The organism is Thermophilibacter sp. ET337 (genome assembly GCF_024733715.1).
Lineage (GTDB): Bacteria > Actinomycetota > Coriobacteriia > Coriobacteriales > Atopobiaceae > Thermophilibacter.
In genome coordinates this window covers 1-41,578 of record NZ_JANRHO010000012.1, presented here as the reverse complement: position 1 = coordinate 41,578, position 41,578 = coordinate 1, and the positions used below count along the sequence as shown (strand labels likewise).

The window sequence follows — 41,578 nt, the reverse complement described above, 5'->3', positions numbered from 1 at the left end:
CCCACGGCGGACGACGAGCCGCACGCGACGCCGGACTTCTCGGAGGTGATCGACCAGGAGCTCGCCAAGCGCGCGATGGCCATCGCGGCCGCGGGGCGCCACGGGCTTCTCATGGTGGGGCCTCCCGGGGCAGGCAAGACGATGCTCGCCCGCCGCCTCCCCACGATCTTGCCTCCGCTCACCGACGACGAGCAGGCGGAGGCGCTGCTCGTACACTCGGTGGCGGGACAGGACCTCGAAGCGCTCTCTCGGGGGGAGCGGCCGTTTCGGGCCCCGCACCACTCGATATCGACCGCCGGGCTCGTGGGCGGGGGCAGGCCGGTGACCCCGGGCGAGATCTCGCTCGCGCACGAGGGGGTGCTGTTCCTCGACGAGCTCCCCGAGTTCCCCCGGGGGTCGCTCCAGGCGCTGCGTCAGCCCATGGAGGACAAGACGGTGAGGATCGCCCGGGCAGACGGCGTCTGCACGTTTCCCTGCGACTTCCAGCTCGTCGCGGCGGCCAACCCCTGCCCCTGCGGCCACCTCGGCGACCCGGGCCACGAGTGCACGTGCTCCGCCGCCCGCGTGTCCGCGTACCAGGGGCGCATCGGCGGCCCGCTCATGGACCGCATCGACGTGGTGGTCGACGTGGCCCGCCCGAGCTCGTCGCGCGTGATTGAGGGGCGGCGCGGCCTGGGCTCGAGCGAGATGGCCGAGGCCGTCGCCGCGGCGCGGGAGTTCCGCGAGCGGAGGGAGGCGCGCTCGCGCCGGGCGGCCGACCCGATCGCCGAGGCCGCCCTCGACCCCCGCGCCCGCGCGACCTTCGAGGGGCTCGCCGAGGGGCTCGCACTCGGCGGGCGCGCGATCGCGCGCGTCGCACGCGTGGCGCGCACGATCGCAGACCTCGAGGGGCGCGACCGCGTGAGCGAGGAGGACGTCGTCGAGGCACTCGGCTTTCGGTCGAGGTCGATGGGATGAGGTGAGGCAGCATGGCGCGACCTGACGACGGATGGGAGCTTCGCCCGGGTGAGAGCGGCTACCCGGCGGCTCTTCTCGACCTCGAGCGGCCGCCCGAGGTGCTCTATGGCAGGGGAGACCCCGCGGCGCTCGAGGGCCCGTGCCTCTCGGTGGTTGGCGCGCGCCGAGCGACGCCCTACGGGCTCGCCATCGCCGAGATGGCCGCCCGCGCCGGCGCGCGCCACGGGGTGACGGTGGTCTCCGGCGGCGCCATGGGGTGCGACCATGCCGCGGGGGCGGCCGCGCTCGCGGCCGGCGGGAGGACCGTCGTGGTCTCCGGGTGCGGGGCGGACGTCGTGTACCCACTCTCCTCGGCCGACGTCTACGAGGGCGCGGTGCGCGCGGGGGCGGTCGTCTCCGCGGAGCGCTGGGGCGCGGGGCCGAGGCGCTGGGTCTTCCCCAAGAGAAACGCCCTCATAGCCGCCCTCTCGCGCGTCTTGGTGGTGACCGAGGCGGGCATCGGCTCGGGCACGCTCTCCACCGCCGAGGCCGCGGCGGAGCTCGGCAGGGTCGTCTACGCCATCCCCGGGTCGATCCTCTCGCCCAACTCCGCGGGGACCAACCGGCTCATAGCGGAGGGGGCGCGCGTCATCCCCGACGAGCAGTCGCTCTCGGTGGCCCTGTCGCTCGACTACGGGTACGCGGAGCTCCGGGAGGCGTGGGGGAGGGAGGCGGCGGGACCTGTGCTCGGGGCGCTTCTGGCCTCGCCGTCGCGGCCCGACGAGCTCGCCGCGCGCCTGGGCGAGAGCGTGCTCACCGTCCTGAGGACCCTCACGGACTATGAGGCCCGCGGACAGGTCGAGCGGCTCCCCGACGGAAGATACTCCGTCACGCGGGCCTACGTCTTGGGGCACAATGGGATGAGTTGACGCGTTGGCGCCCGGGCGCCGGAAGGGACGCACATGGAACAGGTCGTGACGGTGGTGGGGGGCGGGCTCGCCGGCAGCGAGTGCGCCCTGCAGCTCGCCCGCAGGGGCGTTCGCGTGAGGCTCTTCGAGCAGCGCCCGACCAGGCCCTCGCCCGCCCACCACGGCGCCGGGCTCGCCGAGCTCGTCTGCTCCAACTCGCTCAAGTCCACCAAGCCCGACACCGCGGCGGGGCTGCTCAAGTGGGAGCTCGAGCGGCTGGGAAGCGAGCTTTTGCGCATCGCGCGGGAGTGCTCGGTCCCGGCGGGCGGGGCGCTCGCCGTCGACCGCGAGCTCTTCTCGCGCGCCGTCACCGAGCGCGTGGCCGCGGACCCGCTGATCGAGCTCGTACGCGAGGAGGTCACGACGATCCCCGAGGGCCCCTGCGTCATCGCCGCGGGGCCGCTGTGCTCAGACGCGCTCTTCTCGGCCATCGCCGAGGTCGTGGGCGGCGAGCGCATGAGCTTCTTCGACGCCGCCGCCCCGATCGTCGACGCCGAGAGCCTCGACCGCTCGCTCGTCTTCGAGCAGTCGCGCTACGGCGAGGAGGGGAGCGGCGACTACCTCAACTGCCCGATGACCCGCGAGGAGTACGACGCCTTCATGGGGGCGCTCCTGGGCGCCGAGCGCGTGATCGCGCGCGACTTCGAGCAGGCGGACCTCTTCTGCGCGTGCCAGCCGGTCGAGGAGGTCGCCCGCACGGGGCACGACTCGCTGCGCTTCGGCGCGCTCAAGCCCGTGGGCCTCACCGACCCGCGCACGGGCCGGCGCCCCTGGGCCGCCGTCCAGCTCCGGGCGGAGAACGCCTCCCGCACCGCCTACAACCTCGTGGGGTTCCAGACCAACCTCACCTGGCCGGAGCAGCGCCGCGTCTTTCGCATGATCCCCGGCCTGGGGGAGGCGGAGTTTTTGCGCTACGGCGTCATGCACCGCAACTCCTTCGTCGACGCCCCCCGCGCGCTCGACGCCACCTTCGCCGTCCCCGGAACCTCCGTCAGGCTCGCCGGCCAGATCACGGGGACCGAGGGGTACGTCGAGGCCATCGCCTCCGGCCTGCTCGCCGCGCTCAACACCGCCGCCGAGCTCTCCGGAAAAGAGCCCGTGAGGCTCCCCGCCACGGGCGCCCTCGGCGCGCTCGTGGCCTACGCGACCGACCCGGCGACCTCCGACTACCAGCCCATGCACGTCAACTTCGGGCTCGTGCCGCCGCTCGCGGACCCCCCGCGCAACAAGGCGGCCCGCCGCGAGGCGCTCGCCGCCCGCGCCAGGGCCGACCTCGACGCCTACCTCGCGAGCCGCCCCGACCTGCTCGCGGGCGCCTGATGGGGGCGGCCGGGCAGGGCGGGCGCGCCGAGTCGGAGCAGCGCGCGCTCGAGCGCGCGATCCCGGCGTTTTGCGACCACCTCGCGGCGGTCCGCAACCTCTCGCCGCACACCGTCCGGGGCTACCGTTGCGACCTCGAGGCCTACCTCGCCTGGGCGCGGCGGCGCGGCGTTGCCCCCCTGACGGCGTCCCACCGCGAGCTGCGCGCCTACCTCGCAGAGCTGACGCGCGCCGGCTACTCGCCGCGGACCGTCAACCGCCACCTCTCGTCGCTGCGCGGGCTCTTCCGCTGGATGGCGCGCGAGGGGCTCTGCGACGACGGGACCGTCGCCGCGCTCGCGAGCCCCAAGGTGCCCCGGTCGCTCCCGAGGACCATGAGCGACGCGGACGCGGGCGCCCTTCTCGACTCCTGCCTCGCGGACGGCCCCGTGGGCCTTCGCGACCGCGCCTTCCTCGAGCTGCTCTACGCGACCGGCGCGCGCGTCTCGGAGATGGCGTCGCTTCGCGTGGGCGACCTCGACTTCGCCCGCGGCCAGGCGCGCCTGTTTGGCAAGGGCTCCAAGGAGCGCATCGTCCCCGTCTACGAGAGCGCCCTCGACTGGGCCCGGCGCTACCTCGACGAGGGCCGACCGGACCTCGCGGCCCGCGGGGACGCGGCGGGGGAGGCGCTTTTCCTCTCGACGCGGGGAAACCCCATGAGCGCCGACGCGCTGCGCACCGTCTTCGAGCGGCGCGTGCGGCAGGCCGGGCTCGACGGCGCGCTCTCGCCCCACGCGATGCGGCACACCTTCGCCACCGAGCTGCTCGGCGGCGGCGCTGACCTGAGGAGCGTCCAGGAGCTTCTCGGCCACGAGAGCCTCTCCACGACCCAGGTCTACACGCACCTCTCCGTCGAGCGCCTCCGCGAGGCCGCCGCCCGTGCCCACCCGCGCGCCTGACGCGCCGCCCGTCCTGACGGACGGGCTCAACCTCACTCGGCGACGTCCGCCGGGAGCGCGCCCGCACTTCTCGCCCGGCGCATCCAGTGCGGGCCGGGGCGCACTGGATGCGCGCACTTGGCGACAGTGGCCTAGAAGGGCCGCGCACTCGATGCGCCTCGGGCCCTAAACCGTCCGCACTCGATGAGCGCACCCACGAGTGCGAGCATCGAGTGCGGGCGCGGCGCCGACCCAATCGAGGATTTGGGTCGCAGAGAAGAGCCTGTGAGCGGCGCGTGAAGCCCTCGACAAGGCGCAGGCCGCCCGCTATACTACCTATTCGTTGTGCACAAGCACGGCATGTCGCGTGACCGCGCGGCACCATCTCGCACGCGCGACGACCCGCCCGCCGTGGTGCCCAGGGCTCTCAGCCAGGTCCTGGGTGGCGAAGCGGGGATGACTCGCGCGGAGGACCAACCACAGGAGGTTACCATGGCTAAGATCACTATCCAGACCCTGCTCGACGCCGGCTGCCACTACGGCCACCAGACCCGTCGCTGGAACCCGAAGATGAAGTCCTACATCTTCGGCGAGCGCAACGGCATCTACATCCTCGACCTCAAGCAGACCATGCTCGGGGCCGACAAGGCCTACACCTTCCTCAAGGAGACCGCGGCCAAGGGCGGCACCGTGCTGTTCGTCGGCACCAAGAAGCAGGCCCAGGAGCCCATCGCGGCCCAGGCCGAGCGCTGCGGCATGCCCTACATCAACCAGCGCTGGCTCGGCGGCATGCTCACCAACTTCGTGACCATCCGCTCCCGCATCCAGCGCATGGAGGAGCTCGAGGCCATGGTCGAGGACGGCCGCATGGCCCTTCTCCCCAAGAAGGAGCAGGCGGTGCTCGGCAAGGAGCTCGACAAGCTGCAGGCCAACCTCGGCGGCGCCCGCACCATGACCGCCCTTCCGCAGGCCATCTTCGTCGTCGACTCCAAGCGCGAGGAGATCGCCATCCGTGAGGCCAACCGCCTCCACATCCCCGTCGTGAGCCTGCTCGACACCAACTCCGACCCCGACGTCATCGACTACGGCATCCCCGCCAACGACGACGCCATCCGCTCCGTCTCCCTCATGTGCGAGCTCGCCGCCGACGCCGTCCTCGCCGGCTCCGGCAAGGAGCAGATCACGGCCGAGGAGATGGCCGCCGGCACCACCGAGCCCGCCGTCGAGGCTGCCCCGGCCGAGGCCGAGGCTCCCGCCGCCGAGTAACGAACCCACGACCAAGAGGAGAACCACCATGGCACAGGTTACCGCCGCCCTCGTCAAGCAGCTCCGCGAGATGACCGACTCCCCGATGATGGAGTGCAAGAAGGCCCTCGTCGAGGCCGATGGCGACATCGACAAGGCCGTCGACATCCTCCGCACCATGGGCGTCGCCAAGGCCGTCAAGCGCGCCGGCCGCGACACCAATGAGGGCACCATCGCCACCTACGTCTCCGAGGACTCCAAGCTCGGCGCCATCCTCGAGCTCACCTGCGAGACCGACTTCGTGGGCACCAACCCCAAGTTCACCGGCTTCGCGCTCGAGCTCGCCAAGGTCGTCGCCGAGAACGACCCCGCCGACGTCGACGCCCTCAAGGCCTGCGCGATGGGCGCCTCCACCGTCGACGCCGAGCTCACCGAGATGATCCACGTCATCGGCGAGAACATGAAGATCGCCCGCTTCCAGCGCGTCACCGCCGACGAGGGCGCCCTCGGTAGCTACGTCCACCTGGGCGGCAAGCTCGCCGACATCGTGACCTTCAAGCTCGGCAAGGCCGAGACCGCCCAGGCCGACGAGTTCAAGACCTTCGCGCACGACGTTGCCATGCAGGTCGCCGCCGCCGCGCCCGTGGCCGCCCGCCGCGACGACGTCCCCGCCGACGTCATCGAGCACGAGCTCTCCATCTACAAGGCTCAGGCCGCCGAGTCCGGCAAGCCGGAGGCCATCCAGGAGAAGATGGCCCAGGGCCGTCTCGAGAAGTACTTCAAGGAGAGCGTCCTCACCGAGCAGGAGTTCGTCAAGGACAGCTCCCTCACCATCGGCCAGCTCGCCAAGAACGTGAGCAAGTCCCTCGGCGACGACGTCGAGGTCATGAGCTTCGTCCGCTACACGTTCGGCGAGTAGCGCGCAACCCAGAGCTCTTGCGGGGGCCGGCGAACGATCGCCGGCCCCTTTTGCTGCCGCAGGTCCTTCTCTCCCGCGCCCGCTCGCGTGAGAAGCGAGAGCGGTCGCGCACGCACCGGCGGCACGGCCCGCGCGCTCTGGTAGAATCACGGGAGCGCACAACGAGGAGTGGAGGTCGGCTTGTCTGACGCAAACATCAAGTATCAGCGCGTTCTTCTCAAGCTCTCGGGCGAGGCCCTCATGGGGGACCAGGCCTACGGCATCGACCCGGCGGTCCCGCAGCGGCTCGCCGAGGAGATCAAGCCGGTCTGGGAGGCCGGCGTGCAGGTGGCCATCGTCGTGGGCGGCGGCAACATCTTCCGCGGCCTGGCCGGCGCCGCCGCGGGCATGGACCGCGCCCAGGGCGACAACATGGGCATGCTTGCCACCGTGATCAACTCGCTCTCGCTCCAGGACTGCTTCGAGCGCAACGGGATGGACTGCCGCGTCATGAGCGCCATCGAGATGCGCCAGATCGCCGAGCCCTACATCCGCCGCCGCGCGATCCGCCACCTCGAGAAGGGCCGCATCACCATCTACGCCGCCGGCACCGGCAACCCCTACTTCACCACCGACACCGCCGCGGCCCTGCGCGCCTGCGAGATCAACGCCGAGGTGCTCATGAAGGCCACCAACGTCGACGGCATCTACGACGCCGACCCGCGCACCAACCCCGACGCCAGGCGCTTCGACACCATCTCGTACCGCGAGGTCCTCAACCGCGACCTCAAGGTCATGGACGCCACCGCCACGGCGCTGTGCCACGACAACAAGATGCCCATCATGGTCTTTGACATCAAGCAGCCCGGCGTCTTCATGAAGGCCGTCAGCGGAGACAACGTCGGAACCACCGTCGTCGAGGAGGACTAGACAATGAGCACCTACACCGACCGCGCCGAGAAGAACATGGCCAAGTGCCTCGACACGCTCAAGGCCAACTTCGCACGCGTCCGCACCGGCCGCGCCAACGCGCAGATCCTCGCCCCGATCATGGTCGACTACTATGGCCAGCCCACGCCGATCACCCAGCTCGCCGGCATCAAGGTCCCCGAGGCCTCCATGCTCGTGGTGGAGCCGTGGGACAAGAGCGCCCTGCGCGCCATCGAGAAGGCCATCGAGAGCTCTGACCTCGGCATCACGCCTTCCAACGACGGCGTCTCGATCCGCCTGCCGTTCCCCAAGCCCACCGAGGAGCGCCGCCGCGAGCTCGTCAAGGAGTGCAAGGAGCTCGCCGAGGAGGCCCGCGTCTCCGTCCGCAACGTCCGTCGCGACGTCAACGGCAAGATCGAGCGCGACGAGGAGCTCTCCGACGACGAGCAGTCCCGCGAGAAGAAGGCCGTCCAGAAGGTCACCGACTCCTACGTCGCCAAGATCGACGAGCTGCTCAAGGCCAAGAGCGCCGAGGTGATGGAGATCTAGTGCGCCTCGACACCGAAAAGCTCCGCGCCTACTACGCCGACGCGCCCGAGGACATCTCCCTCGGCGACATCGACCTCGACCGCATCCCCGCGCACGTCTCGATCATCATGGACGGCAACGGACGCTGGGCCACGGCCCGCGGGCTCGACCGCTCGCGCGGGCACGTCGCCGGCGTCGACTCGCTGCGGGAGGCCGTGACCACGAGCGTGCGGCTCGGGCTCGACGCGCTCTCCGTCTACGCCTTCTCGACCGAGAACTGGAGGCGCCCCCAGCACGAGGTCGACCTGCTGATGCACCTGTTCGCGACGACGCTGGTGAAGGAGCTCCCGCTCTTCCACCAGGAGAACGTCCGCCTGCGCTTCCTCGGCGACATCGACGCGCTCCCCGAGCGCACGCGCACGGTCTTCCAGCGCGGCCTCGACGAGACAGCCGACCACGACGGCATGACCTTCGCGCTCGCGGTCAACTACGGCTCGCGTGCCGAGATCGCCCGCGCCGCGCGCCAGATCGCCCTCGAGGCGGCCCAGGGCCTGATCGACCCCGCGGGCGTCGACGAGCGCGCGGTGTCGGAGCACCTCTACACCGCAGGCCTGCCCGACCCGGACCTGCTCATCCGCACCTCCGGCGAGATGCGCCTCTCCAACTACCTCCTGTGGCAGCTCGCCTACACCGAGTTCTACGTGACGCCCACCCTCTGGCCCGACTTCGACCGCTGGGAGTTCCTGAGGGCCGTCGCCGCCTTCCAGGGGCGCTCGCGCCGCTTCGGGGGAGTGGTGGCCTCATGACCAAGAGAGCCGACAAGAACGCGTCCGCCGGCCTCGACCGCCAGATCGAGCGCCTCGAGGACCGCCGCGCCTCGAAGGAGGAGGCGCGCGCCGCCGGGGACCTCAAGGGCCAGAAGGCCAGGAGCTCGGCCGAGCGCCTGCTCACCCGCACCATGTCGGGCGCGATCTACGCCCTTGCCACCCTCGTGTGCCTGTTCGTGGGACCGGTCACGACCACGGTCCTCATCGCCGCCGAGGCGTGGCTGTGCTGCTCCGAGTTCTTCCGCATCTGCCGCATGGGCGGCCGCATGCCCAACGAGGTCGTGGGCCTCGCCGCGGCGCTGCTGTTCCCGCTGGCCGCCTACGCCAACGGGCTTCTCGCCCTCACGCTTGTGATCTTCATGCTGCTCATGGCCTGCGCGGTCTGGTACGTCCTCACGCCGCGCGCCAACATCGCCGACGTCGCGGTCACCGCGTTCGGCCCCGTCTACACCTCGCTCGCCTTCTCGAGCGTCGTGCTCATCCGCGCCTCCGACGCCGGCCTCACCGGCGCGCTGCTCGCCCTCACCGTCATGCTCTCCATCTGGGGTAACGACGCCATGGCCTACTTCGTGGGCTCGGCGATCGGCGCGCACAAGCTCGCTCCGCGCATCTCGCCCAGCAAGAGCGTCGAGGGCTTCGTCGGCGGCCTCGTGGGCTCGGTGCTCGTGTGGGTGCTGGTGACGCTGTTCTTGGTGCCGACCCTCGACGTCGCGCTCGCCGCGGGATGCGGTCTGGTCGTCGGCATCGCCGCCGTCTTTGGCGACCTGTTCGAGTCGCGCATCAAGCGCGGCGCGGGCGTCAAGGACTCCGGCAACCTCATCCCCGGGCACGGCGGGCTGCTCGACCGCAGCGACTCCATGCTCTTCGGCGGCATGGCCGCGTTCTTCCTGCTTCGCTTTGGAGGCATCCTGTGACAGAGATGAGCCGCGCCGGCGAGCCGGCGCGCCACGGCGAGCCGCTGCGCGTGGCCGTTCTCGGCTGCTCCGGCTCCATCGGCACCCAGACCCTCGACGTCTGCCGCCGCCACCCCGACAGGCTCCGCGTGGTCGCGCTCTCCGTGAGCTCCTCGACAGGCGCGCTCGTCGCCGCCGCCCGGGAGTTCGGCGCGGCCCACGTGGCCGTCGCCGACCCCGCCCACGCGGCCGACCCCGTGCTCGGGGAGCTTCCCGCGGGCTGCGCGCTCGGCAGCGGACCCGAGGCCGTCACCGAGCTCGCGACGCTGCCCGACGTCGACGTGGTGGTGAACGCCCTCGTGGGATTTGCCGGCATCCACGCCGGCCACGCCGCCCTTCTCGCCGGCAAGTCGCTCGCCTACGCCAACAAGGAGTCGATCGTGTGCGGGGGCGACCTGCTCATGCCGCTCGCGCGCCCGGGCAGGCTGCTGCCCGTCGACTCCGAGCACAGCGCCATCTTCCAGTGCCTGGTGGGGGAGAAGCCCGAGGACGTCGCGCGCATCTGGCTCACCTGCTCGGGCGGCCCCTTCTACGGCCGCACCAGAGACGAGCTCGCCCGCGTCACGGCCGCCGAGGCGCTCGCGCACCCCACCTGGACCATGGGCGCCAAAATCACGATCGACTGCTCGACCCTCATGAACAAGGGCCTCGAGGTCATCGAGGCGCACCACCTCTTCGACCAGCCAGTCGACGCCATCCGCGTCCTCGTGCACCGCCAGAGCAAGATCCACTCGATGGTCGAGTTCGTCGACGGGGTCGTCAAGGCCCAGCTCGGCAGCTCGGACATGCGCGCGCCGATCCAGTACGCGCTCAGCTACCCCGAGCGCTGGGAGGCCACGGCGCGCCGTGTGGACTGGTGCGCGGAGGACCCCTTCACGTTTGGCGAGGCCGACGAGCGGGCCTTTGGCTGCCTCGCGCTCGCCCGCGAGGCGGGGCGTGCCGGCGGCACGCTGCCCTGCGCGATGAACGCCGCCAACGAGGTCGCCAACGCCGCCTTCCGCGAAGGTTTGTGCTCTTTCCTCGACATCGAGCGCGTCGTCGCCGCCGTCATGGGACGCACGCCCGTCGAGCGGGTAGAGTCGGTCTCGCAGCTCGACGAGGTGGACGCACGCGCCCGAGAGCTGGCCCGCGCCGAGCTCATGGAGGTTCGCATTTGACCGCGCTCATCGGCTTTCTCTCAGCCGTCTTCTGGGGGCTTCTGGTCCTCTCCGCCCTCGTCTTCGTCCACGAGGGCGGCCACTACCTCGCCGCCCGCGCCCTGCGCGTGCGCGCGACCGAGTTCTTCCTCGGCCTGCCCTGCCCGCTCAGGCTCTCTCGCAAGAGCCGCTCGGTGGGCACCGAGTTTGGCGTGACGCCTATCCTTCTTGGCGGCTACACCCGCATCTGCGGCATGGAGGGCACAGACGACGAGCTGCTCGCGCCCGCCCTCGACCTCGTCACCAGGCGGGGCCGCGTGCGCGCCGAAGAGGTCGCCGAGGAGCTCGGCTGCGACGTCGACCGCGCCTACGACCTGCTCGCCACCCTGAGCGACTGGGCCGCGATCCGCCCCTACTACGACGCCGAGCTCGGCGAGAAGCCCTCCCAGAGCACCTGGCCCGCCGCCTTCGAGACGACCCCGCGCGACGGCGCCCACCTCACCGAGTACGACCGGGGCCACGACTTCGCGCTGCCCGGCTCCACCGCCGCCGGCCAGCCCCACGACACCGGCATGACGCCGGAGGAGTTCCTCGCCCACGAGCGCTCGCGCACCTACCTCGGCGTGGGCGCGCTCAAGCGCATCGTCATGCTGGTGGCCGGCCCGCTCGTCAACATCGTCCTCGCCTTTGCGATCATCACCTGCTCGTACATGGTGCGCGAGTTCAGCTACGTTCCCGACGTGAGCGTCATCGGCGGCGTCGAGCAGGGCACCCCCGCCGAGGCCGCCGGCCTTGCCGCCGGCGACCAGATCACCGCCGTCGGCGACACCGAGGTCAGCACCTGGAACGGTCTCGTCGAGGCGCTCGAGCCCTATCTTTCGAGCGGCACCGACTTCGAGCTCACCTTCGAGCGCGACGGCCAGCAGCGCACGACCCTCGTCGACCTGCCGGACGGCGAGGCGACCGAGCTCTTTGGCATCCTCTCCTCGGTGGCGAGCTATCGCCTGACGCCCGCCCAGGCCGTCCAGGCCACCTTTGACTACACCGGCCAGGTCGCCTCCTACGTGGCGCAGCTGCTCAACCCGAGCCACACGATGGAGGTCCTCGACCAGTCGAGCTCGGTCGTCGGCATCTCGGCGATGGCCTCCGAGGCGGCCTCCGAGAGCCTCTCCTCGCTTTTGATCCTCGCCGCGGCGCTCTCGATGTCGCTCGGCTTCATGAACCTCATCCCCGTGCCGCCCTTCGACGGGGGCAAGATCTTGATCGAGCTCATCCAGCTCGTCATCAGGCGCCCGCTGCCCCAGCGCGTCCAGCTCGGCCTGAGCTACGTCGGCGTGGCCTTCATGCTCTTCGTCTTTGTCGTCGTCCTCAAAAACGACCTCGTCCGCTTTGTGATCGGCTAGGTGATTCCATGAGCGAGAACAACGCGCGCCCCGCGCCGCGCGAGCTGACGCGCCGGGTCATGGTGGGGGAGGTCCCCGTGGGCGGGGGCGCCCCCGTCTCGGTCCAGTCCATGTGCACGACGCCCACCTCCGACGCCCAGGCCACGCTCGAGCAGATCGGCCGGCTCGCGGAGGCGGGCTGCGAGATCGTGCGCGTGGCCGTCCCCGACGCCGGCGCGCTCGACGGCTTCGAGCGCATCTGCGCCGACTCCCCGCTGCCCGTGGTCGCCGACATCCACTTCGACCATCTCCTCGCCATCGAGGCCTGCCGGCGCGGGGCCGCGGCGCTGCGCGTCAACCCCGGCAACATCGGCAGCTGGGACCGCGTCGACGCGGTCATCGACGAGGCGGGGCAGGCGGGCATCCCCATCCGCATCGGCGTCAACGCCGGCTCGCTCGACCCCGCCTACGCCGAGCGGCCCGACCTCACGCAGGTCGAGAAGCTCGTGGGCTCCGCCTCCTCGTTCGTCGCGCACTTCCGCGAGCGCGGCTTCCGCGATATCGTGCTCTCCGCCAAGGCCCACGGCGTCCCCACGACCGTCGAGGTCAACCGCGCCCTCTCCCGCGAGCTGCCCGACGTCCCGCTCCACATCGGCGTCACCGAGGCCGGCACCGCCCGCCAGGGCACCGTCAAGAACGCCGCCGCCGTCGGGGCCCTGCTCATGGAGGGCATCGGCGACACCATGCGCCTCTCGCTCACGGCCGACCCGGTCGAGGAGGTCCACGTGGCCTGGGACCTGCTCTCCGCCGTGGGGCTGCGCCGCCTGCGCCCCGAGCTCGTGAGCTGCCCCACCTGCGGCCGCTGCCAGTGGGACCTCATGGGCGTCGCCGCCGAGGTCGAGCGGCGCCTGGCCGGCGTGCGCGCGCCCATCACCGTTGCCGTCATGGGCTGCGTGGTGAACGGCCCCGGCGAGGCCAAGGGCGCCGACATCGGCCTCGCGGGCGGCCGCGGGAAGGCGGTGCTGTTCGCCGCGGGCGAAAAGATCCGCACCGTCGACGAGGCGGACGCCGTCGACGAGCTCTTCGCCGAGATCGAGCGGCGCTTCACCTAGAACGCCCTGCCCAGCGGTGGCCGCATATGCCCCGGCGCTCAGACAGCTTGCCGAGAAGGACGCTCGGCAAGAACTCGCGGCGGGACATATGCGGTCGCCGCTGGGCCTACGTCAACCAAGCGCAACTCTCGATGGCGTGACGTCTTGGCCGCCTGCCCGGCGGGGCCAACCCCCGCCGCGAGTTCCGCAGCGAGCGAGGACTGTCCGAGCGCCGGGGTTGGCCCCGCCGGGCAGGCGGAGGTTGAGTTGCGGCCTCGACCGTTCTTCTCGGCCGTATGTCGTAGAATCATGGGCGTTGCACGTTGAACAGAAGGGATACGCACGTGAAGCGTTATCAGAAGATGTCCCAGCTCTACGCCCCCACGCTCAAGGAGGACCCCGCCGAGGCCGAGCTCGCGAGCCATCGCCTGCTGCTGCGCGCCGGCATGATCCGCAAGACGGCCGCCGGCCTCTACAGCTACCTGCCGCTCGCCTGGCGCTCGATCCGCAAGATCGAGGCCGTCATCCGCGACGAGATGGAGGGCATCGGCGCCCAGGAGATGATGGTGCCCATCCTCACGCCCGCCGAGCTCTGGCACGAGTCCGGGCGCTGGGACGCCTACGGCCCCGAGCTCATGCGCATCGCCGACCGCCACGGCCGCGAGTTCGCCCTCGGCCCCACGCACGAGGAGACCTTCACCGACCTCGTGAAGAACGAGCTGCGCTCCTACAAGCAGCTGCCCTGCACGCTCTACCAGATCCAGGACAAGTTCCGTGACGAGATGCGCCCGCGCTTTGGCCTCATGCGCGGCCGCGAGTTCATCATGAAGGACGCCTACAGCTTCTCCGCGACGCAGGAGTCGCTGCAGGAGTGCTACGAGCAGGAGAAGGCCGCCTACGCCCGCATCGCCGAGCGCTGCGGCATCTACGCGCTGCCCGTCGTGGCCGACTCCGGCCAGATCGGCGGCGACACCTCCGTCGAGTTCATGGCGCTCGCCGACTCCGGCGAGGCCGAGCTCGTCTACTGCGACTGCGGCTTCGCGGCCGACGTCGAGGCCGCCGCGACCAAGGTCCCCGTGACCGAGGGTCCCGGCGACGGCACGCTCGAGAAGGTCCACACCCCGGGCCTCGGCAGCATCGAGGACGTGGCCGCGTTCTTCGGCTTCCCCGAGAACGGCACGCGCAAGTCGCTCGCGCTCGTGGCCGAGGACGGCACGAGCGTCGTCGCCATCGTCCCCGGCGACCACGAGCTCAACGAGATCAAGGCGGGCAAGCTCTTTGGCGCCTACCACCTCATGAGCGACGAGGAGCTCGAGCTCGCCGGCCTGCACAAGGGCTTCATCGGGCCCGTGGGCCTGCCTGAGGGCGTGCGCCTGGTCTGCGACGAGTCGCTGCGCGAGAGCGTGTCGTGGACCTGCGGCGCCAACGAGGTCGACTACCACTTCACGGGCGCCCGTCCGGGCCGCGACTTTGAGGTCGACGAGTGGGCCGACCTCGTGAGCGTGAAGGCCGGCGACCCCTGCCCGCACTGCGGCGCGGCCCTCAAGAGCGCCCGCGGCATCGAGATCTCGCAGGTCTTCCAGCTCGGCACCAAATACTCCGAGTCCATGGGAGCCACCTTCGCCGACGAGGACGGCGTCGAGCGTCCCTTCCTCATGGGCTGCTACGGCATCGGCGTCTCCCGCACGCTGGCCGCCGTCGTGGAGCAGCACAACGACGAGCACGGCATCTGCTGGCCCGTCTGCGTGGCGCCCTACGAGGTCGAGGTCGTGCCGCTGGCCGTGGGCGACGACGTGGTGGCCCCGGTGGCCGAGAAGGTCGTGGAGGAGCTCTCCGCCGCCGAGATCGAGGTGCTTCTCGACGACCGCAAGGAGCGCCCGGGCGTCAAGTTCGCCGACGCCGACCTCATCGGCATCCCGTACCAGGTGATCCTGGGCAAGCGAGGCGTCGCCGCCGGCATGGCCGAGGTCAAGGTCCGCGAGACCGGCGAGCGCCTCGACGTGCCGATGGACGAGCTCGTCTCCTGGATCTCCGAGCGCGTCGTCCCCGCCCGCGCCTAAGCCGTGACCCCGCGTGCCCCGGCCCCTCTCGCCGGGGCACTCTTGTATCGAAAGGACGTCCCATGACCTACTCAGAGCTCGCGGCCGCCGCGCGCGGCAACATCGGGCCCCACTGCCGCGCGTGCCCCGTCTGCGACGGGCGCGCATGCGCCGGCGTCATGCCAGGACCTGGCGACAAGGGCGTCGGGCGCGTGGCGCACCGCAACTGGGAGGCCTGGCAGGCCCTGCGCGTGAACATGGACACGCTGCACGAGACCTTCTCCGCGGACACGCGCGCCACGGTGCTCGGGCGCGAGCTCTCGCTGCCGGTGATGGTCGGCCCCGTGGGCGACGTCCAGCGCCACTATGGCGAGAGGTACGACACCGTGGGCTACAACCGCTGCGTGCTCGAGGCGGCGGCCGCCGAGGACACGCTCGCCTGGACCGGCGACGGCCTCGACGCCTCCATCATGACCGAGGCGTGCGGCCTGGTGGGCTCGCTTGGCGGCGCCGGCGTCCCCACGGTCAAGCCCTGGGACGACGCCACGCTCTCGCGCAAGCTCAACGAGGCGCTCTCGGCGCGCCCCGCCGCCGTCGCCATGGACATCGACGCCGCGGGCCTGCCCTTCCTGCGCGGCCAGCAGCCGCCAGCGGGCGCCAAGTCGGCCGACCAGATCGCGCGGGTCGCCGCGCGCTGCCACGACGCGGGCGCGCGCTTCGTGCTCAAGGGCGTCATGACTGAGCGTGCCGCGCTCCGGGCGGCGGATGCCGGCGTGGACGCGATCGTGGTCTCCAACCACGGCGGCCGCGTCCTGGACGGCACGCCCGCCACGGCCGAGGTCCTTGCGGGCATCGTCGACGCCGCGGGCGAGGGGGTCGAGGTGCTCGTGGACGGCGGAATCCGCAGCGGCCTCGACGTCTTCCGCGCGCTCGCGCTGGGCGCCCGCGGCTGCCTCGTCTGCCGCCCCTTCGTGGTGGCCGCCTTTGGCGGGGGAGAGGACGGCGTGCGCGCCTACCTCCGCGAGCTGCGCTCCGAGCTCGCCGACGCCATGGAGATGTGCGGCGCGTCCTCCGTGGCACGGATCTCGCGCGAGATGCTCTGGGGGTAGGGGAGGCGCGGGCGCCCGGCGACGCCGCGACAAAATCAAAATTGGGGGTTGACCGCATCGCTCACTCTGGTAATATTCTCTTCGCACCAACGCACGGGGATATAGCTCAGTTGGGAGAGCGCGTGACTGGCAGTCACGAGGTCAGGGGTTCGAACCCCCTTATCTCCACCATGAAATTGCTGGCGGCGGCTTCGGTCGCCGCCTTTTTCATATCACGGGCTCATGGCGCAACGGTTAGCGCAGGGGACTCATAATCCCTGGGTTGCAGGTTCGAATCCTGCTGGGCCCACCAAAAGACCAGCTCAGAGGCCATTCGGGTCTCTGAGCTTTTTTGCGCGTCACGACGTCGCCGCGCGCGCGGCGCCTTGCGAAATCGTCACCTGCCGATAAGGGCGAGCCCTGTCGGCCGCGCCTTCGGCACCGTACAATGGACCAAGCAAAGGGAGGTGCGAGGCCATGAGAGCGGTTCTGAGGGTCGTTCGGCGCGTTCTTCTCGTCCTTGTCGCCATCGGCGCCGTCGCGGCCGCCATCGTGGCCGTGCGGGGCTATGCGCTCTATCGAGACGTCCTTGCCGAGCGGCCTGTCGAGGAGGCGGTCGAGGAGGCGCGCTCGGCGGAGGGCTACGTCCGCGTCGAGGAGCTCCCCGACTTCTACCTGAGGGCGGTCGTGGCCATCGAGGACCACCGCTTCTACGAGCACCCCGGCTTCGACGTCATAGCCATCTGCCGCGCCGCCTGGCACGACCTCACCACGCTCTCGCTCGAGCAGGGCGGCTCCACGATCACCCAGCAGCTCGCAAAGAACCTCTTCCTCACGCAGGAGAAGGACTTCAGCCGCAAGGTCGCCGAGCTGCTGCTGGCCCTCGACCTCGAGGCGCGCTACGAGAAGGACGAGATCCTCGAGCTCTACGTCAACACGTCCTACTTCGGCGACGGCCGCACGGGCATCGGGCCGGCCGCCCGCGGGTACCTGGGCAAGGAGCCGTCCCAGATGACCGAGGGCGAGTGCGCCCTGATGGCGGGGCTGCCCAACGCGCCGAGCGCGCTCTCCGCGGACCCCGCGCTCGCGTGGGCCCGCGCGGAGCTGGTCCTCGCCCAGATGGAGCGGTACGGCCTGGCGTGAGGCGCGGCGGCGCGACGGCGGACCGCGCGCGGACGGCGGCTAGGCGCTCAGGTACCAGCGGAAGTCCCAGGCGGCGAGCTCGAAGGTCTGGAACTCGGCCGCGGCGCCGGTGACGAGGTCCTCGTACATGGCCAGCGCGGGCATCCAGAGCGTCCGGTCCTCGCCCGAGAAGTTGAAGACGGCGTCGAGGGTCTTCTCGCCCGCGCGGCGGCGGATCCACAGGACGGCCGGGTCGCTGTAGTCGACGATCGTGACCTCCGCGCCGGCGTCGAAGACCTCCTGCGCGCGACGGACGGCCTCGAGCGCGCGGAGCGCGGAGAAGACGCGCGCCTGCACCGTGCCCGGCTCGTCGGCCCGGTCGACGAGCGACCAGTCGAAGCGGCCGCGGTGGATGTAGCGGGAGTCCTCCGCGCGCTCGGGGTCGTCCTTGTAGGAGTAGTCGTTGACCTGGGCGACCTCGTCACCGCTGTAGACAATAGGGAGCCCCGACTGGGCGAGCAGGTAGGCGTGCAGCGTCACGTCCTTGCGCACGGCCACCTCCATGGCCGCCTCGTCGCCCTCGAAGCCCGCCGCCTCGACGCCGCACATGGAGGCCGTGGTCGCGCAGAAGCGCGCGTCGCCCGTCACGGGGTCCGCGTTGTAGAGCTCGCCGCGGCTCGTGCTGCCGGGCTCGAGGCCCTGGAAGTAGCGGTTGAGGTAGGCCTTGTGCGGGACCTCCTGCATGCCCCAGGCCGAGAGCGTCACGTAGTCGAGGCCCCAGCCGATGTCGTCGTGGCAGCGCAGGTAGTTGAGGAAGGTGTACTCGCGCGGCAGGCCGCAGACAGCCTCGAGCTGGCCGCGAAGCAGGCGCGTGTCCTGGCAGGCCACGGCGTTCCAGGTGGTCGCCATCGTGGTCACGTTGTAGAGCATGTGGCACTCGGGCTTCTCGACGGTGCCAAAGTAGGGGACCACCTCGACGGGCGCCATGACGACCTCGCCCAGCAGCACGATGCCTGGGCACACGATCTCGCCGATCATGCGCATCATGCGCACGATGGTGTGAACCTGCGGGAGGTTGCGGCAGTTGGTGCCGAGCTGCTTCCAGATGTAGGGGACGGCGTCGATGCGGATGATGTCCATTCCCTGATTGGCCAGGTAGAGGAAGTTGTACATCATCTCGTTGAAGACGCGCGGGTTGCGGTAGTTGAGGTCCCACTGGTAGGGATAGAACTGGGTCATCACGCTCTGGCCGAGCTCGGGGAGGTACGTGAAGTGGCCCGGCGCGGTGGTGGGGAAGACCTGGGGGACGTCGCGCGTGTACCGGTCGATGACGCCCTGGTCGCGCACGAAGAAGTAGCGGCTCATGTACTCGCCCTCGCCGGCGCGGGCGCGGCGCGCCCACTCGTGCTCGTCGGAGGTGTGGTTCATGACGAAGTCCATGCAGAGGCTGATGCCGCGGCCGTGGCACTTCCTCGCGAGGCGGGAGAGGTCCTCCATCGTGCCGAGCTCGGGCTTCACGCGGCGAAAGTCGCTGACCGCATAGCCGCCGTCGGAGCGGCTTCTGTCCGCGGGCGTGTCGAGAAACGGCATGAGGTGCAGGTAGTTGACGCCCACGCGCTCGAGATAGTCGAGGCGGTCCTCGACGCCTTTGAGGTTGCCGGCGAAGTTGTCGACGTACATCTGCATGCCAAGCAGGTCGCGGCTGCGATACCACGCGCCCTGCGCCTCGCGCTCGGCGTCGAGGGCGCGCAGGGCGTCGGGGCGCTCGTCGTAGAAGCGGCGCAGCTGGCTCACGAGCTCGCCGAACATGTCCGCGTTGTCGTAGAGCTCCATGTAGAGCCAGCGAAGCTCGTCGTGGTGACGACGCAGGCGACGGAGAAAGACCTCGTCGGCAGAGGTCGCGCCCGGGGCGTTCTTTCTTGGCATCCTCTCGGCCCCTCTCTCAGGTCCCGGAGTGTGGGAACGTTATCATATCGGGCACATTCTATGACGCGGCGCTCTGCTGCGGGCGATGTTTTCCCCGAGCGGGCGAAGACGGGGTGGGAACGTTCTCTTATCGCTTCCGCGGGGCGGGCGGGGGCGGAGCATGCGCTCTGTGACGCGCACGAGGCCTTGATGCGGCGCCCTCCGCGCGAGCGCGTTGCGTTGTAGGCAGTTTTTTGCGGGGCACCGAAGTACTACCGGCGACATGCCATTTCAGTACCTGCCGTTTTGTCGTGGCCCGGGCAGCCCATACGAGGGGAGTTCCCAAAATCGACCTACAACCGCGGATGAGACCGCGCGAGCGCATGGACATTGCCGCCGAGGCGCCGGGGCATGAGACGAAAAAGGCCGTCGGGCAGGTGCCCGACGGCCTGATCTGTCATGGTGGAGATAAGGGGGTTCGAACCCCTGACCTCGTGACTGCCAGTCACGCGCTCTCCCAACTGAGCTATATCCCCAATGGTGGGCGATGCTGGATTCGAACCAGCGACCCCTTCCGTGTGAAGGAAGTGCTCTACCCCTGAGCCAATCGCCCTTGCTTGCGCTAGAGCATCTTATCAGAACTCGCACCGCATGGCACGACTTTTTTTGAAATCACGACAAACCGGGATGATTGCGGCGAAGGCTAAGCGCCGGCGCCCGTCGAGAAAGGACCCTATCGTCCCGTGATCGCGCGGCGCAGCATCATGACGTAGGCCTCGCCGCCCTCGGGGCGAAGGTGCGTGCCGTCGTCCCAGAAGTACTCGTCGTGGCCGGCGCTCTCGCCGTACCAGTCGATGATCTGGACGTTGTCGTAGGTTGCCGCGACGTCGCGGAAGAGCTGGTTGTTCATGTCCTGGTACGCCTGCGGCACGCGCACCGTCACCAGATAGACCTTCTTGTCCGGGCCCGCCGCGTCGATGAGCGCCCGGACCTGGTCCTCGCGCGCCACGCCGTTGTTGCCCAGGGCAAAGACCACCACGTCGGCGCCGTGCCCGTCGGCCACGCACTGGTTGTAGACCTCAAGCCCCACGGGCAGCTGCCTGCCCACGGCCGAGTCGATCCAGCCGTTGGGGAAGACGCGCTGGAACTGCGTCGCCGCGCCGAGCGACACCGAGTCGCCGACGAGCAGCACGCCGGCGTCGGTGGCGCCGGTCTCGACGTCGACGTCGTAGTTGAGGCGGTTGATCGTGTCCACCGCCGAGGCGAAGCCGGTCCCCGCGAGGTAGGTCCCCGAGACGTCATACCCATCGGTCTCGGGGTTGAACTGCACCACCTGGGACTCGGCGCCCTGCTCGGCGGTGGGGACGCCGGTCTGCTCCGCTGAGATGGGCGCGAGCGAGACCACGATCACCGCGAGCAGCGCGGCGGCCTCGGCCACGAGCGCCGGGCGCGCCTGGCCGAGCAGCATCGGCGCGCCCACGCCGCGCTCGACCACGCGGAACGTGAGCTCGGACACCACGACGATGACGAGCAGCTCCAGGACCCAGCCCCACCACGGCAGCTCGGTCGTGCGGGTGGCGGGGTTCATGATGAGCAGCAGCGGGTAGTGCCAGAGGTACACGGCAAACCCGCGCGCGCCGGCAAGCGCGAGCGGCCGGGCTCCGACGATCCGGGCAAGCAGGCTCGAGGGGCGCGCGAGCGAGCCGATCAAGATGCCCGAGAGCACGGCGGCGAGGAAGATCCCCCCGCGATAGGCGAACTCGGAGTAGCCGTTCAGGAGCACCATCATCGCGCCGAGGCCCGCCACGGAGCCGAGCGCGGCGAGCTCGAAGACCCAGCCGGGCACCGTGCGCCGCGCGGCGCGCCGACCCTGGGAGGGCAGCGCGATCTCCCAGCCGCGGCCGCGCGTCATGAGCGCGACGAGCGCTCCCACGAGCAGCTCCGCGGCGCGCGTGTCCGGCCCGTAGTAGATGCGGTTGGTGTCCCCGGCGGGGTCGTAGAGCACCGCCATCGCCACCGCCGAGGCGACGGCCAGCACGGCGACCACGCGCTCGGCCGTGGCGCGGCGGCGCGCCACGCGCGTGAGCAGGAACAGCAGCAGCGGCCACACGAGGTAGAACTGCATCGTCACGCCCACGAACCACAGGTGCGTGAGCGGGGAGGGGAGGCCCGCCGCGGCAAAGTAGGAGACGTTGCGCACGATGTAGTAGATGTTCTCGAAGAACAGCAGTGCGGGCACCGCGTCGCTTTTCACCTTGGGGAGCAGCGCGGGCGAGAAGATCGCGGCGAGCACCGCCACGGCGCCCACGACGACGAGCATCGAGGGCAGCAGCCTCCGCACGCGCCCGATGACGTAGCGCGGGTAGTCGAGACCGCCGTCGCGCGCGATCATGCGCTCGAGGGAGAGCGTCGTGAGATAGCCCGTGAGGACGAAGAAGACGGTCACGCCGAAGTAGCCGCCCGGGAGCCACGTGGGGTTGGCGTGGTAGATCACGATGGCAGCGATGGCGATGAGCCTCAGCCCGTCAAGGGCGGGGACCTTCCTGGTGGTTGGCATTGCGTGGTACCTCGGTTGTGTCGTGGCGCTCGGCCGCGGGATTTTCTCGTCCCATTCTAGCGTCCCCAGGGGCCGCGAACGCCATGCCAACGCCAAGTTGACAATCGCACCACGAGCGAGCCGCCGCCCGCCGGGGAGCGCCCGGGCAGCCCCGCGCAAGACGGCACCGGCAGCTGGGAAGATTGTGAGATGCCAAACGGCCGCGGGCTCGGGCGCCGCCTCGCCTATACTGAATTGGTTTGTACGAAGAAGAGCCAGGGAAGACGCACGTGATAGCACTCGCAGACAAGATCACCAAGTCCTTTGGCGGCCGGGTCCTGTACTCGGGCGCCACGCTGCAGCTCAACGCCCACGAGCGCTGGGCCCTCGTGGGCCCCAACGGCGCGGGCAAGACCACGCTGCTCAAGATCATCATGGGGGAGGAGAGCGCCGACGAGGGCACCGTGAGCTTCGCGCGCGACGCCACGATCGGCTACCTCGAGCAGGAGACCCACCTCGCCGGGCAGAAGAGCGCCCTTGCCGAGGTCGTCGACTCCGCGCACGAGGTGAAGGAGGTTGAGCGCCTCGTCGCCGAGCTCGAGCGCCAGATCTCGGCGACCGCCCCCGGCCCCGAGCTCGACGCGCTGCTCGAGCGCTACGGCCACGCCCAGGACCGCTTCGAGCGCCTGGGCGGCTACGAGCTCGAGAGCCGCGCGCGCCAGATCCTGGCGGGCCTGGGCTTTCCCGTCGAGGACTTCGACAAGCCCGCCTGCGACTTCTCCGGCGGCTGGCAGATGCGCATCGCCCTCTCCAAGCTGCTGCTTCGTCACCCCGACCTGCTGCTTCTGGACGAGCCCACCAACCACCTCGACCTCGAGAGCGTCAAGTGGCTCGAGCAGTTCCTCGCGGGCTACGACGGCGCCGTGCTTCTCGTCTCGCACGACCGCGCCTTCATGGACGCCTGCGTCTCCCACGTGGCGGCCGTCGAGAACCGCCGCATCACGACCTACGCCGGCAACTACTCGAGCTACCTCAGGCAGCGCGAGGACAACCTCGAGCAGATGCGCGCCAAGCGCGCCGCCCAGGAGCGCGAGATCGCGCACATGCAGGTCTTCGTTGACAAGTTCCGCTACAAGCCCACCAAGGCCGCCCAGGCCCAGGAGCGCATGAAGAAGATCGAGCAGATCAAAAGCGAGCTCGTGATCTTGCCGGAGGGCACCAAGAAGGTGCACTTCTCGTTCCCCGAGCCGCCGCGCACCGGAGACGAGGTCATCAAGCTCGAGGGCGTCGCCAAGTCCTTTGGCGAGAACCACGTCTACTCGGACGTCGACCTCACGCTCTACCGCGGCGACCACGTGGTGCTCGTGGGCCCCAACGGCGCGGGCAAGTCCACGCTCATGAAGCTCATGAACGCCCAGCTCGCGCCCGACGCGGGCAGCGTGTCCCTGGGCAAGAGCGTCACGATGGCCTACTACGCCCAGCACCAGCTCGAGCAGCTGAACGAGGCCAACACCGTCCTCGGCGAGATGGACACCGTCGCGGCGGGCTGGACCACCTCCGAGGAGCGCCGCCTGCTCGGCGCCTTCCTGTTCCACGGTGACGACGTCGAGAAGCGCGTGAGCGTGCTCTCCGGCGGCGAGCGGGCGCGCCTGGCGCTCGCCAAGATGCTCGTGGCCCCCGACCCGCTGCTGCTGCTCGACGAGCCCACCAACCACCTGGACATCGACTCGGTGGACGTGCTCGAGCGCGCCCTGGTGGACTTTGCCGGCACGATCGTGCTCATCTCCCACGACGAGCACCTCGTCCGCGCCGTGGCCAACAAGGTCGTTGACGTGCGCGACCACAAGGTCACCGTCTACGACGGCGACTACGACTACTACCTCTTCAAGCGCGCCGAGCTCGAGGGCCGCGCCGCGGAGCAGCAGGCCGCCCAGGCCCAGGCGCCGGCCCGCCCGGGCGCGCCCGCTGCGGACGCGCCCCAGGCCCCGGGCGGCCGCAACGTCAAGACGCGCGAGCAGCGCCGTGCCGAGGCCGAGGAGCGCAACCGCAGGAACCGCGCCCTCAAGGCCGAGCGCGACCGCCTCAAGCAGGTCGAGGCCGCGCTCGAGCCCGCGCAGGCCCGCCTCGCGGAGCTCGAGGCGCTCATGGCGACCGAGGAGCTCTACGCGGACGCCAGGCGCTTCGACGAGTGCATGACCGAGTACACCGCGCTCTCGAAGAAGGTCCCCGCGCTCGAGCAGGAGTGGCTCGAGCTCACCGAGAAGATCGAGGGGGCCCTCGATGCGTAGCGCCCCCGCCCGTCGGCAGGGCTCCCCGGCCGCGGCCGCCCTGCGCGTCGCCGGCCTCGCGCTGAGCGTCGCCGCGTGGGTCCTCGCCCTGCTCGTCGTGGCCGACGCCGTCCTGCCCGCCGGCGCGCGCACCCACCTGCTCGGCCTCAACGGCGCGGTGACGCGCCTGGTGCCGGGGGCGCTCTCGGGCCTCTTCGTCTTCCAGACGCCCCTCGGGGGCGCCTTCCGCGGCGACTTCGCCGCTCTTGCTATAGTGTTGCTCGTGCTCGACTGGATCTTGAGCCGCGCGTCCGCCTCGCTGCGCCGTGGTTGACACTGGCGTCAGACGACATTGTCCGCTGCGCCGTGGTTGACATTGGCGTCAGACGACATTGTCAATGTTGACACTGGCGTCAGACGACATTGTCAATGTTGACGCTGGCGTCTGACGACATTGTCAACCCGCGTCGTCAGCCTAAGAAGCGCCCGAAGAAGGAGGGATATGCCAACCACGCTCGAGGGGCTCGTCTCGGTCGCCGTGACCGTCGCCCTCGTCATGCTCTCCGCCATGGTCCACGAGGTGGCCCACGGCTTCGTGGCTCACCTGTGCGGCGACGACACCGCCAAGGAGGCCGGGCGCCTCACGCTCGACCCGCGCGCCCACCTCGACCCGCTCGGCTCGGTGCTGCTGCCGCTCATGATGGCGCTTCTCGGCGGACCGGTCTTCGCCTTCGCCCGCCCCGTGCCCTACAACCCCTACCGCCTGCGCAAGCCCCGCCGCGACGAGCTGCTCGTGGCGCTCGCGGGCCCGGCGTCCAACCTGCTCCAGGCGCTTCTCGGCACCGCGGTCTTTGGCGCGCTGCTCGCGGGAGGGCTGGGCTCTGCGGCCTATGCCGACGGCCCCGCGTGGTGGGTGCTCGACGGCCTTCTCACCTACGTCTACGTCAACCTCGTGCTGTGCTTCTTCAACCTCATCCCGCTGCCGCCGCTCGACGGCTCCAAGGTGATCCTCTACTTCCTCAAGGGCCCTGCGCGCCAGAAGTACTACGAGCTGCAGAACTACTCGATGGCCATCCTGCTCGCGGCGCTCTACGTGCTGCCGGGCCTGCTGAGGGTGGACCCGCTCGGCGCCTACCTGGGCGCCACGGCCGGGCGGCTCTACGCGGCCCTGATCGGGGCGGTGCTCTGACGATGTCCTACCGCGTCCGCACCCAGGCCTACTCGGGGCCCTTCGACCTGCTCCTCACGCTCGTGAGCAGGCAGAAGGTGACCATTGGGTCCATCTCGATCTCGGAGGTCGCCAACCAGTACCTCGAGGAGGTCGACCGCATGGGCGAGATCGACCTCGACGTGGCGAGCGACTTCGTCCTGGTCGCCTCGACGCTGCTCGACATCAAGGCGGCCTCGCTCGTCCCGGAGGAGCCCCTCGCGCGCCCCTCGGTCGACGACGAGGAAGACCTCGACCTCGAGGGGCTCACGCCCGAGGAGGCCCGCGAGGTGCTCGTCGCGCGACTGATCGCCTACAAGCAGTTCCGCGGCGCCGCCGCGGCGCTCGCCGCGCGCGGGGAGGCGGAGGGGCGCATGCACCCGAGGACCGTGGGCGCCGACCCCGAGTTCCTCGGCCTCATGCCCGACTACCTCGAGGGGATCACGCTGCGCAGCCTCGCCGTCATCTGCGCCGACATCGACAGCCGCCGGGAGACCTTCCTGCTCGAGGCCGAGCACGTGGCGCCCAGGCGGCTCCCCGTCGCGCTCACCATCGCCTCCGTCGACCGCCTCGTGCGCGGGCGCGGGCGCCTGTGCTTCTCGGACCTCGTCGATGACGACGACCCGCCCGAGGCGGTGGTGGCCAACTTCCTCGCCATCCTCGAGCTCTACAAGCGCGGGCTGGTGAGCGTGCGCCAGGACGAGCTCTTCGGCGACATCGAGATCGCGCACGTCGAGGGGGCCGACCCCTACGAGCTTGACGACTCGGTCCTCGCGGAGCTGCGCGAGGACTTTGGCGAGGACCCGCTCGACATCGGGACGCAGGAGGAAGGAAGCCTCTCATGACCGACCTGGACCGCCTTGACTCGGGATCTCTCAAGGGCCTGCTCGAGGCCCTGCTGCTCGTCTCGGACGACGCCGTCAGCGCGCCCGACCTCGCGCGCGCCTGCGACGCGACGCCCGGCGAGGTCGCCTCGGCCCTCGCCGAGCTCTCCGCCGAGTACGCCGACGCCGAGCGCGGCTTCCAGCTGCGCGAGGTCGCCGGAGGGTGGCGCCTGTTCACCCACCCCGCCCATCACGACCGCGTGGCCGACTACGTGATGAGCTGGGACACGCGCCGCCTCTCGCAGGCCGCCCTCGAGACGCTCGCCGTCATCGCCTACCACCAGCCGGTCACGCGCGAGGGCGTCCGCGCGATCCGCGGCGTCAACTCCGACGGCGTGATCGCCTCCCTGCGCGAGAAGGGCCTCGTCCGCGAGGTCGGGCGCGCCTCGGACCGCGGGCAGGCGCAGCTCTGGGGCACCACGCGCCTGTTCCTCGAGCACTTTGGGCTGAGGAGCATCCGCGAGCTGCCGCCGCTCGAGGACTTCGCGCCAGACGAGGAGTCGCGCCGCTTCATCCGCGAGCGCCTCTCGGGGCGCTCCGTGGGCCCGCTGATCGAGGAAGAGGACGCGCCCGGCCTCGACGCCGAGGCCTCGCTTAAGGCTGAGGTCGAGGCTTCGCCTGAGGCTGAGGCCGAGGTCGAGACTTGGGCTCAAGCCGAGGTCGAGACTTTCGCGGACGCCGAGGTCAAGGCCGCCGAGAAGGACGGCGAGGCCCATGAGTGACCCCCTCCGCCCGGACGGGCTCTACCCCATGCGGCTCCAGCGCTTCCTCGCCCGCGCGGGCGTCGCGAGCCGGCGCGGCTCCGAGCGCCTCATGACCGCCGGGCGCGTGCGAGTGAACGGCCAGGTGGTGACCGAGCTCGGCAGCAAGGTCGACCCCGCGCGCGACGTGGTGACCGTCGACGGGCGGCCCGCCCGCATCGAGGAGCGCCCGCGCCACCTCATGCTCTACAAGCCCGCGGGGTGCCTCACCACCATGAGCGACCCCCACGGACGCCCCACCGTCGCGGACCTCGTGCCCTGCGACGAGGCGCCCGGTCTCTACCCGGTGGGCAGGCTCGACCTCGACACCACGGGCCTTTTGCTGTTCACCACGAGCGGGGACCTCGGCCAGGCGCTGCTGCACCCCTCCCGGCACGTGACCAAGCACTACGTGGCCCTGGTCTCGGGCACCCCCGACGAGCGCGATCTCGAGCGGCTGCGCCGCGGCGTCGAGCTCGAGAACGAGGGCGTGAGCGCCCCCGCGCGCGCCGAGCTGCTCTCGCCCGGCGACCCGCTCTTCTCGGTGGTGGCGCCGCGCGGGCCGGGGCGGACCGGCGGGGGAGAGCGCAACGCCGTGGTGGGGCTCACCATCCACGAGGGGCGCAAGCACCAGGTCAAGAAGATGATGCAGGCCGTGGGGCACAAGGTCTTGCGGCTGCACCGGGACGCCTTCGGGCCGCTCAGGCTCACGCGTCTCGTCGAGGGCGCGTGGCGCGACCTCGACGAGGCCGAGGTCGCCGCGCTCGAGGCGCTCGTGAGCAGATAGGAGTGCGCATGATCGTTGCCATCGACGGGCCCTCGGGCTCCGGGAAGTCCTCCGTCGCGCGGGAGGTCGCCCGCCGCTGCGGCCTCACCTACCTCGACACCGGGGCGATGTATCGCTCCGTGGCCCACGCCTGCCTGGAGCGCGGCGTGGACCCGGCGGACGACGCGGCCACGGCCGAGGTCGCCCGCGGGCTCGCGATCGAGTTTCTCCCCGACGGCGAGGGCCAGCGCGTGATCGCGGGCGGCGAGGACGTCACGGCGCAGATCCGCACGCCCGAGGTCGAGCGCGCCGTCTCGCCCGTCTCGGCCAACCCCGCCGTGCGCGAGGCCATGGTCGCCGCGCAGCGCCGCTTCGGCGAGACCGGCGACGTCATCGCCGAGGGGCGCGACATCGGCACCGTCGTGTTCCCGGCGGCCGACGTCAAGGTCTTTCTCAGCGCCTCGCCCGAGGCCCGCGCGCGGCGTCGTGCGGTGCAGCGCGGCGGGGGGGACCTCGCCCGCGGCGTGGGCGCCGACGTCGACGCAAAGGAGGAGCGCGCCGTCCTCGAGGCCCTCGTGAGGCGCGACGCCTATGACTCCTCCCGCGCCGCCTCGCCGCTTCGCCCGGCCGCCGACGCCGCCCGCATCGACTCCTCGGAGCTTCCCTTCGAGGAGGTCGTCCGGGCCGTGATCGCGCTTTCGCCCGAGCTTTCCGCCCGCGCCGAGAGGGGGCAGCGATGACCGAGAAGAACGAGCCCCAGGGCGCCCCCGCCTCCCAGGGCCGCATGCGCGCCTTTGCCGGCAACACCCTCGACGACTACTACGACCACGCGCTGAGCGAGCACCCGCTGCCGGGGCGCCTGTTCATCGGCGCCGTCGTGAACATCCTGTGGGTCGTCACGCGCATCCTGTGGCCCTGGAGGATCGAGCACGCCGAGCGCCTGCTCGCCGACCCCCGCGGCCGCGTGGTCATCATGAACCACCAGTCCATGCTCGACCCGGTGATCGTGGTCGTCACGATGTGGCGCGCCGGCGTCCCGGTGCGCATCGTCTACAAGAGCGACTTCGACCGCATCCGCCCGGCCGCCTGGCTCTTCTCGCGCGCCGGCGGCTTTCCCGTGGAGCGCGGCACGGCCGACATGAGGACCGTGCGCCGCGCCCGCACGATGCTCATGCGCGGGGAGTGCGTGCTCATCTACCCCGAGGGCACCCGCATCCGGAGCGACGCCGACGAGAAGCCCCACGGCGGCTACGCCATCATGGCCCAGCTCGCCAAGGCGCCCGTGCAGCCCGTCGCCATGATCGGCGCCCGGCGCCTGCGCCCGCGCAGCCGGGTGTTCGTCGACGTGGGCGAGCCGATAGAGTGGTCAGAGCTCTCCTCCGAGAAGCGCAAGGAGCAGCTCGCCGAGATGGAGCGCGAGGGCATGCGACGCGTCTACGAGCTGCGCGACGAGCTTCGCCGCGAGCACCCGGGGGTCGAGTAGCCATGGTCGAGATCCGCGTGGCGAGCGAGGCGGGCGCCTGCTACGGCGTGGAGCGCGCGCTCCAGATGGTCGAGGCCGCCGCCGACGAGCGAGCGGGGCGCGTCCACACGCTCGGCCCGCTCATCCACAACCCGCGCGTGGTGGCCGGCCTCGAGGAGCGCGGCGTCACGGTGGTCTCCTCGCCCGAGGAGGCGGCCGGCGACGCCCTCCTGCTGCGCACCCACGGCGTCACGCCTGACGAGGAGGCGCGGGCGCGGTCCCTCTGCTCGCGCGTGCTCGACGCCACCTGCCCCTTCGTGAAGAAGGTCCACCTCGCCGCCGAGCGGCTCTCCACCGAGGGCTACCAGGTCGTGGTGGTGGGGGAGGCGGGTCATCCCGAGGTGGAGGCGACCCTGCCCCACGCGCCGGGGGCCGTCGTTATCGGGTCGGCCGCGGAGGCCGCCGCGCTGCCGCACGCCCGCAAGGTCGGCGTGGTGGTGCAGACCACCGCGCGCCGCGCCCTTCTTGCCGCGGTCGTGGGGGAGCTTCTGGGCGTGGCCGAGGAGGTGCGCGTGGTCAACACCATCTGCGAGGCCACGGCGGGGCACCAGGCCGCGGCCGACGAGCTCGCCCGCGAGGCCGACGTCATGGTCGTCATCGGCGGGCGAAACTCCGCCAACACCACGCGCCTGGCCGAGATCTCCGCCGCCCGCTGCCCGCGGACGCACCACGTGGAGGGCGCCGACGAGCTTTGTCCCTCGTGGTTCGAGGGCGCGCGGGTCATCGGCATCACCGCGGGCGCGTCCACGCCCGCGAGCCAGATCGAGGCCGTCCGCGAGCGCATCGCCGAGCTGGCGGGGGAGTAGGGCGTCCTTCTCGCCCGGCCGGCGAGCTGCACGCACTTGACGACGTCGGCCGGGAGCGCGCCCGCACTTCTCGCCCGGCGCATCCAGTGCGGGTGACGGCGCACTCGATGCGCGCACCAGGCAGCATTGGCCGAGAAGGAATGCGCACTCGATGCGCCAAGCGCCCAAAACTGCCCGCACTCCTTGCCCGCATTCATGAGTGCGGGCACGCAGCGCGGACGCGACGCCTCGACGCGCGACCCAAATCCTCATTCGGGTTCATGACGGACACGAATGAGGATTTGGGTGCGCGGTCCGCGGCATGGCACAATGACAGCAGAGAAGAACCTGGAGCCGGGAGGACCTCATGGCTGAGCAGAAGCGCGCCGACTACGCGTCGACCAGGCCCCAGGCCACGGGCGCCTGGGTCGCCTCGGTCGAGGAGGGCAGCCCCGCCTGGGAGGCCGGCATCGAGCCCGGCATGCGCGTCGAGCGCGTGAACGGCGTTGTTCCGCGCGACCTCATCGACTGGCGCTGGGAGGCCGACGGCGGAACCTGCGAGCTCGAGGTCTTTGACCCGCGCGACGGCACCACGACGCCCTGCGAGCTCTGGCGCGAGCCCGGCCAGGACTGGGGCGTCGACTTCACCGACGTGCTCTTCGACGGCATCCGCACCTGCGTGAACGCCTGCCAGTTCTGCTTCATGGCGATGCTTCCGCCCGAGGCGCGCGCCACGCTCACCCTGCGCGACGACGACTACCGCCTGTCCTTTCTCCAGGGCAACTTCGTGACGCTCACCAACGTCTCCGACGAGGAGGCCGAGCGCATCGTGACCTGCGGCCTCTCGCCGATGAACGTCTCCATCCACGCCATCACGCCCGAGGTGCGCCGCTCGCTCATCGGCCGGCACGCCGACCGCGGCATCGAGGTCCTCGAGCGCCTGCTCGCAGGCGGCGTCGAGGTGCACGCGCAGATCGTCCTGTGCCCCGGCATCAACGACGGCGACGAGCTCCGCGCCACCCTCGACTGGGTCGAGGCGCGCCCGGGCATCACCTCGCTCGCCATCGTCCCGCTCGGCTACACCAAGCACAGCCGCCGCTTCAAGAGCTCCTACTCGGACGACCCCGAGGCGTCGCGCGCGGTCGTCCGCCTGCTCGAGCCCTATCAGGAGCGGGCGAGAAGGACACTCGGCATCACGCGCTTCCAGCTCTCCGACGAGTTCTACGTCGACGCGCGCCTGCCCGTCCCCCCTGCCGAGACCTACGACGGCTACCCGCAGTTCTACGACGGCATCGGCATGCTGCGGAGCTTCCTCGACGAGACCGCGCTCGTGGCGAGCGAGCGCGCCGGCGACCTCGCCCGCATAGGCGCGACCCTTGCCGAGAAGGACCTCGTCGCCGAGCTCGTCTGCGGCGAGGCCGCCCGCGAGACCATCGACGGGCTCTGCGCGCTCGCCTCGCCCGAGGGCCGGCTCCGCACGCGCGCGATCCGCAACGACTACTTCGGCGGAGACGTCAACGTGACGGGGCTCATCGTGAGCGAGGACCTGCTCGCCCAGCTCCCGGCCGACCTCGCGGGCACGCTCGTCGTCCTTCCCGAGGTGATGTTCAACTTTGACAGGCTCACCCTCGACGGAGACTCGCAGGGGCGCATCCTCGAGGAGCTCCGCCGCCGCGGGGCCCTCACGGCCGTCAGCGTCCCCAACCCCGGCGACTACCTCGACGCCCTTCTCGCCGCCCTCGATCTGTAACGCGCCCGACGCGGGCGGCCGATTATGCAGCAGCAGCTCGTCGCGGCGCTGCCAGCGTCCGCCGCGAGTTCTTGGCGAGCGTCCTTCTCGCCAAGCTGTCCGAGCGCCGGATGCTGGCAGCGCCGCGACGAGCGGACGACCCGTGGATTTCTCGCGCTCACAGGCCAAAACCAACCGCTCATGGTAAGATTTGCAGGTCAAACGAATAGCAAGGAGGCGAGATGCCCAAGCCCGTAGTCGCCGTGGTCGGCCGTCCCAACGTCGGCAAGTCCACGCTCGTCAACCGCATCGCGGTGAGTCGCGACGCCATCGTCCACGAGTCGCGCGGCGTCACGCGCGACCGCTCCTACCACGACGCCGACTGGAACGGACGCGACTTCACCCTCATCGACACCGGCGGCATCGAGTCCGTCAAGTCCAAGGACGTCTTCGCCCCGCGCATTCGCGAGCAGGCCCTCATGGCCTGCGAGGAGGCCGACGTCATCGTCTTCGTGGTCGACGGCACCACCGGCGTCACCGACGAGGACGAGGAGGTCGCCCGCATCGTCCGTCGCGTCGAAAAGCCCGTCTTCCTCGTCGTCAACAAGAAGGACGACCCCTCGCGTGAGCAGGACGGCCTGTGGGACTTCTACTCCCTGGGCGTCGGCGAGCCGCGCCCGCTCTCGGCCGGTCACGGCCACGGCACCGGTGACCTGCTCGACGACATCGTCGCCGCCTTCCCCGAGGAGGTCGAGGAGGAGCCCGAGGAGGACATCCTCTCCCTGGCCATCGTGGGCCGCCCCAACGTGGGCAAGTCCAGCCTCGCCAACCGCCTCGCCAACAAGAAGCGCTCGATCGTCTCGGACGTCGCCGGCACCACGCGCGACGCCATCGACACCGTGATCGAGTGGAAGGGCCAGCCCATCAAGCTCGTCGACACGGCCGGCATGCGCAAGAAGACGCAGGTCCACGAGGACGTCGAGTACTACAGCCTCGTCCGCGGCCTACAGGCCATCGACCGCGCCGACGTGTGCCTGCTCGTCGTGGACGCCACCGTGGGCGTCACCGAGCAGGACCAGAAGGTCGCCGGCATGGCCATCGACCGCGGCTGCGCCCTGGTGCTCGTGCTCAACAAGTGGGACCTCGTCGAGACCGAGCAGCAGCGCGACGAGATCGTGGCCTCGATCAACAAGCGCCTCGCCTTCGCGCCGTGGATCCCCACCGTCAACGTCTCCGCGCTCACCGGCCGCGCCACCGACAAGGTCCTCGCGCTCGCCGTGCGCGCCGCCGAGGCCCACGCCTCCCAGACCAGGACCTCCGAGCTCAACGACCTTCTCGCCCAGATCCGCGAGGGCGGCCACACCCGCTCCGAGAAGGGGCGGCGCCTCAAGATCCAGTACGCCACGCAGACTGGCTCCAAGCCGCCCGTCTTCACCTTCTGGTGCAACGCCCCCGACCTCGTGGACGACAACTTCGAGCGCTTCCTCGAGAACCGCCTGCGCGACCGCTTCGACCTCACGGGCACGCCCGTGCGCCTGAAGTTCCGCCGCAAGTCCGAGGGGGGCGACCGCGCGTGAACGAGCTCGCCGTCTGGACCGTCGTCTTCACGGCGGGCGCCTACCTCGTCTGCGGCATCCCCTTCGGCCTGATCGTGGCCATGGCCATGGGCCACGTCGACGTGCGCACCGTGGGCTCGGGCAACATCGGGACCACCAACGTCGCGCGCTCCGTGGGCAAGGGGGCCGCGGGCCTCACGCTGCTGCTCGACGCCGCCAAGGGCCTCGTCTGGATGCTCGTGGCGCGCTGGGCCATCGCCGCGCTCGCCCTCGGCGGGGACGCGGCCTCCCTCGACCACACCACGGTCTTCGGGACGACGCTCTCCTGCGTCTTCCTCGGCTGCATCCTCGGCCACGTCTTTAGCCCCTACCTGCGCTTCCGCGGCGGCAAGGGCATCGCGGTGGGCTTTGGCGCGGCGCTCGGGCTCTACTGGCCCATCGGCGCCGGCCTGCTCGCGCTGTTCCTTCTACTCGTGATCCCCACGCGCTACGTCTCGCTCGGCTCGGTCGCGGCGGCGGCGTCGCTGCCCGTGTGGTGCGCGGTCTTTGGCTTCCCGCCCGTCTCGATCGCGCCGGTCGCCGTGGCGGCCGTGGTCGTCATCTGGTCGCACCGCGACAACGTCCGCCGGCTCGCCCACGGCGAGGAGCGTCGCTTCTCGTTCCACAAGAAGGGCGAGAAGAACGACCCCGTCGAGAGGGAGGCCAGGTGAGCGCGCGCGTGGGCAAGGTCGCCGTCATCGGCTCGGGGTCGTGGGGCACCGCCATGGCGGGGCTTCTCGCTGCCCGCGCCGGCGAGGTCGCCCTGTGGTGCCGCGACGCCGCGCTCGCCGACGAGCTCAACGCCACCCGGAGAAACCCGCGCCACCTGAGCTCCTACGAGCTGCCCGCGCCGGTCCGCGCGACCCACGACGCGGCGGACGCGCTCGAGGGGGCCGAGGTCGTGGTGCTCGCCGTGCCCTCTGCCTACCTGCGCCCCACCTGCGCGCGCATGGCCTCGCTCGTGCCGCCCGAGGCGCCGGTCCTGGTGCTCAGCAAGGGCGTCGAGCTCGGGACCCACGAGCTCATGCTCGACGTCGCGGCCGACGAGCTCGGCGGGCGTGGGCGCGTCGCCGTGCTATCGGGCCCCAACCACGCCGAGGAGGTCTGCCTCGGCAAGCTCTCGGCGGCGGTCCTCGCCTCCGAGGACCCCGAGGTCGCCCTGCGCCTCCAGCGGCTGCTCGTGAGCCCGTCCTTTAGGGTCTACGTCTCGCAGGACGTCACCGGCGTCGAGGTCTGCGGCGCCGTGAAGAATGTCGTGGCCATCGCCTGCGGCGCCGCCGTGGGCTTTGGTGCGGGCGACAACACGCTCGCCGTCATCATGACGCGCGGCCTCGCCGAGATCGGCCGCGTGGCCGCCGCGCTCGGCGCCGACCCGCTCACCCCGATGGGCCTCGCCGGCATGGGGGACCTCGTGGCCACCTGCACCTCCCGTCACTCGCGCAACCGTACCTTCGGCGAGGCGCTCGCCCGCGGCGAGACCCTCGAGGCCTTCGAGGCGCGCGAGCACGTCGTCGTCGAGGGCGCCCGGGCCGCGGAGAGCGTGCTCGCCCTCGCGCGCGCCCACGGCGTGGAGGTCCCCATCACGAGCGCCGTCCACGCGGTCCTGCACGACGGCGTGGACGTCCAGGAGGCAACGGACATGCTGCTCGGGCGACGCCCGAGCGAGGAGTTCTACGGAATCTCGACACAGGAGAAGGAGAGCAACTGATGCTCGAGGAGATCAAGATCGCCCCGTCGGTGCTCGCCGCCGACTTCGCCCGCCTCGGCGCGGACGTGGCCGACGTCGCCACGGCAGACCTCATCCACTTCGACGTCATGGACGGGCACTTCGTCCCCAACATCAGCTTCGGGCCTGACGTGCTGCGCGCCGTGAAGGCCTCGACCGGCCTGCCGGTCGACGTCCACCTCATGGTGTCCAACCCCGAGGTCGCGGTCCGCGGCTACCTCGACGCAGGCGCCGACATGGTCTCGTTTCACTACGAGGCGGCCACGCACGCGCACCGCATCGTCTCCTACATCCACGACCGCGGCGCCAAGGCCGCCGTGGCCATCAACCCCGCGACGCCCGTCTGCCTGCTCGAGCCGCTGCTCGGCGAGCTCGACATGATCCTGGTCATGACCGTCGACCCCGGCTTCGGCGGCCAGGCGCTGATCGAGAGCTCCCCGCGCAAGCTCCGTCGCCTGCGCCGCATGTGCGACGAGCACGGCGTGAACCCGCTCATCGAGGTCGATGGCGGCATCACCGAGGCCACGGCGCCGCTCGTGACGGCCGCCGGCGCCAACGTGCTGGTCTCCGGCAGCGCCGTCTTCGGCGCCGCCGACCGCGCCGCCGCCATCGCCGCCCTGCGCGCCGCCGGCCAGTCCGGCGTCTCCAAGATGGCCTAGCCCATGACGGGAAGAGCCGTATATCTCGACCACGCTGCGTCCTCGCCGCTGCGCCCCGAGGCGCTCGCGGCCGAGCGCGCCTACGACCAGAGCGAGGTCGCGGGGGCCAACCCCAACTCGCTGCACACGCTCGGGCGCGCCGCGGCCCGCGAGCTCGACGGGGCGCGCCGCGCGCTCGTCGGCGTCCTCGGCGGGCGCTTCCGCCCCTCGGACGTGACCTTCACCTCCGGCGGGACCGAGTCCAACAACCTCGCCGTGATCGGGCTCGCCGAGGGCGCGCGCGGGCGCGAGTCCCGCAGGCGCCGCGTGGTGCTCTCCGCGATCGAGCACGACTCGGTCCTCGACCTCGTGGGGCCCCTGCACGAGCGCGGCTTCGAGGTCGACCTCGTCCGCCCGAGCCGCGAGGGGATCGTCGAGGCGGGCGCCCTGGAGGCCGTCCTCGACGGGGACTGCGCGCTCGTCTCGGTCATGTACGCCAACAACGAGACCGGCGTAATCCAGCCCGTCCCCGCGCTCGCCCGGGCGGCCCACGCCGCCGGCGCGCTCTTCCACACCGACGCCGTCCAGGCCCTCGGTCACGTGCCGCTGGAGCTCGCCGACGTCGACGCCGTGAGCGTGGCCGCCCACAAGCTCGGCGGCCCCGTGGGCGTGGGCGCGCTCGTCTGCCGCGGGCGCGTGCCGCTGCGACCGCTCTCCTTTGGCGGCGGCCAGGAGCAGGGCCGGCGCGCCGGCACCCAGGACGTTCGCGGGGCGCTCGCCTTCGCCGCGGTCGCCGAGGCCTGCCACGCGGGGCTCGACGCCGCGCGCGAGCTCGTCGCGGGCCGCGCCGAGAGGCTCGTTGGGCGCCTCTGCGCCCCCGGCACCGGCATCGTGGCAACGGTCGCCTCCCGCGTCGACCGCCTGCCCGGCATCGTGAGCGTCATGGCCCCCGGGCTTGACTCCGAGACCATGATCTTGGCCCTCGACCAGGCGGGCTTTGAGGTCTCCGCCGGCTCGGCCTGCTCTTCTGGCTCCCTTGACGCGAGCCACGTCCTTCTCGCCATGGGCATCCCCCGCGAGGAGGCGCTCGGTTCCCTGAGGATCTCCTTCGACGAGCGCGTGGACGAGGGCGACCTCGAGCGCTTCGCCGACACGCTCATCACCATCGTCGCCGAGCGCGGGGGCGCCCGCGCGCGGCGCCCGAGAGAATAAGGACAGAGATGACTGAAGCAACCGCCCTCATGAGGCTCCAGGAGCTCGACCTCGAGCTGCTCAAGTGCGCCTCCTCGCTCGCATCCATGCCGCAGCAGGCGCGCCTCAAGACCATCGGCCTGGCCGCCAGGAAGGTCGCCAGCGAGCTCACCGGCATCGTCGGCCAGCGCAAGGACGCCGAGCTCGAGCTCGCCGACACCCGCGCCGACCTCGCGCACTATCGCGAGAAGACCGCGGAGGTCCAAGCCCTGGCCGACGCCGGCGGCCACACCCACCGCGAGATCCGCGACTTCGAGCAGCAGCTCACCTCGCTCGCCAAGCGCATCGAGAAGTGCGAGTTCCAGATCGGCCCGCTGACCGAGCGCCTGGAGCGCCTCGAGCGCGCCGAGAAGAACGCGCGCCTCACCGCCGAGCGCCTGGAGGGGGAGCGCGCGACTACCGAGTCCGCGCTCACCGAGGGCTCCAAGGCGCTGCGCTCCCGCATCGTCGAGCTCAGCCGCGAGCGCGAGCGCGCGGCTGAGGGCGTCTCTCCCGAGCACCTCGCCGCCTACGAGAAGGCGCGCAAGCGCTTCAAGGGCCTCGCGGTGGAGCGCCTGGCGGGCAACGTGCCGAGCGTCTGCCGCGTGAAGCTGCAGCCGAGCTCCTTCCACGACCTCGCCCACGGCGACGAGATCACCGAGTGCCCGTACTGCCACCGCATCCTCATCACCTCCGAGGAGGGCCAGGCGTGAGCGGCGGGTCCGCGCGTGCGGGGGAGCGCCGGCCGCGCGTCCTTCTCGCCGTGTGCGGGGGCATCGCCGCGTACAAGGCCTGCGAGGTGCTGCGGGGCCTTCAGAAGGCGGGCTGCGAGGTCCGCGTGACCATGACCGCGGACGCCGAGCGGTTCGTGGGCGCGGCAAGCTTCGAGGCGCTCTCCGGCTCTGCGGTGGCAACCTCGCTCTACGGCAACCCCGGCTCGCCGATCCCGCACATCGAGCTCGCCGAGTGGGCGGACGCCGCCGTGGTGGTCCCCGCCACGGCCAACGTGATGGCCAAGATGGCCTGCGGCATCGCTGACGACTGCCTCACGACGACGCTTCTGGCCTGCTGGGGGTGCTGCCCGGTGCTGGTGGCCCCCGGCATGAACGTCCACATGTGGCAAAGCCCCGCCACGCAGGCCAACGTCGCCCGCCTGCGCGAGCGCGGCGTGCGCTTTTCCGGCCCCGACAGCGGGCGGCTGGCCTGCGGGGACGTGGGCGAGGGCAAGCTCGCGGCCGTGGACGAGATCGTGGCCGCGGCGCTCGCGCTTCTTTCACCGCGCGACCTCGCCGGGCTGCGCGTGCTCGTGAACGCCGGGCCCACGCACGAGGCCATTGACCCGGTCCGCTACATCGCCAACCGCTCCACCGGCAAGATGGGCTACGCGCTGGCGGAGGCTGCGGCCCGCCGCGGGGCGGAGGTGACGCTCGTCTCCGGGCCCACCGCGCTCGCCACGCCCGCGGGCGTGAGCCGCGTGGACGTGGAGAGCGCCGCGCAGATGCACGACGCGATGGTCGCGGCCTTCGAGGGCGCCGACGCCGCGATCTGCAGCGCCGCCGTGGCCGACTACACGCCCGCCGCGCCGGCCGACCACAAGCTCAAGAAGTCTCGCGAGCACCTGGACTGCGTGCCGCTCACGGAGACGGCGGACATCCTGGCCGACCTCTGCGAGCGCAAGGGGGAGCGCGTCGTCGTGGGCTTTGCCGCCGAGACCAACGACCTTCTCGCCCACGCGACCGAGAAGCTCCGCCGCAAGGGGGCCGACCTCATCGTCGCCAACGACGTGAGCCGCCCCGAGTCCACCTTCGGGGCCGACACCAACCGCGTGGCGCTGGTGAGCGCGGCAGGCGTGGAGCAGCTCGAGACCATGCCACTGGCGGACGTGGCCGACGCGATCCTCGACCGCGTCGCCGCGCTCTGCTAATTCTGCTAATTGGGGACGTGTTATTTCGTGCAGACGTTTTGGGACAGGTTATTGCGTGGTGGCGAATGCCGCAGACGTCACGTTTCAGTTGCCGCCCACCTGCCCGATAACCTGTCCCAAAACGTCTGCACGAAATAACACGTCCCCAAATGACAGGAGCGAAGATGCCCGACCTCAGGATTGGCTGCCACCTCTCGACGTCGGCGGGGTATGCCGCGATGGCGGCCGACGCCGTGTCCATCGGCGCCACCACGTTCGCGTTCTTCACGCGCAACCCGCGCGGCGGCAACGCGCGCGAGCTCGATGACGCCGACCTCGCCGCGTTTCTCGCCACGCTCGAGGAGCACCGGATCGGGCCGCTCGTGGCGCACGCGCCCTACACCATGAACCTCTGCTCCGCCAAGCCCGAGACCGTCGAGTTCGCGCGCCGCGCGATGCGCGAGGACCTGGCGCGCATGGAGCGCCTGCCCGGCCACCTCTACAACTTCCACCCCGGCGCCCACGTCAAGCAGGGCACAGGCGAGGGCATCCGCCTCATCTGCGAGGGGCTCAACGAGGTGCTGGTCCCGGGGCAGGCCACGACGGTGCTGCTCGAGACCATGGCGGGCAAGGGCACCGAGGTCGGGCGCAGCTTCGAGGAGCTCGCGCGCATCATCGACGGCGTGGAGCACGACGAGCTGCTGGGAGTGTGCCTGGACACCTGCCACGTGGCCGACGCGGGCTACGACATCGTGGGCGACCTCGCCGGCGTGCTCGACGAGTTCGACCGCGTGATCGGGCTCGAGCGCCTGCAGGCGCTGCACCTCAACGACTCCAAGAACCCCTTGGGCAGCCACAAGGACCGCCACGAGAGGATCGGCGCGGGGACGCTCGGCCTCGACACCTTCCGGGCCGTGGTCCGAGAGCCGCGCCTGGCCGGGCTGCCCATGGTGCTGGAGACCCCGCAGGCGGGGCTCGACGGCTGGGCGGCCGAGATCGCGCTGCTCCGCGGCCTGGCGGCGGGGAAGTAGCGGGCGCACGCCCTTCTCGGCGTGACGCCCTTCTCGGCCGGTCGCGGCGTTACCTACTTCTAAACCATGTGGCAACGGGCATCCAGCGCCGGATTATCTCGCCGAGACCCTCGTTGCCACATGGTTTTGAAGCAGGTAATCGCATGGGCCCGGCCGGTCGCGCGCCAGGCGAGAATAACGCGCGGCCCGTATACTATCGACGGAAAGACACGGGAGGTCGGCATGGGAATCCTCATCGGCCTTGAGCACGTGGGCCACGAGTGGCCCGGCAAGCGCGTGCTCGAGGACCAGACCATAGGCATCAACGAGGGCGATCGCATCGGCATCGTCGGGCGCAACGGCGACGGCAAGTCCACGCTGCTGGAGATCGTGGGCCACGTGCTCGAGCCCGACGCGGGCGCCGTGACCTGGCGCCGCAACCTCTCCGTGGGCTACCTCGGCCAGGCGGACGACCTCGCCGACGCCGACGCCGTGCGCCGCGCGATCTTTGGCGACGTGCCGGACTACACCTGGGCCTCGGACGCTCGCATCCGCGCGATCCTGGACGAGCTCGTGGGCGACCTCGACCTCGACGGTGCCGTCGGCGAGCTCTCCGGCGGCCAGCGTCGCCGCGTGGACCTCTGCCGCGTGCTCTGCCACACCTGGGACGTCGTCCTCATGGACGAGCCCACCAACCACCTTGACCTCGCGGCCATCGAGTGGCTGGCCGAGCACCTGCGCCGCCGCTGGCCGGCGGGGGAGGGCGCGCTTCTGGTGGTAACGCACGACCGATGGTTCCTCGACGAGGTCTGCGAGCAGATGTGGGAGGTCCACGACCGCCACATCGAGCCCTTCGAGGGCGGCTACTCCGCCTACATCCAGCAGCGCGTCGAGCGCGAGCGCCAGGCGGCCGTCATGGAGGAGCGCCGACAGAACACCCTGCGCAAGGAGCTCAACTGGCTCGCGCACGGCGCCAAGGCGCGCACGAGCAAGCCCAAGTTCCGCGTCGAGGCGGCCCGCGCGCTCATCGCCGACGACCCGCCGCTGAGAAACCCGCTCGAGCTCAAGCGCCTCGCCGTGAGCCGCCTGGGCAAGCAGGTCATAGAGATGTCCCACGTGAGCTTTGCCTACGGGCACGGCCCGCGCGTGATCGAGGACGTGGACTGGCTCATCGGCCCCGGCGACCGCTACGGCATCCTCGGCGCCAACGGCGCGGGCAAGTCCACGCTGCTCGCGCTCATGACGGGCGCGCTCACGCCCACGTCGGGCACCGTGAAAATCGGCGCGTCGGTGCGCTTTGGCTTCATGAGCCAGCACCTCGACGCGCTGGGCGAGAAGGACGACTGGCGCGTGCTGGAGGTCCTCGGCCGCTACAAGCGCAGCTACCTCGTGGGCGGCAAGATGCAGAGCCCCACGCAGCTCATCGAGCGTCTGGGCTTCGAGCAGCGCGAGCTGCAGAACTTCATTCGCGACCTCTCCGGCGGGCAGCGCCGGCGCCTGGCGCTTCTGTGCGTGATCCTCGAGGAGCCCAACGTGCTCGTGCTCGACGAGCCGGGCAACGACCTCGACACCGACATGCTCGCCGTGATGGAGGACCTGCTCGACAGCTGGCCGGGGACGCTCCTCGTGGTCTCCCACGACCGCTACCTCATGGAGCGCGTGACCGACGACCAGTTTGCGCTGCTGGACGGGCACGTGCGCCACGTTCCCGGCGGCGTTGACGAGTACCTGCGGCTGCTCGCGGCGGCCGAGAAG

At 71.0% G+C, this 41,578-nt stretch carries 37 protein-coding genes and 4 tRNA genes; 37 read left to right on the top strand and 4 right to left on the bottom strand.

What is annotated here, in order from left to right; translation table 11 throughout:
- From NW198_RS09135 to NW198_RS09050, 18 genes are all read left to right on the top strand, one after another.
- Positions 1 to 957 (top strand): ATP-binding protein (locus tag NW198_RS09135; protein ID WP_258340870.1); only part of this gene is annotated, 957 nt, incomplete at its 5' end.
- A gap of 11 nt (positions 958 to 968) precedes the next feature.
- Positions 969 to 1,865, top strand: coding sequence for a DNA-processing protein DprA (locus tag NW198_RS09130; protein ID WP_087315079.1), 897 nt, complete (start codon positions 969 to 971; stop codon positions 1,863 to 1,865).
- 33 nt (positions 1,866 to 1,898) lie between these two features.
- Positions 1,899 to 3,224, top strand: a complete 1,326-nt coding sequence (gene trmFO, locus NW198_RS09125) for a methylenetetrahydrofolate--tRNA-(uracil(54)-C(5))-methyltransferase (FADH(2)-oxidizing) TrmFO (RefSeq protein WP_087315076.1) — start codon at positions 1,899 to 1,901, stop codon at positions 3,222 to 3,224.
- Entirely contained in the window at positions 3,224 to 4,162 is a 939-nt protein-coding gene (locus NW198_RS09120; RefSeq protein WP_087315074.1) for a tyrosine recombinase XerC, read from the top strand. The genes trmFO and NW198_RS09120 overlap by 1 nt, the downstream gene beginning before the upstream one ends.
- 471 nt (positions 4,163 to 4,633) lie before the next feature.
- Positions 4,634 to 5,407 (top strand): 30S ribosomal protein S2, encoded by a 774-nt coding sequence (gene rpsB, locus NW198_RS09115; RefSeq protein WP_087315072.1) that lies wholly within the window; start codon positions 4,634 to 4,636, stop codon positions 5,405 to 5,407.
- A 28-nt stretch (positions 5,408 to 5,435) separates the two neighbouring features.
- Positions 5,436 to 6,305, top strand: a complete 870-nt coding sequence (gene tsf, locus NW198_RS09110) for a translation elongation factor Ts (protein WP_087315070.1) — start codon at positions 5,436 to 5,438, stop codon at positions 6,303 to 6,305.
- 180 nt (positions 6,306 to 6,485) lie between these two features.
- Positions 6,486 to 7,214, top strand: a complete 729-nt coding sequence (gene pyrH, locus NW198_RS09105; protein ID WP_087315068.1) for a UMP kinase — start codon at positions 6,486 to 6,488, stop codon at positions 7,212 to 7,214.
- 3 nt (positions 7,215 to 7,217) lie between these two features.
- A complete protein-coding gene (gene frr, locus NW198_RS09100; protein WP_087315066.1) occupies positions 7,218 to 7,763 on the top strand; it encodes a ribosome recycling factor in 546 nt (181 codons plus the stop codon).
- Entirely contained in the window at positions 7,763 to 8,548 is a 786-nt protein-coding gene (locus NW198_RS09095) for an isoprenyl transferase (protein WP_258340869.1), read from the top strand. Before frr ends, NW198_RS09095 begins: the two co-directional genes overlap by 1 nt.
- On the top strand, positions 8,545 to 9,483 hold the full coding sequence (locus tag NW198_RS09090) for a phosphatidate cytidylyltransferase (RefSeq protein WP_258340868.1): 939 nt from the start codon (positions 8,545 to 8,547) through the stop codon (positions 9,481 to 9,483). The genes NW198_RS09095 and NW198_RS09090 overlap by 4 nt, the downstream gene beginning before the upstream one ends.
- A gap of 5 nt (positions 9,484 to 9,488) precedes the next feature.
- A complete protein-coding gene (gene dxr / locus NW198_RS09085; protein WP_087315253.1) occupies positions 9,489 to 10,679 on the top strand; it encodes a 1-deoxy-D-xylulose-5-phosphate reductoisomerase in 1,191 nt (396 codons plus the stop codon).
- Positions 10,676 to 12,061: a site-2 protease family protein gene (locus NW198_RS09080; RefSeq protein WP_258340867.1), complete on the top strand. Its 1,386-nt coding sequence runs from the start codon at positions 10,676 to 10,678 to the stop codon at positions 12,059 to 12,061. Before dxr ends, NW198_RS09080 begins: the two co-directional genes overlap by 4 nt.
- Positions 12,062 to 12,069: 8 nt before the next feature.
- Positions 12,070 to 13,152 carry a flavodoxin-dependent (E)-4-hydroxy-3-methylbut-2-enyl-diphosphate synthase gene (gene ispG, locus NW198_RS09075; protein ID WP_087315059.1) on the top strand — a complete coding sequence of 361 codons (1,083 nt, stop codon included), beginning with the start codon at positions 12,070 to 12,072 and terminating at the stop codon, positions 13,150 to 13,152.
- A gap of 323 nt (positions 13,153 to 13,475) precedes the next feature.
- Positions 13,476 to 15,191 (top strand): proline--tRNA ligase, encoded by a 1,716-nt coding sequence (locus NW198_RS09070; RefSeq protein WP_375378035.1) that lies wholly within the window; start codon positions 13,476 to 13,478, stop codon positions 15,189 to 15,191.
- Between the two features lie 62 nt (positions 15,192 to 15,253).
- The gene (locus NW198_RS09065) at positions 15,254 to 16,279 is read left to right on the top strand and encodes an alpha-hydroxy-acid oxidizing protein (RefSeq protein ID WP_258340866.1); all 1,026 of its coding nucleotides are present in this window, start codon (positions 15,254 to 15,256) and stop codon (positions 16,277 to 16,279) included.
- Between the two features lie 95 nt (positions 16,280 to 16,374).
- Positions 16,375 to 16,450 (top strand) — tRNA-Ala (locus NW198_RS09060).
- A gap of 45 nt (positions 16,451 to 16,495) precedes the next feature.
- Positions 16,496 to 16,571, top strand: a tRNA-Ile gene (locus tag NW198_RS09055).
- Between the two features lie 164 nt (positions 16,572 to 16,735).
- Entirely contained in the window at positions 16,736 to 17,401 is a 666-nt protein-coding gene (locus NW198_RS09050; protein WP_258340865.1) for a biosynthetic peptidoglycan transglycosylase, read from the top strand.
- A gap of 39 nt (positions 17,402 to 17,440) precedes the next feature.
- On the opposite strand, the gene NW198_RS09045 is transcribed toward NW198_RS09050, so the two are convergent.
- The 4 genes from NW198_RS09045 to NW198_RS09030 all read right to left on the bottom strand — a co-directional run bounded on the left by NW198_RS09045 (position 17,441) and on the right by NW198_RS09030 (position 21,842).
- Positions 17,441 to 19,306, bottom strand: a complete 1,866-nt coding sequence (locus NW198_RS09045; RefSeq protein ID WP_258340864.1) for an alpha-amylase family protein — start codon at positions 19,304 to 19,306, stop codon at positions 17,441 to 17,443.
- Between the two features lie 439 nt (positions 19,307 to 19,745).
- Positions 19,746 to 19,821 (bottom strand) — tRNA-Ala (locus NW198_RS09040).
- A 2-nt stretch (positions 19,822 to 19,823) separates the two neighbouring features.
- A tRNA-Val gene (locus NW198_RS09035) sits at positions 19,824 to 19,898 on the bottom strand.
- A 120-nt stretch (positions 19,899 to 20,018) separates the two neighbouring features.
- Complete coding sequence (locus NW198_RS09030) at positions 20,019 to 21,842, bottom strand: acyltransferase family protein (RefSeq protein WP_258340863.1); 1,824 nt, start codon at positions 21,840 to 21,842, stop codon at positions 20,019 to 20,021.
- A gap of 269 nt (positions 21,843 to 22,111) precedes the next feature.
- Between NW198_RS09030 and NW198_RS09025 the strand changes: the two genes are divergently transcribed.
- The 19 genes from NW198_RS09025 to NW198_RS08935 form a co-directional block, all read left to right on the top strand.
- Positions 22,112 to 24,109, top strand: a complete 1,998-nt coding sequence (locus tag NW198_RS09025) for an ABC-F family ATP-binding cassette domain-containing protein (protein ID WP_258340861.1) — start codon at positions 22,112 to 22,114, stop codon at positions 24,107 to 24,109.
- Positions 24,102 to 24,422, top strand: coding sequence for a hypothetical protein (locus tag NW198_RS09020; RefSeq protein WP_258340860.1), 321 nt, complete (start codon positions 24,102 to 24,104; stop codon positions 24,420 to 24,422). The genes NW198_RS09025 and NW198_RS09020 overlap by 8 nt, the downstream gene beginning before the upstream one ends.
- Positions 24,423 to 24,590: 168 nt before the next feature.
- A complete protein-coding gene (locus NW198_RS09015; RefSeq protein ID WP_087315045.1) occupies positions 24,591 to 25,277 on the top strand; it encodes a site-2 protease family protein in 687 nt (228 codons plus the stop codon).
- 2 nt (positions 25,278 to 25,279) lie between these two features.
- Positions 25,280 to 26,140, top strand: a complete 861-nt coding sequence (locus tag NW198_RS09010; protein WP_087315043.1) for a ScpA family protein — start codon at positions 25,280 to 25,282, stop codon at positions 26,138 to 26,140.
- Positions 26,137 to 26,901 carry an SMC-Scp complex subunit ScpB gene (gene scpB, locus NW198_RS09005; protein ID WP_258340859.1) on the top strand — a complete coding sequence of 255 codons (765 nt, stop codon included), beginning with the start codon at positions 26,137 to 26,139 and terminating at the stop codon, positions 26,899 to 26,901. Before NW198_RS09010 ends, scpB begins: the two co-directional genes overlap by 4 nt.
- Complete coding sequence (locus NW198_RS09000; protein WP_087315039.1) at positions 26,894 to 27,706, top strand: pseudouridine synthase; 813 nt, start codon at positions 26,894 to 26,896, stop codon at positions 27,704 to 27,706. Before scpB ends, NW198_RS09000 begins: the two co-directional genes overlap by 8 nt.
- 8 nt (positions 27,707 to 27,714) lie before the next feature.
- The gene (cmk, locus tag NW198_RS08995; protein WP_087315037.1) at positions 27,715 to 28,425 is read left to right on the top strand and encodes a (d)CMP kinase; all 711 of its coding nucleotides are present in this window, start codon (positions 27,715 to 27,717) and stop codon (positions 28,423 to 28,425) included.
- Positions 28,422 to 29,168, top strand: a complete 747-nt coding sequence (locus NW198_RS08990; RefSeq protein WP_087315035.1) for a 1-acyl-sn-glycerol-3-phosphate acyltransferase — start codon at positions 28,422 to 28,424, stop codon at positions 29,166 to 29,168. Before cmk ends, NW198_RS08990 begins: the two co-directional genes overlap by 4 nt.
- Before the next feature lie 2 nt (positions 29,169 to 29,170).
- Complete coding sequence (gene ispH, locus NW198_RS08985; RefSeq protein WP_258340858.1) at positions 29,171 to 30,013, top strand: 4-hydroxy-3-methylbut-2-enyl diphosphate reductase; 843 nt, start codon at positions 29,171 to 29,173, stop codon at positions 30,011 to 30,013.
- 346 nt (positions 30,014 to 30,359) lie between these two features.
- On the top strand, positions 30,360 to 31,742 hold the full coding sequence (locus NW198_RS08980; RefSeq protein WP_087315031.1) for a DUF512 domain-containing protein: 1,383 nt from the start codon (positions 30,360 to 30,362) through the stop codon (positions 31,740 to 31,742).
- Positions 31,743 to 31,963: 221 nt separating this feature from the next.
- A complete protein-coding gene (der, locus tag NW198_RS08975; protein ID WP_258340857.1) occupies positions 31,964 to 33,298 on the top strand; it encodes a ribosome biogenesis GTPase Der in 1,335 nt (444 codons plus the stop codon).
- Positions 33,295 to 33,987, top strand: coding sequence for a glycerol-3-phosphate acyltransferase (locus NW198_RS08970; RefSeq protein WP_258340856.1), 693 nt, complete (start codon positions 33,295 to 33,297; stop codon positions 33,985 to 33,987). The genes der and NW198_RS08970 overlap by 4 nt, the downstream gene beginning before the upstream one ends.
- Complete coding sequence (locus NW198_RS08965; RefSeq protein ID WP_258340855.1) at positions 33,984 to 35,024, top strand: NAD(P)H-dependent glycerol-3-phosphate dehydrogenase; 1,041 nt, start codon at positions 33,984 to 33,986, stop codon at positions 35,022 to 35,024. The genes NW198_RS08970 and NW198_RS08965 overlap by 4 nt, the downstream gene beginning before the upstream one ends.
- Entirely contained in the window at positions 35,024 to 35,701 is a 678-nt protein-coding gene (gene rpe, locus NW198_RS08960) for a ribulose-phosphate 3-epimerase (RefSeq protein ID WP_258340854.1), read from the top strand. The genes NW198_RS08965 and rpe overlap by 1 nt, the downstream gene beginning before the upstream one ends.
- A gap of 3 nt (positions 35,702 to 35,704) precedes the next feature.
- Positions 35,705 to 36,892, top strand: a complete 1,188-nt coding sequence (locus NW198_RS08955; protein ID WP_258340853.1) for a cysteine desulfurase family protein — start codon at positions 35,705 to 35,707, stop codon at positions 36,890 to 36,892.
- A gap of 8 nt (positions 36,893 to 36,900) precedes the next feature.
- Positions 36,901 to 37,623, top strand: a complete 723-nt coding sequence (locus NW198_RS08950) for a zinc ribbon domain-containing protein (RefSeq protein ID WP_087315023.1) — start codon at positions 36,901 to 36,903, stop codon at positions 37,621 to 37,623.
- Entirely contained in the window at positions 37,620 to 38,834 is a 1,215-nt protein-coding gene (coaBC, locus tag NW198_RS08945; protein ID WP_258340851.1) for a bifunctional phosphopantothenoylcysteine decarboxylase/phosphopantothenate--cysteine ligase CoaBC, read from the top strand. Before NW198_RS08950 ends, coaBC begins: the two co-directional genes overlap by 4 nt.
- A 164-nt stretch (positions 38,835 to 38,998) precedes the next feature.
- Positions 38,999 to 39,844 carry a deoxyribonuclease IV gene (locus NW198_RS08940; protein WP_258340850.1) on the top strand — a complete coding sequence of 282 codons (846 nt, stop codon included), beginning with the start codon at positions 38,999 to 39,001 and terminating at the stop codon, positions 39,842 to 39,844.
- Between the two features lie 222 nt (positions 39,845 to 40,066).
- Positions 40,067 to 41,578 (top strand): ABC-F family ATP-binding cassette domain-containing protein (locus NW198_RS08935; protein ID WP_258340849.1); only part of this gene is annotated, 1,512 nt, incomplete at its 3' end.

Coding starts and splice junctions, on each gene's coding strand:
- NW198_RS09130 (WP_087315079.1), top strand. CDS start 969: ATGGCGCGACCTGACGACGGATGGGAGCTTCGCCCGGGTGAGAGCGGC.
- trmFO (WP_087315076.1), top strand. CDS start 1,899: ATGGAACAGGTCGTGACGGTGGTGGGGGGCGGGCTCGCCGGCAGCGAG.
- NW198_RS09120 (WP_087315074.1), top strand. CDS start 3,224: ATGGGGGCGGCCGGGCAGGGCGGGCGCGCCGAGTCGGAGCAGCGCGCG.
- rpsB (WP_087315072.1), top strand. CDS start 4,634: ATGGCTAAGATCACTATCCAGACCCTGCTCGACGCCGGCTGCCACTAC.
- tsf (WP_087315070.1), top strand. CDS start 5,436: ATGGCACAGGTTACCGCCGCCCTCGTCAAGCAGCTCCGCGAGATGACC.
- frr (WP_087315066.1), top strand. CDS start 7,218: ATGAGCACCTACACCGACCGCGCCGAGAAGAACATGGCCAAGTGCCTC.
- NW198_RS09090 (WP_258340868.1), top strand. CDS start 8,545: ATGACCAAGAGAGCCGACAAGAACGCGTCCGCCGGCCTCGACCGCCAG.
- dxr (WP_087315253.1), top strand. CDS start 9,489: ATGAGCCGCGCCGGCGAGCCGGCGCGCCACGGCGAGCCGCTGCGCGTG.
- ispG (WP_087315059.1), top strand. CDS start 12,070: ATGAGCGAGAACAACGCGCGCCCCGCGCCGCGCGAGCTGACGCGCCGG.
- NW198_RS09065 (WP_258340866.1), top strand. CDS start 15,254: ATGACCTACTCAGAGCTCGCGGCCGCCGCGCGCGGCAACATCGGGCCC.
- NW198_RS09050 (WP_258340865.1), top strand. CDS start 16,736: ATGAGAGCGGTTCTGAGGGTCGTTCGGCGCGTTCTTCTCGTCCTTGTC.
- NW198_RS09045 (WP_258340864.1), bottom strand. CDS start 19,306: ATGCCAAGAAAGAACGCCCCGGGCGCGACCTCTGCCGACGAGGTCTTT.
- NW198_RS09030 (WP_258340863.1), bottom strand. CDS start 21,842: ATGCCAACCACCAGGAAGGTCCCCGCCCTTGACGGGCTGAGGCTCATC.
- NW198_RS09020 (WP_258340860.1), top strand. CDS start 24,102: ATGCGTAGCGCCCCCGCCCGTCGGCAGGGCTCCCCGGCCGCGGCCGCC.
- NW198_RS09015 (WP_087315045.1), top strand. CDS start 24,591: ATGCCAACCACGCTCGAGGGGCTCGTCTCGGTCGCCGTGACCGTCGCC.
- NW198_RS09010 (WP_087315043.1), top strand. CDS start 25,280: ATGTCCTACCGCGTCCGCACCCAGGCCTACTCGGGGCCCTTCGACCTG.
- scpB (WP_258340859.1), top strand. CDS start 26,137: ATGACCGACCTGGACCGCCTTGACTCGGGATCTCTCAAGGGCCTGCTC.
- NW198_RS09000 (WP_087315039.1), top strand. CDS start 26,894: ATGAGTGACCCCCTCCGCCCGGACGGGCTCTACCCCATGCGGCTCCAG.
- cmk (WP_087315037.1), top strand. CDS start 27,715: ATGATCGTTGCCATCGACGGGCCCTCGGGCTCCGGGAAGTCCTCCGTC.
- NW198_RS08990 (WP_087315035.1), top strand. CDS start 28,422: ATGACCGAGAAGAACGAGCCCCAGGGCGCCCCCGCCTCCCAGGGCCGC.
- ispH (WP_258340858.1), top strand. CDS start 29,171: ATGGTCGAGATCCGCGTGGCGAGCGAGGCGGGCGCCTGCTACGGCGTG.
- NW198_RS08980 (WP_087315031.1), top strand. CDS start 30,360: ATGGCTGAGCAGAAGCGCGCCGACTACGCGTCGACCAGGCCCCAGGCC.
- der (WP_258340857.1), top strand. CDS start 31,964: ATGCCCAAGCCCGTAGTCGCCGTGGTCGGCCGTCCCAACGTCGGCAAG.
- rpe (WP_258340854.1), top strand. CDS start 35,024: ATGCTCGAGGAGATCAAGATCGCCCCGTCGGTGCTCGCCGCCGACTTC.
- NW198_RS08955 (WP_258340853.1), top strand. CDS start 35,705: ATGACGGGAAGAGCCGTATATCTCGACCACGCTGCGTCCTCGCCGCTG.
- NW198_RS08950 (WP_087315023.1), top strand. CDS start 36,901: ATGACTGAAGCAACCGCCCTCATGAGGCTCCAGGAGCTCGACCTCGAG.
- NW198_RS08940 (WP_258340850.1), top strand. CDS start 38,999: ATGCCCGACCTCAGGATTGGCTGCCACCTCTCGACGTCGGCGGGGTAT.